We start from the raw sequence: 56,335 nt of genomic DNA on the forward strand, positions 1-56,335 counted from the left end.
CTCTCACTCGGCGAATCACATGGCCGGCACGGCAGGCAAGCGAAGCGCCGCGGACCGAGGCAGGTGATGATCTCAGCATGCAAAGGTAAATGCAAAGCATTATCGAATGTTTGGGGTCAAAAAAGGCGGCGCCGGGTGGCGCCGCCAAGCAAGCCAGTGCGAACGGAATCGTCGCCCTAGAAGTCGAGCTGGTAGCTCAGGGTGAGGGTGCGCCCCCGGCCCTTGAAGTAGTAGTCGTCGCTGTTCCGGGCGGCCTGGGAATAGTAGGTGAAGTAGTCCTCGTCGGTGAGGTTTTCCACGCCCAGGCTGGTGCGGCCCACCGGCAGGCGGTAGGCCAGCGAGGCATCGACCAGGCCGTAGCCGTCGAACTCGAGCTCCGGGTCGTCGACGCTGCGATCGAAGTAGTGGCTGTACTGCAGGTGGGAGGAGAGCCTGTCGGTCCAGGCGGCGCTCCAGGCCAGCTTGAGGGTGTCCGGCGCGATGTTGATGCCGGTCAGTTCGGTATCCACGCTGCCATCGCCGTCGGTGTCGGACTCGCCCTCGGCATGGGTGTAGGTGAGGCGCAGCCGGTGGGCATCGTTCACCTGGGCCTCGCCGGTGACCTCGAGGCCCTGGATCTCGGTCTTCTCCCGGCTGCCGACCCAGGTGCCGGAGGCCTGGTCGTAGGTCAGGCGTTCGCCGAAGTCGGAGTTGGACTCGTAGTAGCTCAGCTCGAGGCCGTAGCGATCCCAGTCGAAGCGGGCGCCGATCTCGCGGTTGTCGGTGACGATGGGCTGCAGCTGCAGGAGGCCGTCGACGTCCTGGCCCGGTGTCTCGATGCCGCGCAGCACCCGGCCCACGTCGGGCATGCCGAAGCCTTCCGAGTAGTTGGCGTAGAGCTGGGCCCAGTCGGTGGCCTGGTAGACGATGCCGGCATTGAACAGCGTCTCGTCGAAGTCCGGGTTGCCGCCCTCGACGTCCACCAGGTCGCGCGTCACGTCCTTGGGATCACCGTCGTCGGTGCTGCGATCGACCGTGCTGAAATCGTCGACGTCGAGCTCGGCCTGCTCCTGGCGCACGCCGGCATGCAGGCGCAGCGAGTCGGTCAGGTCGATATCGCCCTGCAGGAAGGCGGCCAGGTTGCGGAAACGGGTCTCCGGCACATAGGTCCGCTCGGTATGGACGAGCATCTGGCGGGTGTCATCCTGCAGCAGGTCGAGGCCGGTGGTCAGGGTCAGCCGGTCGTTCAGCAGGCCATCACGACTCAGGGTGAACTTGGCGCCGACCTTGTCGGATTCGTTGCGGGTTTGATCGTAGAGGGTATTGCCGTCGCCATCCTGATAGGGGAAGTAGGGCGTGGTGGCGAACTGGGCGCGGAAGCGCTGGCGGTAAAGCTGCGCGTCCAGTTGGTTGCCGAACCAGTCGGCGTGGGAGTACGCCAGCCGGGCGGTGGTGACCTCGTTGTAGCCCGGGTCGCCGTCGGGGTTGCCCCGGCGCGCCGTGGTGGCCACGCCGGCCTCGCGGTCGCCGCTCACGGGCACGTAGTCGTCGCCACCCTCGAGATCGAAATGGTTGATCGATGCCTCGAGGCTCTGTTGGTCATCGAGCCAGTAGCCCACCTTGGCCAGCAGGTCGTAGCTCTCGGAGTCCTGGAGTTCGCCGGGATAGGCGATGCCGACGAGTTCGTCGTTGCCGTCGTAGAAGACGCCCCGTTCCTGGCGGCTGGCGGCCACCACGTAGTCCCAGTCGCCGGTCTGGCCGCTGAGGCGGTAGTCCAGCTTGTGGCCGAAGCCCTCGGACTCGAAGTCGTCGTCGCTGGTCAGGCGGATGCCGGCATGCTGGCGAACGCCGGCGCCGTCGGGGCGCTTGGTCACGTAGTTGATGATGCCGCCGGTGGCGCCCAGGCCGTGCTCGGCACTGGCGCCGTGGATGACCTCGATGCGCTCGACCATGGACAGGTCGATGGTGTAGCTGTCGCGGGCACTGTCTCGCAGCGGGTTGGTCTGGGGCACGCCGTCCACCAGGAACAGCGGGGAGCGGCCGCGGAAGGTCTCGCCGGCGTTGGAGAGCTTCTGCCGGCTGGGCGAGTAGGAGGGAATCAGGTTGCTGAGCACCTGGCCGGGGTCCTGGGTGATCGCCAGCTGCTGCTCGATCTGCTCCCGGGTGATGATGGTGACCTTCTGCGGCGTCTCGCCCTCGCTGCTGCGATTACGTGTCGCGGTGATCACCAGCGGGTTCATCTCGGCGCCGTTGCCGTCGGCAAGCTCGGTGCCCGAGCTGGTCGAGGTCTGTGCCAAGGCCATGGCGGGCAGGGTGGAACACAGCATGAGCGGCAGCAGCCGCCTGGGACGCGGCGGGTGGGTGATGGGCATGTCTGGAAAGATCCCTTGTTCGATCCTGAATGGAAGGCATGGCGATGCTTGTTATGGCCGGTGCCCATGATCTCTTGCCGAGCGTTGTTGTTATTAAGGAGAAAAATGATAATGCTTTGCATTTAGCGTCGCAATATCGGCGGCGGCGGGGGATGCCCTCGGCGCGGTTTACGCGCCGAGGGGAATCTTGTTCGTGTCGTGGGAAGGGGAGACCGGGAGAGCGCGTATCGGGGGAGATCAGCCGCCGAAGGGCGAGGCGGAGGGGGCGGGGGCGGGGGCCGCGTCGAGCAGCGGTACCGTGGCGGGGGCGCGAACCCCGGTCATGAACAGGGTCAGCCCCAGGAACAGGATCAGCAGGCCGCCCGCCAGGCCGCCCAGGCGCAGGTAGCGGGCGGCGCCCGCCGCGTACCGGGAACGCTGCAGGCGACGCTCGGCCCAGCCCCGGGCCATCACACTGGCCAGGGCCAGTGCCGAGACCGTGAGCGCCGTGCCCACGGCCATGGCCAGCACGGCCAGCACCCCGGCCCAGTAGTGGCCCAGCAGGGAGGCGGCCCCGACCACCAGCACGCTGCCGCTGCAGGGGCGCATGCCGATCGAGGTCACCACGGCCAGGGCGCCCCGCCAGTCCTCGGCCTGGCGGGGCGTCAGGTGATGGGCGCAGTCGCACGCGTGGCCATGGTGATCATGGTCACGGGCGGCCTCCCGGGGGCGAGGCGCGTGCGCCAGTGCCCGCCAGGTGAGCCAGCCTCCCAGCATGGCCACCAGCAGGAAGCTGGCCTGCTCCAGCCAGGCCACCGAGCCCATGGCCTGACGGGTCAGCCAGCCCAGGCCATGGACCAGCACCGTGACCAGGGCGATGGCGACCAGGGCCTGCAGCAGCGAGGCCAGGCAGGACAGCCACAGGGCGCGGCGCAGGGCGCCGCCCTGGCTCACCAGGTAGGTGCTCAGCACCGCCTTGCCATGGCCGGGGCCGGCGGCATGGAAGACCCCGTAGCCGAAGCTGAGCCCGAGCAGGCTCAGCCAGGCGGTCGCGGTCGGGACGGCGTCGAGGGTGGCGATCGCCGTCGTCAGGGCGCGGTGGAGGTCGCGCTGCCAGGCGACCAGCTGGAGCCCGATGTCCTGGCCGCCGGCGAACCAGGCCAGGGCGATCACCACCATCGACAGGGCCGCCAGGCCGACCGGCCGGGACCACCTCCGAGCTGGCGGGCGTCCGGGCGCGTGCCGGGCGGCGGCAGTCAGGGGGAATCGCATCGGATCTCTCCGGTCTCGGCGAAGAAGCGGCCCAGCCCCTCCGGTGCCTGCTCGTCGCGGTCGAGGCGCGCCGCCTCGGCGACCCGGGCCGGATCGGGGTCGGCGGCGATGACCCGCGTGGCGCAGTCGGCCCCGGTCACCCGCAGCGCGTCCGCTCGGGGGCTGTCGCCCTCCGTCTCGTGGAGGACCTCGAGATAGTAGCTCGGGTCATAGATCCGGTAGCGCAGCGGGGCCTGGTGCATCGCCAGGGGCTCGGCCAGCGGCAGGCGAAACATCAGCTCGATGCGGTCGCCCCGAGCCAGGGTGGTGAAGTCCTCGACCTCGCCGAGGGCCACCGGCTCGCCGTCGTGGGTGACGTGGGTGAAGTAGCGCTGGGGGGAAAGGTTGCGGCGGATCTCCACGCCGAGCCGGTCGAGGCGCGCCTCCAGCGGGGCCTCGCCGGGGGCGGCCCGCAGCTCCTCCAGCAACAGCAGGCTATAGAAGGGGTCGAGACGCCAGCGCTGGTGCAGGGCCTCGACCCGGCCGCGCTCGTCCATCGCCACGCGCACCGAGACGTCCACCCAGCCGTGGGGGTGGGCCGGGCTGGGCTGTGACCAGAGCGACAGGGCGCAGGCGAGGCACAGGGCGAGCAGGCGGGGCATGGCCCCGCCGCGTGGGGCATGTGAGGTCGGCATGGCCAGCATCCTATGGCAGTCGCCGGGGGACGGGAATCTCGGGCGGGCGGCGTTCACAGGCGCCGCATGCCCCACATGAAGTAGGCGCCGCCGAGCAGCGAGGCCACCAGGCCGGCGGGGATCTCGTCCGGGAACAGCAGCTGGCGACCTAGCCAGTCGGCCAGCACCATCAACAGGGCGCCCGTCAGGGCGGCACCGAGCAGGTGGGCGCCGGCCCGGGCGAAGCCCAGCAGTCGCGCCAGGTGGGGCGCCAGCAGGCCGACGAAGGACAGCGGTCCCACCACCAGGGTGGCGCCGGCGGTGAGCACCGCCACCAGCAGCAGCAGGCCCAGCCGCGCACGCGCCAGCGGGATGCCCAGGGCGCTGGCGGTGGCGCCGCCCAGCGGCAGGATGTCCAGCCAGCGGGACAGCGGCGCGGCGACCAGGGCCAGCAGCAGGGCGGCGCCGCTCACCGCCAGGGCGCCGGCCAGGTCGACGTAGTAGGTGGAGCCGGAGAGCCAGGCGATCACCTGCTGGCCGCGGGGGTCGCCGCCGGCCAGCACCACCGCCTTGATGGCCTCGAACAGCGCGGTGATCGCCACCCCGGTGAGCAGCAGGCGCTCCGGCTGGAAGCCGCTCTTCCGGTTGAGCCCCACCAGCACCGCCAGGCTGGCCAGCGCCCCGAGGGTGCCGGCGCCCACCAGGGTCAGGTTGTCGGGGGCGGGCAGCAGGAAGATGGCGCCCATCAGGGCGATGGCGCTGCCGCCGCTGATGCCCAGCAGCTCGGGGCTGGCCATGGGGTTGGCGGTGAGCCGCTGGATCAGGGTGCCGGCGACGGCCAGCATCACCCCGCAGCCGCCGGCGGCGAGCAGCCGCGGCAGGCGCCACTGCAGCAGCGCCCAGTCGCCCGGTGCGGTCCACTGCCAGCCGCTGCCCGCCTGGCCGGCCAGCAGCGCCACCACCGCCACGCCGGCGAGGCCCGCTGCCAGACCGGTGGCCAGGCGAGCGGGCGTCGGGTGGCGGTTGGCGATGGCGCGGGCCTCCCGGGGCGGGGCCGTGCCGCCCAGGCGCAGCCGGGGGATCAGCCACAGCAGCAGCGGCGCGCCCAGGGCGGCGGTGGTGGCCCCGGTGGGGATCAGGGTCGGCAGGGTGCCGGCCATGCGCTGCAGCAGCAGGTCGGTGGTGCCCAGCAGCAGGGCGCCGAGCAGCGTCGACCACAGCAGCCGCGGCCCCAGGCGGCGGGCGCCGGCCAGGCGCACGATGTTGGGCGCGGCCAGGCCGATGAAGCCGATGATGCCCACCACGCTGACCACGCAGCCGGTGAGGAAGACCGCCAGGCCCAGCCCGGCCAGCCGCAGGTGCTTGAGCGAGACGCCGAGGCTCCGGGCGCCGGCCTCGTCGAGCTCCAGCACCGCCAGGGGGCGCATCAGCCAGGCCGCGGCCAGGGCGCCCAGCGCCAGCCGCGGCGCCAGGAAGGCGGCGTCGTCCCAGCCGTTCTGGGCCAGCGAGCCGGCGCCCCAGATCAGCAGCCCCTTGAGCTCCTCCTGGTGGAAGAGCAGCAGCACCATGGACAGGGCGCCCAGGTAGAGGTTGATCACCAGGCCGCCGAGCACCACCACCACCGGCGCCAGCCCGCGTCGCCAGGCCAGGGCGAAGACCAGCCCCATGGCCAGCCCGCCCCCGGCCAGCGCGACCCATTCCCGGCCCAGGCCGAGCAGGCCGGGCGCCAGCAGGGTGGCGGCCATCAGCGCCAGGTTGGCGCCGCTGGCCACGCCCAGGGTGCTGGGGGCGGCCAGCGGGTTGCGCAGCACCTGCTGCATCAGCACGCCGGCGAGCGCCAGGCCGCCGCCGGCGAGCAGGGCCATGGCCAGCCGCGGCCACCAGGCGAAGTGCAGCACCAGGCCGGCGGTGGCCTCGCCCGGCGCCGCCAGGGCGGCGAGGCCGGCGGCCAGGCCGGTGCGATCCTCCAGCGCGACCACGGCCAGCGCCAGCAGAGTCAGGCCCAGGACGAGGCAGGCGCGCCCCGGGGTCAGGCGCGGGCGCGGCAGGCGCCCCGCGACGAGGGTGTCAGACGGCATCGTCATTCTCCAGGGCAGTCACCAGCAGCTCGGCGAAGCGCGAGGCCGAGGGCAGGGCGCCGAAGCTCCAGATCGGCGGCAGCACGATCGGCGCGCCCCGGCTCGTCTCGACCAGGTGGCGCCACAGGCCGCTGTCGTCCAGGGCCTCGCGGACCCCGGCGGGGTAGGGCTCGACCACCACCAGCCGCGCGTCCAGGCCGGCCAGCGCCTCGATGCCCACCAGCGAGAAGCCCCAGGCGTTGGTGTTGCCGGTCCAGGCGTTGTCGAGGTCCAGCCGGTCGAGCACCGCCTGGAAGAGGCCGCTCGCGCCGAACACCCGCACATGGCGGCTATCCATAAATTGCACGATCACCAGGGGAGGCTCATCGCCGTCCAGCCGTTCCCGCAAGGAGTCGATGCGGGCCTCGGTTTCCTCGATCAGCCGGGTCGCCGCCTCGGGCCGCCGCGCCAGTTCGCCCAGGGTCCGGGTGAACTCGTGGATCTCCGTCCAGGTATCGCGACCGGGGCTGAACAGCGCCAGCGCCTCCACCGGAGCGATGCGCTCGAGGCGCGGCGTGAGGTTGGCGAAGCGCGGCGAGATCAGGATGCGGTCCGGGGCCAGGTCGGCGAGCCGTTCCAGGTTGGGCTGGCTGCGCAGGCCCAGGTCCAGGGTGGACTCGGGCAGGCTGGGCTCGTCCACCCAGGCATGGTAGGCGTCGACCTGGGCCGCGGCTCGGGGCGGGGCGCCCAGGGCGACCAGGGTTTCGGCCTGGCTCCAGTCGAGGGTGGCCAGGCGGGGCTCGGCGGCCGGCGCCGCGGTCACGGCCAGCCCGGCCAGCAGGCCGGCGAGCCAGGGCAGGGCGCGTCGAGGGCGGATCACGGGCGACTCCGGGGCTAGTGGGCGATGGCGACGCGGTGCTCGCCGCCGGGGTGGGCCATGACGTGCATGGGGATGCCGTAGATGGCCTCGAGGGTGTTGCCGTTCATCATCTCCTCCGGCGTGCCCTGGGCCAGCAGGCGGCCGCCGTGCAGCGCCACCAGGCGGTCGCAGTAGCGGGAGGCCATGTTGATGTCGTGGAGCACGATGATCACGCCCAGGTCCAGCTCCCGGCAGAGCCGGCGGACGAGCGCCAGCACCTCGACCTGGTGGGCGATGTCCAGGGCCGCCAGGGGCTCGTCGAGCAGCAGGAAGCGGCTGCCCTGCGCCAGCAGCATGGCCAGCCAGACCCGCTGGCGCTCGCCGCCGGAGAGGGTGTCGACCCGGCGGTCGGCGAAAGCCTCGGTGTGGGTCAGGGCCAGGGCCCGCTCGATGGCCGCCTCGTCCTCGCGGCCGTGGCGGCCCAGCAGCCCGCGCCAGGGGTAGCGGCCGAAGCCCACCAGCTCGCGGCCGGTGAGGTTCTCGGCGGCGGGCAGGTGCTGGGGCAGGTAGGCCAGCTGGCGGGCGAAGGCGCGATGCCCCCAGGCGCTCAGCGGTCGACCGTCCAGGCGCAGCTCCCCGCCGCTGGCCGGCTGCTGGCGAGCCAGCAGCTTGAGCAGCGTCGACTTGCCCGAGCCGTTGTGGCCGATCAGGCCATGGATGCGGCCTTCCTCGAAGCTCAGGTCGAGGGGATGCAACAGGCATTGGCCGTTGACCTCGAAGGAGGCGGCGCGCGTTTCGATCATGGAGGGCTCCGCTGCCGGGGGCCGCCGGGAAGGGGCGGCGTCTCGGCGCCCAAGCCTAAGTCAAACGATAATTCTTATCAATGTGATCGCTTGGTCCGCCGGATCGCATGCCGTAGGCTTGGGCCCCCGTTTCACAAGGAAAGTCCCGATGTCTTCCACCGCTTCCAGCTTCCAGGCCCTGGGGCGCCTGCTGCGCTATGCCCGCGGCTACCGGCGCCGCATCATCGCCGCCAGCCTCTGCTCCGTCCTTAACAAGCTCTTCGATATCGCCCCGGAGATCCTCATCGGCGTGGCCATCGACGTGGTGGTCAACCGGGAAGACAGCTTCGTCGCCGGGCTGGGCTTCACCACGGCCCAGGAGCAGATCCTGGTGCTCGGGGGCCTGACCTTCTTCATCTGGGCCGGCGAGTCGCTGTTCGAGTACCTCTTCCAGATCCTGTGGCGCAACCTGGCCCAGCGGCTGCAGGCCGACCTGCGCCAGGACGCCTACGAGCATGCCCAGCGCCTGGACATGGGCTTCTTCGAGTCGAGAAGCTCCGGGCAGCTGGTGGCGACCATGAACGACGACGTCAACCAGCTCGAGCGCTTCCTCGACGGCGGGGCCAACGCCATGATCCAGGTCGGCGTCACCGTGGTAGCGGTGGGCGCGGTGTTCTTCGTGCTCTCGCCGCTGATCGCCCTGCTGGCCTTCACCCCCATCCCGCTGATCGTGTGGGGCGCCTTCTACTTCCAGCGCAAGGCCGGCCCCCTGTATGCCGACGTCCGCGAGCGGGTCGGCGAGCTCTCGAGCCGGCTGGCCAACAACCTGGCGGGGATCGCCACCATCAAGAGCTTCACCGCCGAGGCTCGCGAGGCCGAGCGCCTCAGGGCCGCCAGCGAGGCCTACGTGACCGCCAACCGCCGCGCCATCCGCATCAGCTCGGCCTTCATCCCGGTGATCCGCATGGCCATCCTCACCGGCTTCCTGGCCACCTTCACGGTGGGCGGCATGATGGCCCTGAAGGGCGAGCTCAACGTGGGCGCCTACGGCGTGCTGGTGTTCCTCACCCAGCGCCTGCTGTGGCCGCTCACCGGCCTGGCCCAGGTCATCGACCTGTTCGAGCGGGCCATGGCCAGCACCCGGCGCATCCTCGACCTGCTGGCCACGCCGATCCGCGTGCGCGATGACGCCGACCGCGCCCTGAGCGCCCCGGTACGCGGCGAGGTCGCCTTCGAGGGCGTCACCTTCCGCTACGGTGCGTCCGGGGCCGGGGTCGAGGGCATCGACCTGGCGGTGCCGGCCGGCCACACCCTCGCGCTGGTCGGCGCCACCGGCTCCGGCAAGTCGACGCTGATCAAGCTGCTGCTGCGCTTCCATGACCCCGACGCCGGACGGGTGCGGATCGACGGCCAGCCGGTCGACGCGGTGAGCCTGCAGTCGCTGCGCCGGGCCATCGGCCTGGTCAGCCAGGACGTCTACCTGTTCGAGGGCACGGTCCGTGACAACATCGCCTACGGCAAGCCGGAGGCCGGGGAGGGCGAGATCGTCGAGGCGGCTCGGACCGCCGAGGCCTGGGACTTCATCCAGGCGCTGCCCGAGGGGCTGGACACCGCGGTGGGCGAGCGCGGCGTGCGCCTCTCCGGCGGCCAGCGCCAGCGGCTGTCGCTGGCTCGGGCGCTGCTCAAGGATCCGCCGATCCTGGTGCTCGACGAGGCCACCAGCGCCGTGGACAACGAGACCGAGGCGGCGATCCAGCGCTCGCTGCGGCACATCGGCCACGGCCGCACCGTGATCATGATCGCCCACCGGCTGTCGACCATCGTCCACGCCGACGAGATCGCGGTCATCGAGGCCGGCCGGGTGGTCGAGCGCGGCCGGCATGCCGAGCTGCTCGCCCGGGACGGCCGCTACGCCGCCCAGTGGCGGGTGCAGACCGGCGAGGTCGAGTCGGCGGACGCGCCGCTGGCCTGATCGCCTTGCCCCATTCCGTCTCCTTCCATGACCGGCGGCCACCTGGCCGCCGGTCGCGTTTCGTGCGCCCCGGGCCTCGATGAGGGCGTCCCGACCTTTGCGAGGATATCTAAATATTCTTATTTGTGAGCATTAATGCGAGTCATTATTATGCGCGTTCCCGTGCATCACAAGAACCCAGAGGCTTGCTCAACCCATGTCCCATCCTGCATCCCGCCCGATCGGACTCGACCCGATGACCCGCGCCGTGCGCCGGGCCCTCGGCCTGGCCACCGCCGGCTCCCTCGCGCTGATGTCGCCCGTCCTGCTGGCCGAGGAGACCGAGTCCGCCAAGGCCCTCGAGACGGTGACCGTCGAGGCCGAGGCGCTGTCGATCGTCACCGAGGGCTCCGACGACTACCGCGTCTCGCGCACCAGCACCGCGACCAAGCTCGACCTGACGCCCCGCGAGACGCCGCAATCCGTCTCCACGGTGACCCGGGCCCAGATCGAGGATTTCAAGCTCCACACCCTCAACGATGTCCTGGAGACCACCCCGGGGGTGACGGTGGAGCGCGTGGAGACGGATCGCACCTACTATTCGTCCCGCGGCTTCGAGATCTCCAACCTGCAGGTCGACGGCCTGCGCCTGCCGATGCCCTACAACAACGTGCATGGCGACATCGATACCGCCGTCTATGACCGGGTCGAGGTGGTGCGCGGCGCCACCGGCCTGATGTCCGGCTCGGGCAACCCGGCGGCCACGGTCAACTTCGTGCGCAAGCGGCCCACCGCGACGCCCCAGGTCTCCGTCACCGGCACCCTGGGCAGCCACGACCATCGTCGCCTGGTGCTCGACGTCTCCGGGCCCCTGGATGACCAGGGCCGGGTCCGTGGGCGGCTGGTGGCATCGGGCCTGGACACCGACTCCTACCTGGATCGCCTGCACCGCGAGCGCGGCGTGCTCTACGGCGTGCTGGAGGCCGATCTCACCGACAGCACCCAGCTGGCGCTGGGCCATACCTGGCAGCGCAACGATACCGACGGCAGTATGTGGGGCGCGCTGCCGCTCTACGACTCGGCCGGCAATCCCACCGACTATGATCGCTCTACGTCATCGGCCCCGGACTGGTCCCACTGGGATACGAAAACGCAGCGCAGCTTCGTCGAGCTGACCCAGCGGCTCTCCGAGGATTGGTCGCTCAAGGGCACGGTGACCCATCTGGATATGCTGTCCGATGGTGAAATGCTCTATATCGGTAACGTGCCGGATGCAAGCACAGGTAGTATTCCAGCCACCTATGTCAATGCCGATGGTGACACTGTAAGCTCGATGACGGTGAGTCAGTATGATCGTCATCTTGAACAATGGGTGGCCGATATTCATGCCAAGGGGGATGTGGATCTCTTTGAGCGTAAGCATCAGTTGGTGTTGGGTACCGACTGGAGTCAGAGTCGTAACCAACAGGTATCCTTGTATGGGGGTGCCCCGGATGGAATACCGGATTTAGATGAGTGGGACGGTGGTTACCCCCAGTCCGAGACTTGGTATAGCGATCCGGATTGGACCGGTGATGCCACCATCAAGCAGCGCAGTTTCTACGGCACCGGCAAGCTGGACCTGGCCGAACGCTGGACGGCCGTGGTCGGCGCCCGGATGAGCTGGCTGGACACCGTGGGCGATCAGTACGGCAGCTCCCAGGACACCACCCTCGACAACGAGCTGACCCCCTATGCCGGCCTGATCTACGACCTCTCCGACCAGGCCTCGCTCTACGCCAGCTATACCGAGATCTTCAATCCGCAGACCGAGCTGGACCGCAGCGGCCAGTATCTCGATCCCATCGAGGGCGCCAGCTACGAGCTGGGGCTCAAGGCGGATGTCTTCGACGGCGGCGCCGATGCGGCCCTCGCCGTGTTCCGTACCGAGCAGAACAACGTCGCCCAGCAGGATGGCAAGCTCAACGGGCGCGATGTCTACAAGGCGGCCGACGGCATCACCAGCGAAGGCGTCGAGCTGACCCTGGCCGGCGAGCTGACCCCGGGTTGGCAGGCCAGCGTCGGCTACACTTACCTGGAGATCGAGGACGCCGACGGCGAGGCCACCAACACCTACATCCCGCGCCACCAGGTGCGGGCGACCACCAGCTACCGGCCGGCGTCCCTGGAGGCGCTCAAGGTCGGCGCCCGGCTGCGCTGGCAGGACGATATCGAGCGTGAACGCGACAACGCCGACGGCAAGACCCGCCAGGACGCCTATGCGCTGGTCGACCTGATGGCCAGCTACGACTTCAGCGACCGCCTGACCGGCTCGCTGAACGTCAACAACGTCACCGACGAGAAGTACCTGACCAGCCTGAAGTGGGATCAGGGCTTCTATGGCGCGCCGCGTCATGTGATGGCCAGCCTGACCTGGAGCTACTGAGCCTCGGGCACCGTCGACCAGGCTAACCAGGGCCCACCCCGGCAACGGGGTGGGCCCTTTGTGTGGGGGGGAAGGTCACGGATGAAAATCGCAATCTATTTCATTAATATTGTTTTATATTTTGCGCCGAGGTCCCCGCATGCGACTCCTTCCCTCGACGTCCGCCCGTCGTCTCGGTCTCCGGCTGATCGCCGCGGGGCCCGGCGGCTACGGCCTGGCGACGCTCTTCTCGCTGGCCGCGCTGGCGCTGCCCTTGCCGACGCTGGCGGCGGCGCGCATCGGCATGCTGGGCAGCTTCGCCGTCTTCGCGGCGGCGGTGATCGGGGTCTTCGCGGCACGGGACGTGGGCCGCGCCTGGGCGGGGCTCGCGCTGGCCGCGCTGCCCCTGGCGCTGGGGGCCTGGCATGGCACGCACGGCTGAGCCCCGCCGTGGCCCGGGGCTGCGCCGCGCCATGGGGGGCGTGCATGCCTGGAGCGGCCTGATCGCCGCCTGGCTGGTGTTCGCCATCTTCCTGACCGGCACGGTGAGCTTCTTCAAGGACACCCTGTCGCTGTGGATGCAGCCGGAGCTGCCCCGGGCCACGTCTCCCCTGGAAGCCCCCGAGCTGGTCGCTCGCTGGGTGGCGCTGCTCGAGGCGCGAGCCCCGGAGGCCGCGAGCTGGACGATCTCGCTGCCGAGCGAGCGCGAGCCGGTATCGACGGCCTTGTGGCGTGGCGCCGAGGGCATCGAGCGCCTGGCGGTCGATCCCGAGGACATGTCGCCGGTCACCGCCCGCGCGACCCGGGGCGGCGACTTCTTCTACCGCTTTCACTTCCAGCTGCACTACCTGCCGGTGATCGCGGCGCGCTGGCTGGTGGGCGCCGCCGCCATGCTGATGCTGATCGCCCTGATCAGCGGCGTGATCCTGCACAAGAAGATCCTGCGCGACTTCTTCACCTTCCGCGGGGGCAAGGGACCGCGCTCCTGGCTGGACGCCCACAATGCCTTCTCGGTGCTGGGGCTGCCCTTCCACCTGATGATCACCTATACCGGCCTGGTGACGCTGATGACGCTCTACATGCCCTGGGGGCTCGAGGCCGCCTTCCCGGAGCCGGAGACCCGCCGCCAGGCGGTGAGCGAGCTGCATGACTTCCCGCGGGTCGGGCGTGCCGCCGGCGTGGCCGCGCCGCTGGTCGAGGTGGCCGGCCTGGTGGCCGATGCCGAGCGGGACTGGGGCCGGGGAGGGGTGGCGCGGGTGCGCATCGAGCATGCCGGCGATGCCGCGGCGCGGGTCATCCTGTGGCGCGCGCCCGGCGGGCGACTCAACGACCAGGGGCCCCGCCGGGTCTTCGACGGCGTGACCGGACGCCGCCAGGACACCGGCGAGGCGCCGGGGGCGGATGCCCTGACCCATGGCGTCATGGTCGGCCTTCATGCGGGCCGCTTCGCCGACTGGTCGCTGCGCTGGCTGTATGCCGGCCTGGGGCTGGCCGGCTGCGGGATGATCGCCACCGGGTTGGTGCTCTGGACCGCCAAGCGCCGGCTCAAGCCGCGCCCGCCGGGCGGGCTCGCCTGGGTGGAGCGGCTGAACGTCGCCATCCTGGCCGGCCTGCCCGTGGCCATGGCCGCCTACCTGTGGGCCAACCGGCTGCTCCCGGTCGGCCTGCCCGGGCGCGCCGACTGGGAAGTCCATGCCGTCTTCCTCGTCTGGCTGGCGATGCTGGTCCATGCGAGCCTGCGCCCGGTGGCGCGCGCCTGGCGCGAGCAGCTGTGGCTGGGCAGCCTGCTGCTGGCGCTGGTGCCGCCGCTCAATGCCCTGACCACCGAGCACGGGCCGCTGGCGAGCCTGCTGGACGGCGACGGGCAACGGCTGGGCGTGGACCTGAGCTGCTGGGCGCTGGCCGCGCTGCTGGCGGCGATCGCCCGACGCCTGCCGGCGTCTCGCCTGGCCACGCACCGCCGCGCGCGGAAGAAGGCCATCGCCTCATGATGGGGTGGGTGACCCCGAGCCTTTGCCTGGCCGGCTTCCTCGGGCTGGCGCTGGGCGGCCGGCGGGTCCGCCGCCGCATCGGCGTCACCCTCGCGTCGCGCGCCGAGCTCGGCTGTCGCGTCGTCGGCGTTGCCCTGCTGGTGCTGGCCGCCGGCGTGGCGATCGGTCATCGGGGGGGCGGGGTAGGCCTGGTGGCCTGGTGCGGCCACCTGAGCCTGGGGGCGGGGCTGGTCTATCTGGGGGTGATTCGGCGCGAGCGCTCGCTGAGCCCGGAGGCGGCCCCACCATGAGGCGATCGCCGCTTCCGGGCCGGCGGCCACCCGGGGCCGCCGGCGGGAGTGAGCCTTCACCACTGCCAGTCCAGGGACAACACCGCGCTGCGCGGCTCGCCCCACCAGGCCTGGCTGTAGAAGCCGATCTGCTCGTAGTAGCGCTCGTCGAAGACGTTGTTGACGTCGAGCTGGGCGCTCAGGCGGTCGCTGAAGCGATAGCGGGCCATCAGGTCGGCGACCAGGTAGGCGTCCTGGCCGACCCGGGTCGAGCCGTTCGGGCTCGAGGCCTGGCGATGGGTCTCGCTCTGCCAGCGGGCGCCGCCGCCCAGGGTCAGGCCTTGCCAGGCGCCGGGCAGGCGGTAGCTGGTGAACAGCTTGAGCTGCTGGCGAGGGTGGTCGGTGTTGGTGGCCTCGCCGTCGGCGTCCTCCGCGTCGGCCAGGGTATAGCTGGCGGACAGCCGCCAGCCGTCGGCCAGCTCGCCGACGACCTCGGCCTCGAAGCCCTCTACCCGGGCTCCGTCCACCGCGCGATAGGCCTGGGTGCCGGGGCGTCCGCTGACCTCCTCGCCGGGGATGGCCTCGCCCAGGTCCTGCTGGTCGGTGCGGTAGACGGCCAGGGCCGCATCCAGGCGGCCGTCCAGCAGGCTGGCCTTGAGGCCGGCCTCGTAGCTGTCCCCGCGCACCGGGTCGAGCAGGCTGCCGTCCGGGGCGCGCTTGTTCTGGGCGTCGAAGATCGAGGTATAGCTGGCGTACACCGAGACGCGCTCGTCGAGGTCGTAGATCAGCCCGGCGTAGGGCGTGAGCTCGTCCTCGTAGGCATAGCGGCGTCGGTCGCCGTAGTAGGTCTGGTCGATCTCCCAGTCGCTGAGGCGCACGCCGGCGATCAGGCTCAGCGGGTCGGCCAGCGACAGGCGGGCGACCGCGTAGCCGCCGCGCTGGACGATGCGACCGTCATCGATGGTGTCGTGGCGGCCCCAGTCGGGCTCGGGAACCCGGTGGTAATCGTCGCCGAAGAAGCCGCCGATGTCGGGATAGCCGCCCCGCGGCGAGGCCAGGCCGATGGTCATCTGGTCCTCGACGCGCATCCAGCCGAGGCCCAGCTCGTGGCGGCGGTCGAACAGCGACACCTCGCCCTCGGCGGTCAGGTGCAGGTCGCGCCGGGTGCGATCGCCCCGGTAGTTGGCGAAGTAGGGCGACATGCCCTGTCCCGTGTAGCGATCGGGGTAGCCGCCGCGGTAGAGGTAGCGCAGGCCGTAGTTGCCGTCGTCGTGGCTGTAGGCGGCGCGCAGCGTCCAGCCGTTGTCGAGGGTGTGGCCGAGATCGACGAAGCCCCGGGTGGTCTCGTTGAAGAAGTGCGACCAGCGGGTGTTGTTGGCCGCCGAGCGGTCGTAGTCGGTACGGCTGCCGTCGGCATGGAAGAGCGGGAAGCCCGATCCGGCGCCGTCGGTCTGGTTGTGCTGATACTCGAGGCCGGCGCGCAGGGTGGTGGCCTCGCTGGGCTCGGCCTGGACGACCCCGTAGAAGGTCTCACTGTCGTCGGACAGGTGGGCGACGTGGCTGTCGCGGGTGTCCTTGGCGGCGATCAGGCGCATCCCGACCCGGCCGTCGTCGCTCAGCGGCGTGGAGATGTCCGCGCTGACCCGCCGGCGGTCGTGGCTGCCGGCGGCGATCCCGGCGCGGATCTGGGGCTCGTCCAGCGGACGCTTGCGAATGAAGTTGACGCTGGCCGAGGGCTCGCCGGCGCCGGTCATCAGGCCGGTGGCGCCGCGCACCACCTCGACCCGGTCGTAGAGGATGCTGTCCCAGTCGGTGTCGCCGAAGTTCCAGAAGTTGTTGATCGGCGTCAGCAGGCCATCGAACTGGAACGACGAGATCGAGAAGCCCCGCGACGAATAGCTGCGGCGGTTGCTGTCGCTGCGCGTCATCGACACCCCGGGGGCGCTCTCCAGGATCTCGCCGCTGGTTTCCAGGCCCTGGTCCTGGATGCGCCGGTGGGTGATCACGCTCACCGACTGGGGCGTTTCCCGGGGCGTCAGCGACAGGCCCGTGGCGCTACGATTGGCGGGCGAGGTGTAGTCGCCGCTCGTCTCGCTGGCTTGGTCGGGGGCGGCACCGACCACCAGGATCCGCTCGAGCTCGTCGGGCGACGATGTCTCGGCCAGCGCGGGCCCGGGCAACAGGCAGCTCAGGGTGGCGAGGGTGGCGCCCAGCCGACGGTTCGCGACGTGCACGCCGCAAGCGGGTACAGGGGGCATGGTGAGTTCCTCTATCGTCCTTGATGGAATGAGAATTATTCCATTTCCGGGGCGCCGCGGCGTTGCGTGGCGTTGCCCTTTGCTATGCGCAATGCTCAAGACGGGCGGGAGGAACCGCGAGGGGGCGACCGGCTCGCCGGAACGGATAGAGAGCGGGAAGTGCGAGGAGAGGGAAGAGGAAGGTCTCGCCACCGGGCGGAGCCGGTGGCGAGGAAGGCGATCAGAAGTCGTAGCTGACGGTGGCCTTGATGCTGCGCTCGGCGCCGAAGTAGCAGTAGCTAATGCTGTTGCATGAAGCCACGTAGTCTTCGTCCAGCATGTTGTTGACGTTGAGCTTGCCGGTCACGCCCTCCAGGCCCACCTCGCTGAAGTCGTAGCCGATCATGCCGTCGAGCAGGGTATAGCTCGGGACTTCCTCGGTGTTGTCGCGGTCGGCGTAGCTCTCGGCATAGTAGCGCACGCCGAGGCCGGCATCGAGGCCGCGCAGCGGGCCGCCCGAGGCATCATAGAAGCCCCAGAGGGTGGCGGTCTGCTCCGGCACCGAGTTTACCTGCTGGCCTTCATAGCTGTTGTTGGTGTCCTCGAAGGTGGCATCGGTGTAGGCGTAGCCGGCATGCACGCTGAAGTCGTTGGCCAGTTGGATACGCGCTTCGAGCTCGATGCCCTGGGACTGGATCTCGCCGATGGTCTCGTATTCGGCGTCGGGGTTTTCCTTGGTGGCCACGTTTTCCTGGGTGATATGGAAGGCCGTCAGGCTGTACTGATCGGAGGTACCGTTCGGCTGGTACTTGATCCCGGTCTCGATCTGCTCGCCTTCTGTCGGCTCGAGGATGGTGCCGTCGTCTTTCGAGAGGCTGTTGGGCGAGAACGAGGTGGTGTAGTTGATGAAGGGAGATACGCCGTTGTCGAAGCTGTAGAGCAGGCCGGCACGGCCGCTGAACTGGGTGTCCTCGCGGGAGTTTTCCGTGTCGTTCAGCCGCTCGACGTTGTCGATCTCCACCCAGTCATGGCGCCCCCCGACCATGGCATGCCAATTGCCCCAGTTGATCTGGTCCTGGAAGTAGGTACCGATCTGCTCGAGCTCCCGGTCCTTCTTGAAATAGGTGGTCACGCCGGTCGGTGTCGCGCCGTACTGTGGGTCAAAGACATCGATCGGCGTCAGCGCACCGTAGGCATCCTCGGTGTCGGTCTGGCGATACTGGTAGTCGGCCCCGAACAATAGTTGGTGATTCACGTCACCGGTATCGAGGCTGAACTCGAGTTGGTTGTCGACCGTCCAGGCCTCGAGGCTCTCCTCTGACTCCAGGTAGCCCCGATACAGCTCGGTATCGCTTGCCCAGGCGGGAGAGCCGTCTTTTAGTGCGCTTATATAACCCTGGTGGTTAGTGACGTCCGACTCCAGATAGCGAACCTTCTGGCGCGCCGTAAGGTCATCGGTGAAGCGGTGTTCCAGCTCATAGCCGAGCAGGTTCTGGTCGCGCTCGAACTTGTCGTGATCGGGCTCACCCTCGAAGGTGTCGTTATCGATGTGGCGGCCGAAGCGGCTGGAGACCGTCCCTTCGTAGGGAAGGCCGGCGTGGTAGCCGCCTTCCGGCTCACGCGAGATATAGGCGTTGAGGTTCAGGGTGGTCTGGTCCGTGATATCCCAGGTGAGGCTCGGCGCGATGGCGTAGCTTTCCTCCTCGACCGGCTCGAACTGGGTTTCCCCACCCCTGGCGATGCCGGTGAGGCGGAAAGCCGCACGCTGGCTATCGTCGAGGCTCCCGGTCACATCGAAGCCGGCCTGGTACTGGTTACGGTTGCCATAGCCGGCCATGACCTCCCCGGTCACCTCTTCCGTGAACTCCGGGCGCTTGCTGGTGAGGGACACGAGCCCGCCGGGGGAGGCACGACCGTAGAGTACGGAAGCCGGGCCCTTGACCACTTCCATGGACTCGAGCATATAGGGGTCGATCTTCAGCGAGCTGAAGGTGCCGGCATCGCCCATCAGCTTGAGGCCGTCGAGGAAGGTGTTACTCACGCTGCCGTCGGTGAAGCCGCGAAGCACGATATAGTCATAGCGGTTCGAAGAGCCGATCTGGTTGGTGAAAGCCCCGGGCGTATAGTCGAGCGCCCGCTGAACCGTCTCGGCCCCTTTCTGCTCCCATTCCTCCCTGTCGACCCGCGAGGTGGCCTGGGGCGTCTCCGTGAACGGCGTCTCGGTCTTGGTCGCCGCCGTGCCGGTGACAGTCAGCGTGGAGAGTTCTTCGGCCTGGTCGGCGTGAGCATTCAGCGCCGTGGCGGTGGCAACGAGCGATACCGCCAGCGCCAGCGGTCGAGGGGTCGGCATGCGGAAGATCCTTTCTGATACTGGGTGACTTTAGGCAATGAGAATTATTCCCTTTAGGTCGCCCGGCGGGGTATGCGCAATGCTCGCGGGGCTATGCCGGGCGCTCAGCCTGCCGGCGGGAGGGAACTCGGCGCATAGCCGAAGCGACGGCGGAAGGCGGTAGCGAAGTTGCTGGCGTGTCGATAGCCCGAGAAGTTGGCGGCCTGCTGCACGCTGTGGCCCTGGCGCAGGTAGTCGTGGGCGAGGGTCAGCCGACACTCCCGCAGGTAGTCGAAGACGCTCTGGCCGAAGGCCGCCCGGAACTTGCGCCTCAGGCTGGCGGGGCTCATGGCGGCCAGCTCGGCCAGGTCGGCCAGGCGGTGATCGCCGGCCGGATCCTCGCGCAGCGTGCGGCGCACGCGCTCCAGGCGCTGGCGTTCCTGGGGGGGCAGGCGGGGGGCGGCGGCCGGCTCGTCGAAACGGCCGCCGTGGGCCAGCAGCTGCAGGCTCAGCCCCTCGAGCTGCAGTCGTCGGGCCTCGCCCGGCAGGGGTGTGGACAGGGCCTGCTCGAGGCCTTGGCGCAGCGGCGACGGCAGGCGCCAGGCATGGAGGCTGTCGGCGCCTTCCCCCGGGGCGCTCGCCCCGAGCCGGGCCAGGCAGCTCTCGTCGAGGCTCAGGGTCAGGGCGCGCAGGCGCTGGCCGGCGGGCTGGCAGGCCGCCAGTCCCCGGCCGGCCTGCAGCCGCACGCTCAGCGCCATGCCCGGTGTGAGGCGCAGCGGGCTCTCGTTGCCCAGGGCCACCTCGGCGCGCCCCTCCAGCAGGACGATGATCGACAGCGGCGTGGGGGCCCGCGAGCGGGAATCGTAGCGGTGGAGGATCTCGACGTCCGAGGCGACCAGCTGCATGCCCGGCCGCGGTGCGAACTCGCGCACCACGCCGCGCACCACCGGCGTCTCGTCCTGGGACGAGACGCCCGGCACCCGGTAGTCGAGGCCGTAGCGCCGGCCATAGGCCTGCAGGTCGCGGGGCGTGTGCTGGCGCCGCTCGGCGGTGGGCAGGCTCATCCGACTGCCTTCGCCGCTTTCGCCGCCTTGCCGGCGGGCCGGCATCCCAGCGGGCAGTTGGCGCAGTAGCCCAGCTCGTCGATCAGGTAGCGGATGCAGCACAGCCGGCGCACCCGGGCGGGCTGGTCCGGCGCGGCGGGCGTGACGTAGCGCACCGGCCGATAGAGGGGGTTGCGGCGGCCGTCGGGCAGGCTGCGGCTCTCCATCAGCGCCCGGGCGGGTTCGCCCTGGTCGGCCGAGGCCATGGGATGGGTGTGGATGACGCTGGCGAAGTACTCGAAGTAGTTGCCGGCGTTGCTCCAGAACACCTTGGGCGAGGCGCCGGTGGCCGCGGCCAGGGCCTCGACCAGCGGCGTCAGGTGGCCGTCGAGCAGGGTGGCGAAGCGTGCCGTGGGCTCGAGCTCGGCCAGGGGCTTGCCGGCATGGCGCAGCACCAGCCCGCTGGTCTGCCCCTCGGGGGATTGCCGGAGGTGCAGCTCGTCCAGCCCCAGCGGCAGGTCGCGCTCCAGCAGCAGGTTGGCGATCAGGCCATGGGCCGCCAGGGCGCTGAAGTGCCACTTGGACCACAGCGAGGCCACCGCGCGGCGGTCGCCGTGGCCGTACTGGGCGCCGAAACGGGCGAACAGCGCGTCCAGGTAGGCCGGATCGAGAAGCTCCCGGGCGGGCCGGGCGTCGGGGCCGGGCGTCGCCGAGACCTCGGGAGGCGCCAGGCCTTCCAGGGGGCCGATGTAGAGCGACGACAGCGCTTGGGTCATGGTGCCTCCACCGGGAAGATCGTTGCCGGATGATAGATAAAATGGGAATCGTTATCAAAGTAATCGTGTGCGTCAGGCGGCCGCCTGGAGACGATCCCGGCAGTGCGCGATGGCCTGGGCCACGTAGCGTCCGGCCATGCGCTCGGAGACGCCGAGCCGGCGGCCGATCTCGGCCTGGGTGAGCCCCTCCAGGCGGTGCCAGGTGAGGGCCTGGCGCTGGCGCGGCGGCAGGCCGGCCAGGGCAGCGTCCAGGGCCCGGCGGCACAGGGCGCGGTCGGCGTCGCGCTCCGGGCAGGCCCGGGGGCAGGCCAGGCACAGCTCGGGGTCGTCCAGCGGTTGGCCGGCGGGCCGGGTCCGTCGGCGCCTTTGATGGTCGATGAGCAGGTTGCGGGCGATGCGAAACAGGTAGGCGCGAGGCTGCTCCAGCGCCTCACAGGGGGGCTGCTGGCCGACGCGCAGGAAGACGTCCTGGCAGAGGTCCTCGGCCAGGTGGGGGCAAGGCAGCTGGCGCTTGAGATAGCCGGCGAGGTCGCCGGCATGGCGTCGGAAGAGGGTGTCGAGGTCGGGATGGTCCGTCATGGGGTGGCTCCGTCCGGGATGCGGAGCGCCCCATTATTGTGATAATAAGTCTCATTATCAAATATGATTGCCTGGGCCGTGGAGTACGAGAGTCAACATTGCCGCTCGGGGCTGATCCGTCGACAGGTCTCCGAGGGGGCGCTGTGAACCCTTCCCTGGGCGCTACCGACGCCATCCATGGCGTAGGACCCCCTCTTCGACCTGTCCACGGCGCCCCTCGTCATGCTCCGCTGTATTTCCCTTGGCCCGGGCGAAGCCGGACTAGGCCAGGGCCTCCCGGGACTCGTCGTCGGTCGCCGTCTGCGGGCGGAAGGCGGCGATGGGGTTGATCAGGGTGCCGGCGAACTGGAGGTTCTTCGCCGGGTCGGCCAGGTCGATCATCTGCTGGTGATTGTTGAGCTGCAGCCGGTTCAGGCAGGAACGGGTGAACTCCGGGGCGAAGAGGTCGTGCCGGGCGAACTTCTCGGCGAACTCGGGGTGATCCTGCTGGTAGTCGATGACGCAGCGGGCCACCCGCTCCCAGAACTCGCCCTCGGCGATGTCGCCCTGTTCGACGAGGAGCGGGGCCATGAAGCGCAGGAAGCAGTCGAAGACGTCGGTGAAGATCGACAGCACCTTGAGCGGCTCGGGCACCTCCACGGCGATGCGCGAGATGGCCTCGGGCAGCGCCGCCTCGGTGTTCATGATGCCGATCTCCTCGGCGATGTCCTTCATGATGGCGCGCACCGGCACGCCGTCCTCGAGCTGCAGGATCAGGTTCTCGCCGTGGGGCATGAACACCAGGTCGTAGGCGTAGAAGCAGTGCAGCAGCGGGCGGAAGTAGACCCGCAGGTAGCGGTCCAGCCAGTCGCGGGTGGCGAGCCCCGAGGCCTGGATGAGCCGGGGCAGCAGGGCGCGCTCCTCGGCGTCCACGTGGAGCAGGGCGGCCATGGTCATCAGCCGCTGGCCGTCCTGCTGGTAGCGCACCGGGCTCTCCCGCCACAGGCAGGCCAGCATCTTCTTGTAGGCGCTGTAGCGGTCGAAGGCCGGCTCGATGGCGTCGCGCCGGAAGCCGATGGCCGCCTCCTCGCGCAGCACCGTGAAGCCCTGGGCGCGCAGCTCCGGGTCGCCGTCGACCAGTTGCTTGATCCAGTCGTTGATGGCCGGGGTGGCGCGCATGTAGTTGGGCGAGAGGCCGCGCATGAAGCCCATGTTGAGGATCGACAGGGCCGTCTTCACGTAGCGCCGGCTCGGCTGGCTGACGTTGAACCAGGTGCGGATCGACTGCTGGGCGCGGTACTGATCAAGGCCGTAGCCCAGGCAGACGATGCGGCCCCGGGCCACCTCGGCGGCGAAGGTGATGGCCAGCTTGTGGAACCACTGCCAGGGATGCGCGGGCATCAGCAGGTAGTCCGCGGGGTCGAGGCCGCGGGCCTCGAGCCGGCGGTGGAAGTCTTGGAGCGTCGCCTCGCCCAGCTCGTCGCGCAGCAGGGCCTCGTAGTCCAGGCCCTCGATGGCGCTGAAGTGGGCGTCCTCGCGGTGCACGGCCAGCCACACCAGGGTGATGGGGGCGGCGGCCTCCGGGGCATAGGCGTGGTAGTCCACGGCGTCGAAGCCCATGCGGCCGTTGTTGGCCACGAACACCGGGTGGCCCTCGGTCATGGCGGCCTCCAGGGTCTGGAAGTCGGCGTCGACCAGGCCGTCGGCGTCGGGGCGGGTGCCGGCGAGCTTGTAGGCGCCGCCGAAAAGCGTGCTGGCGACCTCCTCCAGGTAGACCGGCAGCATCTCGTCGCCGATGCCCAGGGGCCGGCGGAACTCGAGGATGAAGCGCTGGGCGTCGAGCTCGGCCGGGGCGCCGTCGACGCGCTTCTCCAGGGAATCGAGGTCGATCACCCAGTGATCCAGCGCCAGGCGCCGGGCGCGGAAGCGGTACTCGGCCGCCTCGTCCGGGGCGGCCAGCCGGTAGTCGCCAGTGCCGGCCGCATCGACGGCGGTTGTTTCGGCATTCAGGGACTCGGGGGCCAGCAGCTTCTCATGGGTGAACTCGGCGATGGCCTTGCGGATCAGCCAGCGGTTGGCCCGGGCCCAGAGTTCGGGCGTGAGGTGGTCGGCGGCCCGGGCCGGGTCGGCGGCCAGGCTCGGATCCAGGCGCGGGTTCTCGGCGCTCACCGCGGCGGCGAAGGCCGCCCGGTCGCAGAAGGCCAGGTGGGCGGTCTTCTCGGGGAGCTCGACCTCGCGGTCGTAGACGAAGCCGACCCGGCGGTTGAGCGGATGGATCTTGCGGTTGTCGACGTCCGGCTCCACCACTACCCGTCGGGTGGCGGCATCCTCGAACATGAAGGCCATGATGGTGGTGATCACCTGGGCGCTGAAGCCGGGCAGCGGCGTCTCGGCCGGGGCCACCAGGAAGTGCATGCCGCGGTCGCCCTCGGCCACCTCGTAATGCTCGCCGATCGGATCGTGGCGCGGGTCGTAGCACTCCACCAGGAAGGCCGGCTCGCCGTCGAACAGCCCCAGGTAGCCCTGGGCATGCTCGCTCTCCTGGAGGTCGCGGTAGAAGGCCTGGACGCGTTCCGGCGAGTGGCCCTGCATGCCCCAGAAACGGGCCCGGGGCGCGCTGACCCAGGCGTGGATCCGCGCCAGGTCCTCGGGCAGCTGCAGCGGGCGCAGGCTGAAGGTGCCCAGCCCCTGGGCGTGGCGGCTGTAGGTGAGGTGGGTGGTCGGGGTCGGTTGGAAGAGGTTCATGGTCAGGTCCTTGCAGAAAGGGGGTCATCAGGCCGCGCCGGGCTCGCCTCCGCCCGGGCCAGCAGCAGGCGATGGGCCAGGGCGCAGAGGGCGAAGCCCAGGGCGGCGACGAGGAAGGGGCTGGCCAGGCCCTGGGCGTCGACCAGGCGGCCGGCGCCCCAGGAGGCGACGAGCACGCCGAGCCCCTGGAAGACGTGGATCTTGCTGAAGTCGCTGGCGTAGCGCGCCGGCGTGCTCAACTGGAAGATGCGCACCTCCAGGCGCACGGTGACGCGGAACAGCGCCCAGCCGAACAGCAGCCGGCCGGCCAGGATGGCGGCGATCTCGCCGCTGGCCTGCAGCAGCAGGCCGGTGAGGCCGATGGCCAACGGCAGGACGATGGCCTCGCCGCCCGGGCGGCGGCCCAGCAGGTCGAGGGCCAGCAGGGCCACGGCCACGCCGCCGGGAATGGCGAAGACCGCGCCGGCCAGCACCTCGCCGGGCAGGCCCGAGGCCAGTTCCCAGTACCGGGCGAAGAAGGGCCGCGCCAGGTAGGCGCTGAAGTAGAACAGCAGCATCACCAGGCCCAGGCGCAGGATGGCGGCGCTGGTGCCCGGGGCCGGCGGGGTGGCGGGGGCCGCGTGGGGCGCCCGGCCGCGCTTGAGCAGCAGCAGGCAGGCCGCCACCTGGAGGGCGTCGCTGACCGCCATCACCCGGAACACCTGGGCCGCCTGCCAGTGCTCCAGCACCAGGCCGCCGATCACGGCGCCGAGGATGCCGCCGGCATGCACCACCACCGACAGCAGCCCGATCAGGCTGGCGTGGCGATCCCGGGGCTCGAAGTGCATCAGGTAGGGGTAGACCAGCAGGTAGCTGGCCTTGGCCACCAGCATGGCCATCGACAGCCCCCAGAACCACGGCAGCGAGGTGACCACCGCGCAGGACAGGCTCAGGCACCCCGCCACTACCTGAGTGCCGATCAGCAGGCGCAGGGTGCCGACCCGGCGCGCCAGGCGCGCCCAGACGGGCAGGGCCAGCATCACCACCAGGCAGCTCATCGCCAGGTAGCCGCCGACGTGGGACGGGTCGACCACGCCGAAGCGCTCGGCGAAGAACTGCGGGTAGAAGGGCAGCAGCATGGCGTCGCTGACCACCGCCACGGCGGTCACGGCCACCAGCCAGGGGGTCGGGCTCATGCGGGCTCCGCGTCCAGGGGTTCGAAGACGGCCTCGCTGGGGGCGCCGAAGCGCTGGTAGGCGATGCGCTCCTCGATGGGGTAGACCTCCTTGCCGGTCAGGGCGCGGATGATGCAGGCGTTGCGGTAGGGGCCCATGCCGAGGTCCGGCGCCACCAGGCTGTGGGTGTGCAGCTCGGCGTTCTGCACGAAGATCTCGCCGCGCCCGCCGTCGATGTCGTAGAAGCGGCCCACGGCGTAGCGCCCGGCGTCGTCGAAGGCGATCCGCGAGGTGATTGGGGCGAGGAAGTCCGGCATGTGGTAGCGGTAGCCGGTGGCCATGATCAGCGCCGGGGTGCGGTGGCGGAAGTGCCGCTCTTGTTCCCTGTGCCACAGGGTCAGCTCGTACTCGCCGCGCGCGGCATCGAAGCGGCAGGTCTCGAGGCTGGTGTTGGTGAGCAGCTCGGAGCGCACCTCGCCGCCGAGCTCCTTGGCGTAGCGCAGCTCGTAGATGGCGTCGATCAGCTCCAGGTTGATGCCCTTGTAGAGGCTTTTCTGCTGCTGCATCAGGGTGTTGCGGGTGGCCTCGGGCAGGGCGTGGAAGTAGTCGATGTAGTCCGGCGAGGTCATCTCCAGGGTCAGCTTGCCGTACTCCAGCGGGAAGAAGCGCGGCGAGCGGGTGATCCAGTCGAGCCGGTAGCCGAAGCGGTCGATGTCGGCGAGCAGGTCGTGGTAGATCTCGGCCGCGCTCTGGCCGCTGCCGACCAGGGTGATGGCCTCCTGGCGCTGCAGCTCGGCCTTGTGCGCCAGGTACTCGCTGGAGTGCAGCGGGCGCGGGTCCAGGTCCCGGCAGCCCTCCGGCAGGAAGGGTGTGGTGCCGGTGCCGAGCACCAGGTGCCGAGCCAGGTGGAGCCGGGCCTCGCCGCTATGGGTATCGCGGCAGCTCACCCGGTAGACGCCCTCGGCCTCATCGAAGTCGACGCGGGTCACCTCGGTGCCGAAGCGGATGGTGTCGAGCTGCTCGACGGCCCACTGGCAGTAGCGGTTGTACTCGTTGCGCAGCAGGAAGAAGTTCTCGCGGATGTAGAAGTTGTAGAGCCGGCCCTGCTGCTTCAGGTAGTTGAGCACGCTGAAGCGGCTGGTGGGGTCGGCCATGGTGACCAGGTCCGACATGAAGGGCGTCTGCAGGGTGGCGTCCTCCAGCAGCATGCCGGGGTGCCAGTCGAAGCCGTCGCGGCGTTCGAGGAAGAGGCCGTCGAGCTCCTCGATGGGGTCGGTCAGGCAGGCCAGGCCCAGGTTGAAGGGGCCGAGGCCGATGGCGATAAAGTCGTGCACTGTCTGTTGCATGATGAGATCTCGTCGGTGTCAGGAAACGGCGGCGCGGGCCTGGGCCTGGGTGTCGCACCAGTCGCGGCCGTGGTGGACGATGCGCTCGAGGATGGCGGTGAGATCCTCGAGCCGGGTGTCCGGGTTGAGCAGGGTGAACTTGAGGTAGCGCTTGCCGTCGACCTTGGTGGCGGCGATCACCGCCTCGCCGCTGCGTGACAGCGCCGTGCGCACGTAGGCGTTGAGGTCGTCGAGCTCGGCCTCGGTGAGGCGCGCCGGGCGGTAGCGGAACACCAGGGTGCTCATGGGCGGGTCGAGCAGCACCTCGAAGTCCGGGTGGCGGGCCAGCTCGCCGTGGGCCTCGCCGGCCAGGTCGATGACCCGCTCGAACATCTCGCCCAGGGCGTCGGCGCCCATGATGCGCAGGGTCAGCCACAGCTTGAGGGCGTCGAAGCGCTTGGTGGTCTGCAGGCTCTTGTTGACCTGGTCCGGGGTGCCGGCCTCGGCCTGGCACAGCGGGTTGAGGTAGTCGGCGTGGTGGGTGACGTGGCGCAGGTCGCAGCGCCGGCGCACCAGGAAGGCGCTGCAGCTCACCGGCTGGAAGAAGGTCTTGTGGTAGTCGACGGTGACCGAGTCGGCGTGCTCGATGCCGGCCAGGCGGTGGCGATAGCGCCGCGAGCACAGCAGGCCCCCGCCGTAGGCGGCGTCCACGTGCAGCCAGATGCCGTGCTCCCGGCACAGCGCGGCGATCTCCTCGAGGGGGTCGATGCTGCCGAAGTCGGTGGTGCCGGCGGTGGCCACCACGGCGATGGGGATCAGGTCCATCGCCAGGCACTCCTCCAGCCGCGCCTTGAGCGCCGCGGGATCCATGCGGTAGCTATCGTCGCAGGCCACCGGCATCACCGCCTGGTAGCCCAGGCCCAGGATCGCCGCCGACTTCTGCAGGCTGAAGTGGCTGACCTCGGAGCCGAGGATGCGCAGCCGGCGATAGTCCGCGGGCAGGCCCGCGTGCTTGTTGCCGCCGTGGCCATCGAGGGCGGCGCCGTGGTGGTCCCGGGCGATCATCAGCGCCATCAGGTTCGACTGGGTGCCGCCGCTGGTGAAGACGCCGTCGGCGTCCTCGCCCAGGCCGATGCGATCCGCCGTCCAGTCGATCAGCGACTGCTCGATGAAGGTGCCGCCGGCGCTCTGGTCGAAGGTGTCCAGCGAGGAGTTGATTGGCGCGAGGATCGCCTCGGCGAGGATGCCGGGCAGCACGATGGGGCAGTTGAGGTGCGCCACGTAACGGGGATGGTGGAAGTAGACGGCGTCGTCCAGGTAGACCCGCTCCAGTTCCTCCAGGGCGGGGCGCAGTTCGCCGAGGGGCGCGTTCAGGTCGATGTCCTTGAAGAGCCCCTCGAGCTCCTCGGGGCGCGCCCCGGTGAAGGGGCGGTCCACGTCGGCCACCTTGCGCCGCACCAGGTCGACGCAGCGCGTCGCCTGCTGCCAGTAGGCCTCGGCGTGGCGGGCATTGAACAGCTGGTCGGTCGCCAGGGGGGCGGGCTCGGTGCCGAGCCTCGGCCCCCGTTCCTCTAGCCGTGATGTCATGGGGCACCTCGTTCGTTCTGCGGTGCCGGACCCGGATGGTCCGGCGACGGAGGCCTCGTGCACACGAGGCGACATCCCTGCGAATAAAAATCTTTATCATTTATGTCGTGCAGGAGGGATGACGCAGCCCCCGGCGGGTTCTGAACCGAAAGAACGAACTTTTTTCTGCAGACCGGCGAGACGCCGTCGCGCCGAGGGAGTGGCGCCTTTTGAGGGAGTAGGAGTGCAGCTTGCTGCGCGGGAAGGGAGGATGTGCCAGGAGCCTTGCGAGAGGGAGAGTGATGTTCCGCCCGTAGGTGCGCAGCTTGCGGCGCGATGGGGGCAGGCAGCTATCGAGAGGGGCCTCGAGGAGGGCGATGCCGCTGGCCTCGGCCAACGGCATTCGCTATCATACGCAGCCGCTGATACGGGCCTATAGCTCAGTTGGTTAGAGCAGGGGACTCATAATCCCTTGGTCGCTGGTTCGAGTCCAGCTGGGCCCACCAGAATTCTCTGACCCGCCGTTGCGGCAGGCTGTCTTCTGAACCGCATCGAGAAATGGGGCCGACCGCCACGGCGGTCGGCCCCATTTCGTTTCGCCGAGGCCGATCTATGCCAGTGCCAGGGGGCGTTCGCTTTCCTCTCGGGCGTCGTTGAGCGCGTACTCCTGCGCTGCGTCATCGAGCGTGAAGCTGCCGACCAGCTCCGCCAGGCGGTCGGCCTGTTCACGCAGCTGCTCGGCGGCGGAGGTGGATTCTTCCGCCAGGGCGGCGTTGTGCTGGGTCATGCGGTCGAGCTCGGCGACGGCGACGTTGACCTGGCCGATGCCGTCGCTCTGCTCGGTGGTGGCTTGGCTGATTTCCCCGAGCATGCTCGCCACGCGGTTCACCACCTCGACGAGCTCGTGCATGGCGCCGCCGGCGTCGCGTACCAGCCGGGTGCCGCCCTGGACCTTCTCGCCGGAGGCCTCGATCAGGCCGCGAATGTCCCGCGAGGCCTCGGCGCTGCGCGTGGCCAGCTGGCGCACCTCGCCGGCGACGACGGCGAAGCCCTTGCCGCTCTCGCCGGCGCGGGCCGCTTCCACCGAGGCGTTGAGCGCCAGCAGGTTGGTCTGGAAGGCGATGTCGTCCATGACCTTGATGATGTCGCCGATCCGTTCGGAGGCCTGCTGGATCTCGCCCATGGTGGTGACCACCTCGCCGACGGTGTCGCCGGTGCCCCGGGCCAGCTCGGCGGCGGACTGCGAGAGCTGGTTGGCCTCCAGCGACGACGCCGAGGTGTTTTCCACGGTGCCGGTGATCTGCTCCATCGAGGCCGAGGTCTGCTGCAGGCTGGAGGCCGCCTGGTCGGTGCGTCGCGACATGTCCTGGCCGCCGCTGGCGATCTCCCGAGCGGCGTGGCGCACGGCCTCGCTGCTGCGCCTGACCTGGGCGAGCACGTCGTGCATCTTGTCCGCGAAGGCGTTGAACTGGATGGCGAGCTCGCTGGCCTCGTCCCTGCCTTGCACGGGCAGCCGCTGGGTCAGGTCGCCGTCGCCCTTGGCGATCTCGCGCATGGCCTCCGCGGTGCGTCGAATGGGGCGGAAGAGGGCGCGCAGCAGCCACGCCAGGACCGCCAGGCTCGCCAGCAGGATCAATGCCACGATCAGCATCACCCACAGCACCGCCCGGTTGAGATCGGCGAACAATTCGCCGCGCGGGATGCGGGCGAAGGCGAGCCAGTCGGTGCCGGGCACCTCGATGGCGGCGACCAGCTGCTCGGCGCCGTCGGGGGTGGTGAGGGTGGTGTCGCGATAGCCGTCCCCGGCCAGCAGCGCGTCGGCCTGGCTCTCCCAGCCGGGCAGTTCCGCGATCGGCCGCCCGGCCATCGAGGCGCCCTCGGGGTGGACGCTGATGCGGCCGTCCCGGTTGGCCAGGAAGACCGCGCCCGTCTCGCCGAGCCGGTAGTCGGCGATCGTCTCGACCATGGTGTCGAGGGTATAGCCGACCCCGGCGACCCCGACGCGCTCGCCGTCGAGCTCCACGGCGTGGTTGATGAAGACCTTCAGCTCGCCGCCCTCGGAATCCATGTCCAGGGTGTAGTCGGGACCGTCGGCGTCGTCGACCACGTCGTAGAACCAGCGGTCCGCCTGGCGGTCCAGGGTCCGCTCGATGCCGTTCGCCGTGTAGTAGTGGCCGCTGAGGGCCGACACGTAGAAGACGGTGTTGGCGCCGGTGCGTTGCTGTAGGCGCTCGAGGTAGGCCACGGCGCGCTCGCTGTCCGCCGGCGTCTCTCCCCGGGCCAGCCAGTCGAGCAGGTAGCCGTTGTGGGCCAGGTCCTGGGCGGTGGTGATCGGCCCGGTCAGAGTGGCCTGGATGTCGTTGCGAATGCTCTCGAGGGTGGCCGGTAGCTCGCCGTCGGTGACCCGATCGGTGATCAGGTCGCTGAATAGCCGGTACTGCACGGCCGAGGCCACGCCGACGATCAGGATCATGCAGAGGCTGATGCCGATCATCAGCTTCCGGGCGATAGTGAGATGCTTCATGGTTTTCCCCTGGCTCGCGCCCTCTCGGGGCGCCTGCTCTTTTGTTGACTGCTTGGTCAGCTTTTTATCGGCGGGCCGGGGAAAATCTGTAGGGGGCGAGCGGGAAAACCGGGGAAGCCCGAGGTTCCGCCATCCTGTGGAGCAGGGCTCCGCGCGATGGAGCGTTGACCGGCCTTCGGCAGCGTCCCCTCGACTCGACTACAGTATATTAGCCTATGAACTTCCCTTAGGGTCGATCGGGGGGAACCCGGCCTCATGAGCGAGGAATGCCGAGGTAAGTGCTTACTGTGTCTTTCGTTGGCCGCCTGCCTGGTGACCCCGCCGAGCCTCGCCGCCGATCGCGGCACGAACTTCACCTGGCTGGATCCGGGGCTGAAAGAGATCCGGGATCGGCTGCCCGATCCCGAGTCGGTACGCTTCCACGACCTCTACTTCCATAGCGGCACGGGGCTGTTGCCCTACATCTGCGGCGAAGTCGTCTACCGAGATGCCCCGGGCGAGGCGTTCCGCCGACAGAGGTTCGTCTCCTATGGGGAACCCCATATGGTCTTCCTGGAGGACGAGGTTGGCAGCTTCGCGTCCATCTGGGGGGCCGTCTGCCATTGAGATAGGGCTCGCCGACCCGTGGTGGGGCCGCGCTGATTCGCGTCGGAGCCGCTCCCTTCGCCGACGGTGCCTGCGGCTACTTGCAAGCTGCGCTCCCACGACATCACCGCCTTCACGCCGAGCGGCGGTGATCCCTTGCGGCCCTCAGCCCAGCCCGGCCAGCACCACCACCACGCCATAGGCGGCGACCCCGGCGGCCACCGGCCAGCCCAGCGAGCGGGTGCGGCGCCACACCAGCAGGGTGGCGAGCACGCCGATGGCCGTGGCGGCCCAGGCGAGGGCGTCGGGGTCGCGCGGCACCAGCGAGACGCCGAGCACCGCGGCGATCATCATCGGGCCGAGCAGGACGAGCCAGCGGGGCATGGCCTCGACGCCGTCCTTGCCGTGGAGTCGCGCCAGGCGGCGTTGCATCCACAGCAGCGGGACCACCCGCAGCAGCAGGGTGCCTAGGGCCGAGGCCAGCACGGCCAGCCAGAGAGCGCTACTCATCGTCGCCTCCTTGTCGGGGTGTCGGGACCCTCACCGCATAGAAGCACAGCGCCCCACAGGCGGCGGCCACCGGGATGCCGAGGTTGGCATGGCCGGCCAGGGTGCAGAGCATCGCCACCCCGATGCTGACAGCCAGCGCCAGGCTCCAGCGCCGCGAGGTGAAGCGCGGGGCCAGCAGCGCCAGGAACAGCGCCGGCAGGGCGAAGGGCAGGACCTGGCCGAGCAGCGGCCAGCGGCTCACCAGCCAGTCGCCGGCCACGGCGCCGAGCAGGGTGCCGGCCACCCAGCTCACCCAGGCCAGCCCGGCCGCGCCGGTGAACCAGCCGGGGCGCTGGGCCTCGGGAAGCTGCGGCAGGCGATGGAGGGCCACGGCGAAGACCTGGTCGGTCAGGCCGTGCATCAACCAGGGCCAGCGGCGGCTCTGGCCCAGCATCGGCGCCAGGTTGGGGGCATAGACCACGTGGCGGACGTTGATCAGCAGCGTCATGGCGACCACCAGCCACAGCGGCGCCCCGCCGGCGACCATGCCCACGAACAGGAACTGCGAGGCCCCGGCGTAGATCAACAGCGAGATCAGCGTCGCTTCCCAGGGACCGAAGCCCGACTGGACGGCGATCAGCCCGAACGAGACCGCCACCGGCACATAGCCGCCGAGCAGCGGGATGGCCTCGCGCATGCCGGTCAGCCAGGGGCGGGCAAGCGTCGAGGTGGCCTGCAGGCTCATGGCGCGGCGCCCCCCTCGGCGTAGACGATGGTCATCAGCAGCGTCGCCCAGTGCTCGCCGGTGCGATAGCGGTGGGGGCGGTCGGCCGGGAAGGCCAGGCTGTCGCCGGCCTGCAGCCGGGTGATCTCGCCCTCGGGGCCCGCCTCCAGCCGGCCGCTGATCACGGTGAGCGATTCCCGCGCGCCGGGGGTGTGAGCCTCGGCGAGCCGGGTGGTGTGGGGCGCGCAGCGCATCCAGTAGGCATCCACCTGGGGCGTCTCGCGGCCCTGGTCGATCAGCCTTACCTGGACGCCGTCCTCGCCCAGCGGCTCGCCGATCGGCGCCACCAGGGTGCCGAAGGGCACCTCCAGCTGCACCGCCAGCCGCCAGATGGTGTCCAGCGTCGGGTTGCCGTTGCCCTGCTCGAGGCGCGACAGGTTCGACTTGGCGAGGCCGGCGGCCGAGGCCAGCTGCGACAGCGACAGTCCCTTTTCCTGGCGCAGTCGCTGCAGGTGCTGGCCCAGGGTGGCGAGGGCGAGGTGGTCCATGGCGTCTCCCGAAACACAACCCGAATTTGTTCGATATAGAGAACGTTCTATAAAAGGAACGTCAGCCTGTCAAGGGCCGAGGAAGAAGGAAGAGGGAAGATGGAAGAGAGAAGAGGGAAGAGGGAAGAGGGAAGAGGGAAGAGGCACGCTGCGTGAGGCGAGCAGGGCATGGCGGCCCGGCCGTCGCGGCGGCCGGGCCGGGGGAGCTCAGTCGCGTCCGGTGTCCGGGGCGTCGGCGTGGCAGGCCGCGGCGGTGAACAGCACGTCGGTGGAGGAGTTGAGCGCGGTCTCGGTGGCATCCTGCACCACGCTGATCACGAAGCCGATCGCCACCACCTGCATGGCGACGTCGGCGGAGATGCCGAACAGGCTGGCGGCCATGGGGATCAGCAGCAGCGAGCCGCCGGCCACGCCGGAGACGCCGCAGGCGGCCAGCGCCGAGACGATACACAGCAGCAGGGCGGTGGCGAAGTCGACATCGATGCCCAGGGTATGGGCCGCGGCCAGGGTGGTCACGGTGATGGTGATGGCCGCGCCGCACATGTTGATGGTGGCGCCCAGCGGGATCGAGACCGAATAGGTATCGGCGTGCAGGTCGAGGCGTCGGCACAGCTCCAGGTTGACCGGGATGTTGGCCGCCGAGCTGCGGGTGAAGAAGGCGGTGATGGCGCTGCCCCGCAGGCAGGTGAAGACCAGCGGGTAGGGGTTGCGGCGCGTCTTGAGGAAGACAAGCAGCGGGTTGGTCACCAGGCCGACGAACAGCATGCAGCCGACGATCACCAGCAGCAGGTGGCCGTAGTCGAGCAGCGCGCCCAGCCCTTTCTCGGCCAGGGTGCTGGCCACCAGGCCGAGGATCCCCAGCGGCGCCAGGCGGATCACCAGCTTGACGACCCCGGAGACGGCGTCGGCCAGGTCGTTGAGCATGGTGCGCGTTGTGTCCGCGGATTGGCGCAGGACCAGCCCCAGGCCGATGGCCCAGGCCAGGATGGCGATGAAGTTGGCCTCCATCAGCGCGGTGACCGGGTTCTCGACGGCGCTGAGCAGCAGGTGGCGCAGGATCTGGACGACATCCCCCGGGGGCGCCCCCTCGGCGGCCGGCGTCTCCAGGGCCAGCTGGGTGGGGAAGGCGTAGCTGGCGGCCACGGCCACCAGGGCCGCGATCAGGGTGCCGGCGAGATACAGGACCAGCACCGCGCGGATGTGGGTGGGCTGGCCGCGGCGGTGGTTGGCGATCGCCGCCGCCACCAGCACGAAGACCAGGATCGGGGCCACGGCCTTCAGGGCGGAGACGAACAGTTGGCCGAGCAGGCCGGCGGAGCGGGCCAGCTCCGGGGCGAGTCCGGCGAGCAGGATGCCGGCGACGATGCCCAGGGCGATCTGGGTCACCAGGCCCAGGCGCCGCAGCGGGCGGCCCAGGGTGTTGAGGGTTGTGATCATGGGGCGGTACTCGGGAGTCACGGGATGCGGTGGTCGGTCGAGGGCCGGATGGCGAAACCCGCCACGTCGCCGGCCTCCGCGCGGCGGGTGTCGGCGGAGGCGACGCGTGTCGGGATCGGGCATGCCCGGCGAGCGCCGGCATTCTACCATCGTCGCATAAGGCCAGGGGTTAAGACTTTCGTGGCTCTTGAAGGCAGGGGGAAATGATGTGTCAGGACGGTTTCTCAGGAGAAACTTATGGCATCGTCATCCCGCGCGGTAATGCCGGTAGGCGTCGGCATGATAGTCCAGGGCGGCCTCGGGGCCGCAGGCCAGGCAGCGGCAGCGATTCTGGTCGAAGTCGGGGTGAAAGCGCGTCCAGCCGTGGCGGTCGCGGCTGACCTCGTTGTTGCCGCAGGAGCAGAGCAGGATCCAGGTCTCGCCGGGCCCGGGCGAGAAGAGGATGCGCTGTTCGGTGGTGGTGTCCAGGGGTAATGGCATGGCGTTGCTATTCGTTATGGGTGTCGCGCGACGCTGACATCGGACGTCGCGGGTCCGATGGACCGTGCGGGCCCCGGTGGGGGACGCCAGTATAAAACATTCGTTTTATGGCCGTCGCGGTACCTGGGCCGCCGGAGCGCCGGGCCCGCTAAGCGGGCCATGATCCTAGCGATCCGTGGACGGCGGGGCCATGGCGGGCCCATGCATTCTGGCGATTCTATTGATAGCCATACGCTATCGAGGCGGGCGGCGGCCCGGTTCAGCCGGGGCGGGGCCCCAGCAGGATGAGCGCGGCGCCGGCCAGGCAGAGGCCGGCGCCGGCGAGATCCCAGCGGTCGGGGAGGCGCTGTTCCACCGCCCAGAGCCAGCCCAGGGAGGCGACGATGTAGACGCCGCCGTAGGCGGCATAGGCGCGGCCGGCGTAGTCGGCGGCGGACAGGCTGAGCAGCCAGGCGAACAGCGCCAGGCTGGCCAGGCCGGGCACCAGCCACAGCGCCGAGGCGCCCAGCCGCCACCAGGCCCAGACGCTGAAGCAGCCGGCGATCTCGGCCAGGGCGGCGGCGATGTAGAGCATCAGGGTCGGCATGGCCGTCTCCCGAGGGTCACGCCGTGACGCGGGCCTCCACGGCCTCCAGGAAACCGTGCATGTCGACCACCGTCTCGCCGGCCGGGTCGGTGGTCTTGCCCTTGAGGTCGCCGGTGACGATGCCGTCGCCGATGGTGTCGATCAGCGCCGCCTTGAGGCGCACGGCGTAGTCGGCCAGCGCCGCGTTGTCCTCGCGCTCGGCCAGGGTCTCCAGGGCGTTGCCCACCGCGTAGATCAGCGCCGAGGAGTTGAAGTGCGCCTCGCGGCCGTCGCTCTCCAGGTACTTGAGGTAGAGGTCGTGGGCGGTGCCGTGGGGCGCCTCGAACAGCATGGTGCCGTTCTTGCTCTCGATGATCGAGCTGGCGGTGGCCAGGCTGCCGCCGAGGGCCGCGGAGATGTCGGAGAAGATGTCGCCGTCCAGGTTCTGCGCCGGGTAGAGGGCGTTGCGGGGCGGGTCGGTGATCATCTTGATCAGCTGGCTGGAGGGTCGCATGATCATGAACGACGGCGGCGGGGTGTCGGCCTTGGCCAGCTCGCGGCGGGCCTCGGTGATGACGTCGCTGAACACCTCGTCGTATTCCATGTACTCGCGCTTGAGGCCGAAGTAGACCTCCTTGTCCTTGCGCGAGGCGTCGCGGAAGACCTGCAGCACCCAGTCCTTGATGGCGGCGCGGTCGTTGGACATCAGCAGGATGGGATCGCCCTTCCGGACCCGGCGGGCGTGCTTCTCCTCGCCGTCGACGATCACCTTGAGGATGCCGTCCTCCTCGGCGGGGGCGTTGAAGCTGCCGTACTGGTCGCCGCCGCCGGCGCTCATGCGCGAGATGGAAACCTGGGCCTTGCGCGCGGGGATGCCGTAGCGCTTGAGCTGTTCCACCAGCTTGTAGAGCTTGCGGCCGGTATTGTTGTCGGGCACGCCCCACAGCGCCCGCTCGGGCGGGTTGGCGACGAGTCGCGCGGCCTGGGCGTCGATCAGCTCGTAGTGGTAGGCCAGGCCCAGCGCCTCGGCCTTGGCCTGATAGTGCTCGCGGTAGATGTCCTCGATGGCGGCGCGCATCACGCCGTCGTAGCCGGCGATCACGGTGTCCTTGAGGCCCAGATAGATGTCGCGCTTCTCGTCGATGGCGCGCTGGAAGAAGCGGTGGGCCCAGGCCTTGACGTCTTCCAGGTCGTTGGTGGCCAGCAGCCAGGGGTCGCCCTTGTTGACCTCGCGGCGGTGCAGCTCCACCGGGTCGCCGCTGGCGCCGACGAACATCAGCTTGACCACGCCGGTGGCGTCGGACAGGGCGTTGGCGCTGTCCTTGGAGCCGCCGTGCTCCATGGTCTCGACCTCGATGTCGCGGCCGATCCAGTCGGGCCGTTCGACCTGCAGGTTGCGGAACTCGATGTCCTCGCGGGTGATGTTGCCGCCGATGCCCTTGCGGATCGCCCCGTTGGGCGACTTGGTGGCCAGCGGGTGCAGGGCGGCGGGATCCAGCTCCGGGTGCTTGGCCAGCAGGGCGTCGCGCTGCTCGCGGTTGACCGTCATGCCGGCGTTCTTGATGCCCACGCCGTGGCGGTTGAGCGCCTCGATGGCATCGAGCACCGCCTGGCCGTTGGTGATCAGGCGATTCTCCGCGGTCAGGTCGATCTCGACCAGGTCGATGGCCAGCCGCGAGGTCACGAACTTGTCGAGGATCTTCTCGAACGCGACCTGGGCCATCTCGTCGCCGTGCAGGATGACCAGAGGGGATGTCACCTGGATCTTGTTGCTCATCACTCTTCCCGTTTGCGCTAGTGGTATGCGACGCGTCGCCGTGTCGCGGGATCGCCGCGTCGGGCGTGGCGGCGTCGACGGCGTGCCCGGGCGGGCGCCCGGCAGCGAGTCCGTCAGGACATGTCGCTCATTTTACACGGAATGGCGTCGTCCGTGGCGGGCGCATGGGCCCGCACACGCCGGGCCAGGTCGCTGACATGGGCCTCCCGGACGCCGAGCTCGGCCAGCGCGGCCTCGAGGTTGAGCAGGTAGTCCCGGTTGGGGCCGCTGGGGCCGTGGGCCTCGGCGATCTGGCGGGCCATGGCGGCGGGGGCGGCCCCGCCCAGGAAGGCGGCGTTGTCTTCGGTGGCGATGTAGGTCAGTCCCCGGGCGGTCGCGCCGTCCTCGAAGAACAGGGTCGTGACCTCGCGCAGGTAACCGTTCTTCTCGCGCACGTCCAGGGGGGCCAGGGTCTCGGGGGCGATGCGATAGGCCATGCCGTGGCAGACGGCGTCCGCCTCGGCGACCAGGGTGGCCACCCGCCCCGGCGCCTCGGGGGTGCCGCGGTGATCGTGGGAGCCTTGCCAGAAGCGTCGTGTCCAGCCGCGGATGTGCGCCGGGCGGCGCGCCAGGTAGGGGAAGCCCGCCTTCCAGATCAGCGAGCCGTAGCCGAACAGCCAGATGGCCTGTTCGTCGTCGGGGCAGTGGCGCCGTGCGTTGAGGGCGGTGGTGTCCAGGACCATGGGCAGGCGGCTCCGGGGGTGATGGGCGATCGGCCGCCCATGATGGGGGCGGGCGACTGGGCTGTCGACCGCGGGTCTCAAGTGGGTACATTTGGACTCGTGTTTGTGTACAAAAAACGATGGCGTAAGATGGGCGGCTCGAACGTCAATGCGGCCGTGCAGCGGCCCCGAGGAGAAACCATGAGCTTTACCGTCTACCTGTCCGGCGAGATCCATACCGACTGGCGCGAGGAGATCCAGCGCGGCGCCGAGGCCGCCGGCCTGGACGTCGTCTTCACCGCCCCGGTCACCGACCATGACGCCAGCGATGCCGCCGGCGACCACCTCGGCCCGGCCTGCGAGGGCTTCTGGCGCGACCACAAGTCGTCCAAGGTCAACGGCATCCGCACCAAGACCCTGATCGAGCAGAGCGACCTGGTGGTGGTGCGCTTCGGCGACAAGTACAAGCAGTGGAACGCCGCCTTCGATGCCGGCTACTGCGCGGCCCTGGGCAAGCCCTACGTGACCCTGCACGGCGAGGAGATCGTCCACCCGCTCAAGGAGGTCGACGCCGCCGCCATGGCCTGGGCGACCACCCCGGCCCAGGTGGTGGAGATCCTGCGCTACGTGCTGCGCGCCTGATCCTGCGCCGGGGCCGGTGTCCGCCGGCCCCGCCGGGCTCGAGCGATCGTCGCGAGCCCCCGCCCCGCGCGTCCATCGGCTGCGATCGGTCGCGGCGAAAGGCGCGCTATATTAGCGACATGGATGACTGCTAAGCTCACTCGAGTCCGACAACTCTCTGATTCGAGGAGCTTCCCCGCCATGACCGTGATGATGCTCGGCCTTGTGATCTTCCTCGGTGTGCATTCCGTGCGCATCGTCGCCGACGACTGGCGCAGCGCGCGCATCGCCCAATGGGGCGAGTGGCGCTGGAAGGCCCTCTACGGCCTGGCCTCGCTGATCGGCCTGGCGCTGGCGATCTGGGGCTTCGGCCAGATGCGCCTCTCGCCCGTCCAGCTCTGGGTGCCGCCGGTGGCCCTGCGCCACCTGGTGGCGCTGCTGATGATCCCGGCCTTCGTCCTGGTGGTGGCGGCCTATGTCCCCCGCAACCATCTCAAGGCCCGCCTGGGGCACCCGATGATCCTGGGCGTGAAGCTGTGGGCCTTCTCGCACCTGCTGGCCAACGGCCGGCTCGGCGACGTCGTCTTCTTCGGCGCCTTCCTGGCCTGGGCGATCCTCGACTTCCGCGCCGCCCGGCGTCGCCCCGCGCCCGCCCCGGCCGCCCCGACCCCGGGCGCCACCCTCGCCACCCTGGTCATCGGCGTGCTCGCCTACGCGGCCTTCGCCTTCTGGCTGCATGCGCCGTTGATCGGTGTGCCGGTGATGTGAGGGCGCGGCGACATGGAGGCGCTATGGATGTGGCCGGCCACCGGGTTCGGCCTGGGGCTCTCGCCGCTGGCCTCCGGCACCGTCGGATCGCTGCTCGGCGTGCCGCTGGCCTGGTGGCTGCTGGGACGCTCGCGCCGTTGGCAGCTCGGGCTGGTCGCGATCCTGCTGGTGGCGGCCATGCCGCTGTGCCAGCTGGCCTCGGACACCCTGGGCGGCAAGGACGACGGGCGCATCGTCGCCGACGAGATCGTCGCCTTGCCGCTGACGGTGCTCGGCCAGGCGGCGGCGCGCCAGCCCCTGGCGATGGCCGGGGCCTTCGTCGCCTACCGGGTGCTGGACGCCACCAAGCCGCCGCCGGTGGCCCAGGTGGAGGCCGTCGCCGGCGGGGTGGGCATCGTGCTCGACGATGCGGTGGCCGCGCTCTATGCCTGGGCGCTGGTGGCCGGCGGCCTGGCGCTGTGGCGCCGCCGGCGCGGCGCCTGAGTCGGGTTCAGCGCCCGTCGGCCGGCGGCGGCGGGAAGGTCACCTCGAAGCCCCGGGCGTCGAGCTGGCGGATCGCGCTGGGGCGGCCCTGGTCGTCGAGCTCCACCAGCCCGATGCCGCTGCCGTTCCATAGCCGCTCGCCGGCCCGGGCCCGGTCCGGATCCCGCGGGCGGATGTGCATTCGCCGGCGCTTGGTGAACCAGTTGAGCGGCGAGCGCGGCGCGTAGAGCCAGCGGTTGGCGCGGTCGAACCAGTCCAGCAGGGTGTCGGGGAAGGCGTTCTTGAGGCCGCTGGAGGTGATCTGCCACAGCCGCGGGCCGGCGCGGCGGTGACGGATGCGGATGTCGTAGGCGAAGGAGTAGTGGACGTCGCCGGAGAGGATCACGTAGTGGCCGGGGGTGCGCGAGTGGCGGAAGATGTTGAGCATCACGCTGGCCGCGCCGCGGTGGGCCATCCAGTTCTCGGCGTCGACCAGCAGCGGCTTGCCGGCCAGGGTGAACAGCTTCTGGATCGCCTCGATCAGCTTGACCCCGAACATCGGCGCCGGCGAGACGATGATCGCCGAGGGCGCGTCCAGCAGCGCCTGCTGGAAGTCCGACAGCGCCTCCCAGTCCATCAGCCCCGAGGGGCGGCGCGGGCTGCGCTCGCTGCGCCAGCGCCGGGTGCGGGTGTCGAGCACCACCAGCCGGGGCGGCCCTGGGACCTGGAATTCCCAACCCTCGAAGCGCAGCAGCCGGTCGATGCAGGCGTCGTGGGTCTCGGCGGGCAGCCAGCCGTCGGCCTCGGCGGCCGCCTCGAGCAAGGCGCCCAGGTCGTCCAGGGGCGCGGCCAGCCGGTCCGGGTCGTTGCCCCAGCCCTGGCAGAGCAGGTAGCCGAGCAGGGCGTTGCCGATGATGCGCCGCGAGAAGGGATGGCCGTAGGCGGTGGCCTCCCAGTCGGCGGTGAGGTTCCAGTCGTCGGTGATGTCGTGGTCGTCGAAGATCATCAGCGACGGCAGGTGGGCCAGCAGCCGGGCGGCGGCGGGCAGTTCGGCGGCGAAGCGCTCGATGACCGCCGCCTCCGCCGCATAGTTCGCCGCGTCGGCGTCGGGCAGGGCGGGGGCCGGCGTCTCCACCAGCCGCCAGGGCACCGGCGACCACACCAGCAGGTACATGGCCATGACCTCGGCGAAGGTCATCAGGTGGTTGTGGGCGTGCGCCGAGGTGAACACCGGCTTGCGCACGCCGCCGAAGAAGCGCTCGCGCAGGTCGGCGCTGCTGGTCACGTCGGGCAGCAGCGCCTCGCGGTGGTAGTAGGTGGCCTCGGCGGCGTAGAGCGCCCGGCTGTCGGCGACGTTGGCGCCCTCCAGGGGCTCGTCGAACAGCCCCAGCCGGCGGATCAGGGCGTGGATGGTCGCCAGCAGCGGGCCGGCCACGTCGTCGGCGTAGATCTGGTCCCCGGTCATCAGCAGCCAGGCCGGCCAGGCCGCGGCGTCATCGCGGCGCTCGGCCAGCCAGGCATCGGCGCGTGCCAGGCCGTCGGGGCCGTCGTGATGCGGGCGGCGGCAGGAGCCGTGAAGCAGGCGGCGGTGGCCCTCGGCGAGCACGAAGGCCGGCCGTTTGGCGCCCTCGTGCAGCAGGTGGGGCGCCCAGTCGGCGATGCCGGCCTGGCCGTCTGCGGTGGCCAGGCGCAGGTCGTAGTCGATGCGCACGCCGGTGGGCAGCGGGGTCTCCAGGGGCACGTCGATCAGGTGCAGCACGGCGTGGCGGCCCAGCGGCAGGCGTCGCATCCGCCGCTCGTTCAGGCTCAGGCGGCGCGGGGCCTGCCCCTCGGGGTGCAGCAGCAGCTTGCCGTCCAGGGCCCGCGAGCCGACCAGCCACAGGCACAGGCGGTCCGGGGCCAGGCGGCGTAGCAGGGGCCCGGCGATCACGTCGGGGAGGGGGGCGTGGGCGGTGTCGGGGGACGTCATTGTCGAGAGCTGCTCCCTGGGGTCGGCCGGCGAAACGGCGAGCCTCGCGCTCGCCTGCCGCCATGGTAGCCGAGATGGCGGGGGCTCCGGGAGTCGTCGGGCGTTGGCGCGGGGCGCCGCGCCCCGCAGCGGCTACCAGTGGCGCGGATAGCGGCGGTGGTGGGCCAGGTTGTTGACCAGGATGGCGACCACCAGCATCACCGCGCAGCCCAGCCCCACCGGCATCAGCGGGAAGGCCCAGCCGAGGGCGTGGATCTCCGGGCCGCCGATGACCGCGATCAGGGCCGCCGCCGCGCCGGGGGGATGCACGGTATGGGTGAGCTGCATGACCAGCACCGCCAGCGACACCGCCAGCGCCACGCCGAGGGCCGTGGCGCCGACGAACTGGAACCAGGCCACGCCCACCAGCGCCGACAGCACGCTGCCGACCAGCACGTTGCGGGGCTGGGCGAAGGGGCTCTCGGGGGCGGCATAGATCAGCACCGAGGTGGCGCCGAAGGAGCCGACGATCAGCAGTTGCTGGGACAGCCAGTGGGTGTTCAGCCAGGTCACGGCGCTCATGCCGAAGAAGGCCCCCAGCCAGGACCAGGCGGCGTCGCGCCAGTCCGGCGCGGTGGGGCGATAGGGGCGCCCGCGCATAGGGTCTGGAGATTCTGCCAAGCCCCGGCAGGTTCGCAAAATATTTCCACGTTCGTGGCGTGCTAGGCTGGAAGCCGGTCACGGGAGGGAGACGCCCCATGGCACATCATCACGCTCATGGCGCTTCGGCGGGGGACAGCCAGCGTCGCCTGGGATGGGCCATCGCCCTTACCGGGACCTTCATGATCGCCGAGGTGGTCGGGGGCATCCTCTCGGGCTCGCTGGCCCTGCTGGCCGACGCCGGCCATATGCTCACCGACACCGCGGCGCTGGCCCTGGCCTGGTTCGCCGCCCGGCTCAGCCGGCGCCCGGCGGATCGGCGCCGGACCTACGGCTATCACCGGGTGCAGATCCTCGCCGCCTTCGTCAACGGCCTGACGCTGTTCGCCATCACGGGGTGGATCGCCGTGGAGGCCGTACGGCGGCTGTTCTCGCCGGTGACGGTGGCGGGCATGCCCATGCTGGTCATCGCCGCCCTGGGCCTGGTGATCAACCTGGGGGTGTTCGCCATCCTGCACCTGGGCGATCGCCACAACCTCAACGTGCGCGGGGCGGCTCTGCATGTGCTCGGCGACCTGCTGGGCTCGGTGGCGGCGATCGCCGCCGCCCTGGTGATCCTGGCCACCGGCTGGACGCCCATCGATCCGCTGCTGTCGCTGCTGGTGGCGGGGCTGATCCTGCGCGGAGCCTGGAAGCTGACCCGGGAATCGGGGCATATCCTCCTGGAAGGGGCGCCCCCGGAGCTTGACGTGGCGCGCCTGGAGCGGGAGCTGCCCGAGCGGCTGGCGGCGGTGCGCGACGTGCACCACGTGCATGCCTGGTCGCTGACGCCGGGGCGCCACCTGTTGTCGCTGCATGCCGCCATCGAGGACGGGGCCGACCGGGAGGCGACGCTGGTGGCGATCAAGGCGGAACTGCGCGAGCGCTTCGCCGTCGAGCATGCCACCATCCAGCTCGAGCGCGGCGGGCGTTGCGCCGATCTCGGCCCGCCGCCCGGCGGCGCGGAACGCGACGCCTGAGGCGGCCTACCAGAGCCCCAGATGGTCGATCAGGATGGCGGTGCCGATGCCGATCAGCACCACCCCGCCGAGCACCTCGGCGCGCTGGCCGATCAGCACCCCCAGGCGGTGGCCGAGCATCACGCCCAGGGTCGCCATCAGGGTGGTGGCGAGGCCGATGGCCAGGGCGGTGGCCAGGATGTTGACGTCCATGAAGGCCAGGCCGATGCCCACGGTGAGCGCATCGATGCTGGTGATCAGCGCGGTGGCGGCCACCAGCCACCAGGCGTGGCGCCCCCGCCGGGCGGCCGGGGCCTCGCTATCCGCCTGCGGGGTGGCCAGGCCGCCGAGGATCATGCGCCCGCCCAGCAGCAGCAGCAGGACGAAGACCACCCAGTGGTCCCAGGCGGAGATGTAGTGGGAGGCGCCGACGCCCAGTCCCCAGCCGATCAGCGGGGTGATGGCCTCCACCACGCCGAAGATCAACCCGGTGCGCAGGGCCTCGCGGAAGCGCGGGTGCTCGACGGCGGCGCCCTTGCCGATGGCGGCGGCGAAGGCGTCGGTGGACATGGAAAAGGCCAGCAGGGTCGTGGATAGCGGTGTCATGGGCGATATTCCGGGCCGGGCGGTCCACCACGACGACACGACGCGCCCGGCCTGGGGACGTCGTGCCGTCGATGGTCTCGCCCACCCCGGCGCGACGGCTTGCGTCGAGCGCTCGGGGCGCACCTGCCACGGCATCTGGCCGACTATGTTGACAGGCGCTCTCGCGCGGGCGGCGCGAGCCGGCTACTCCCCAACGAGGGCTGGATGGTCGGGGCGATAGGCGGGCCCCATGACCATGATGGCCGCAGCCTATCACCTCGCGGCGGCGGATGCATCCGCTCAGATCAGCTTGCTGTCGCGGCGCCGCTGCAGGCTCGCCGGGGGCGCCCAGCTGTCCGGGTCGGCGAGCTCCCAGTAGTCGCGGAACACCGGGTGGTGGGCCGCGCCGCCGGCGAGCAGTTCCTCCGGGGCGAGGAAGTCGAACAGGGCGTCCAGGCTCCGGACCTCGTGGCGGCTTACCCGGCGAATGATGTGCTCGGGGCCCAGCTCGGCGGGGTGGCGCAGGCCCGCGGCGGCGAGCATCTCGGCCAGCGCCGCCCGGGTGCTGGCCTGGTAGCGGCGTACCCGCTCGGCCTTGAGCGGCACGTCGAGGCGGCCGCCGCGGCCGGGATCCTGGGTGGCCACGCCGCTGGGGCAGCGGTCGGTGTGGCAGCTGCGGGCCTGGATGCAGCCCAGCGAGAACATGAAGCCGCGGGCCGCGTTGCACCAGTCGGCGCCCAGGGCCAGGGTGCGGGCGATATCGAAGGCGCTGATCACCTTGCCGGCGGCGGCCACGCGGACGCGCTCGCGCAGCCCGGCGCCCACCAGGGTGTTGTGCACCAGCAGCAGGGCGTCGGTCAGCGGCATGCCCAGGCGATTGACGAACTCCAGCGGCGCGGCGCCGGTGCCGCCCTGGCCGCCGTCCACCACCACGAAGTCGGGGTGCTCGCCCTCCTCGCGCATCGCCTTGACCAGGGCGAACCATTCCCAGGGATGGCCGATGGCCAGCTTGATGCCCACCGGCTTGCCGCCGGACAGCGCGCGCAGCCGGCAGACGAAGGCGATCAGCTCGCGGGGCGTGGCGAAGGCGCTGTGGGCGGCCGGGGAGATCACGTCGCGGCCCTCGGCGACGTCCCGGGCCGCGGCGATCTCGGCGGTGACCTTGGGGCCCGGGAGGATGCCGCCGTGGCCCGGCTTGGCGCCCTGGGAGAGCTTGATCTCGATCATCTTCACCGCCTCGTCGGCGGCCTGTTCGGCGAAGCGCCCGGGATCGAAGCGACCCTCGGCATCGCGGCAGCCGAAGTAGCCCGAGCCGATCTCCCAGACCAGGTCGCCGCCGCGGCGGTGGTAGCGTGAGATGCCGCCCTCGCCGGTGTCATGGTAGAAGCCGCCCGCCCGTGCCCCGTCGTTGAGGGCGCTGATCGCCTGGGGCGAGAGGGCGCCGAAGCTCATCGCCGAGATGTTGAAGACGCTGGTCGAATAGGGCTGCGGGCGATCGGCGCCGACGGTGATCCGGAAGTCGTCGCCGTCCAGGGGCGCCGGGGCCAGGGACGGGTTCATCCACTCGTAGCCGGGCGCCTGCATGTCGCGCAGCGAGCCGAAGGGCTGCTTGTCGATGGTGCCCTTGGCCCGCCGATAGACCAGGCTGCGCTGTTCCCGCGAGAAGGGGACCTCCTCGGTGTCGCGCTGGATGAAGTACTGGCGGATCTCCGGGCCGAAGGACTCCAGCAGGTAGCGCAGGTGGGCGGTCACCGGATAGTTGCGGCTGACCGTGTGGCGGCGCTGGCGCAGGTCGTGGGTGCCCAGGGCGGCCAGGCCGCCGAAGGCCAGCAGGCCGGCGGCCCAGCCCCAGGCGGGGGCGGCCAGCAGGCCGATCAGGCAGGCCAGGGCGGCCGCCAGGGTCAGGGCGTAGACCAGGAAGCGGCGGGGCAGTCGCGGCATGGGGCACTCCGTTGCGGCGGCAAAGGCCTCATTGCATGCCGCCCCCGGGGCGCTGTCAATCCGGCCGGCTCGACCAAGGCAGCAGTGACAGCCCCGGCGCCCCGGGCGACGCTGGAGGCCGGAAACCACAGGGAGGCTGTTCCGTGAGCGATGTCGCGACCTTCGATTACATCATCGTGGGCGCCGGCTCGGCCGGCTGCCTGCTGGCCAATCGCCTGAGCGCCGATCCGGGCACCCGGGTGCTGCTGGTCGAGGCCGGCGGGCGCGATCGCCATCCCTGGATCCACATCCCGGTGGGCTACCTCTACTGCATCGACAACCCGCGCACCGACTGGTGCTTCCGCACCGAGGCGACGGCCGGGCTCAACGGCCGCTCGCTGCTCTACCCCCGCGGGCGGACCCTGGGGGGCTGCTCGAGCATCAACGGCATGATCTACATGCGTGGCCAGGCTCGCGACTACGATCACTGGGCCGAGCTGACCGGCGACGACGCCTGGTCCTGGGCGCGCTGCCTGCCGGACTTCATGCGCCACGAGGATCACTACCGGCTGGACGCGGGCGGCGACGCCGACGGCGCCCATCGCGACTTCCACGGCCACGGCGGCGAGTGGCGGGTGGAGCGCCAGCGCCTGGGCTGGCGGGTGCTCGACGACTTCGCCGAGGCCGCCGTCCAGGCGGGCATCCCGCGCACCGACGATTTCAACCGGGGCTGCAACGAGGGGGTGGACTACTTCGAGGTCAACCAGCGCGGCGGCTGGCGCTGGAACACCGCCAAGGCCTTCCTGCGCGAGGCGGAGGAGCGCGACAACCTGACCCTCTGGCATTCCAGCCAGGTGCGGCGGCTGACCTTCGCCGCCGGGCCGGGCGGGCGGCCGCGCTGCACCGGGGTGCATGTCCAGGGCGGCGGCGGAGTGGTCGAGGCGGCCGCCGCCCGGGAGGTGATCCTCTGCGCCGGCGCCATCGGCTCCCCGCAGCTGCTGCAGTGCTCCGGGATCGGCCCCGAGGGCCTGCTCGCCGAGCACGGCATCCCCCGGATCAAGGCGCTGCCGGGGGTGGGGGAGAACCTCCAGGACCACCTGCAACTGCGCGCCGTCTACCGGGTCGCCGGCGCCGAGACGCTCAACACCCTGGCGGCCACCTGGGCCGGCAAGGCGCGCATCGGCCTGGAGTACCTGCTGCGGCGCTCGGGGCCGATGAGCATGGCGCCTTCCCAGCTGGGGGCCTTCACCCGCAGCGATCCCGGCCGGCCCCATCCCAACCTCGAGTATCATGTCCAGCCGCTGAGCCTGGAGGCCTTCGGCCGGCCGTTGCACGACTTCCCGGCGATCACCGCGAGCGTGTGCAACCTCAACCCGACCAGCCGCGGCACGGTGCGCATCGCCTCCCGGGATCCGGCGGCGGCGCCCCGCATCGCGCCGGACTACCTGAGCACGGAGGCGGATCGCCGGGTGGCCGCCGACTCGCTGCGGGTCACGAGGCGCATCGTCGAGCAGCCGGCCTTCGCCCGGTACGCCCCCGAGGAGATCAAGCCGGGCATCGCCTGCCAGAGCGACGAGGCGCTGGCGGAGGCGGCCGGGGACATCGGGACCACCATCTTCCATCCGGTGGGGACCACCGCCATGGGGCGCGACGACGACCCCATGGCGGTGGTCGACGCCCGCCTGCGGGTGCGCGGCGTGGACGGCCTGCGGGTGGTGGACGCCGGGGTGATGCCGTCCATCACCAGCGGCAACACCAATGCGCCGACCCTGATGATCGCCGAGAAGGCCGCCGGCTGGCTGTGCGGCCGACGGTAACCGGATCGTCATCCCCGGCAAATAGTGTTTGACCTGCGCCCCCGATGGGCGCATGCTGCCTGCAGTAGGTTGGCAAGTCGCACATCGCAAGTGGTCATCGAAGGCTCGTTAGCGTCGGTCGCCCGGTGAAAGTTTCTTGTTATACCCACTGCAACTCGGGTATTTCCCGGCTCTACATCACGCTATTCGAGGAATTCGAAAAATGGCTACCGGTACCGTCAAGTGGTTCAACGACACCAAGGGCTACGGCTTCATCTCTCCGGACGACAACGGTGACGACCTGTTCGCCCACTTCTCCGAGATTCAGGCCGACGGCTTCAAGTCCCTGCAGGACGGCCAGAAGGTCTCCTTCGACGTCACCCAGGGCAAGAAAGGCCTGCAGGCGTCCAACATCAAGGTCATCGACTAAGCGTCGAGCGTCGACCTGATGCGCCGCCCTCGGGCGGCATGGCGGGGCCCGCGAAAGCGGGCCCCGCTTGCGTTCGGGTGGCCTCCGCAAATTTCTTTTTCGTATAAATGAATTTCTAAAAATAACTTTTTAGAATATGTGGCGGGCGGCACAATGGGCGGGTTCTCCGTTTTCCCTGGAATGCCCATGTCGCCGGACGCCTGGATCTCGCTCGTCGTCGTCGCCGCCGTCTTCCCGCTGATGGCCCTGACCCGCATCGGCCCCGACATGGTGCTGATGGGCGCGCTGGTCCTGCTGATCGGCCTGGGCGTGGTCGCGCCCGAGCAGGCCCTGGGCGGCTTCTCCAGCAGCGGGCTGTTCACCGTGGCCTTCATGTACGTGCTGGTGGCCAGCATCCGCGAAACCGGCGGCATCGACCTGATCATCCGCTATGTGCTGGGGCGCCCGCGGGGCGAGCGCCGGGCCCTGGCCCGGCTGGTGCTGCCGGTGGCGCCGCTCAGCGGCTTCCTCAACAACACTCCGGTGGTCGCCACCTTCATCCCCGCGGTGCTCAGCTGGAGCCGACGGCTCAACCTGCCGGCGCACCGCCTGCTGATGCCGCTGAGCTTCGCGTCCATCCTCGGCGGCACCATCACCCTGCTCGGTACCAGCACCAACCTGGTGGTCCACGGCCTGCTCATCGAGCGCTACCCGTCGCTGGCCATGGGGCTGTTCGACATCGCCTGGGTCGGGGTGCCCGTGGCCGCGGTCGGCGTGGCCTACCTGCTGCTGGTCGGGCATCGCCTGCTGCCGCCGCGCCAGGGCGCCGCCGAGGTCTTCGAGAACCCCCGCGAATTCACCATCGAGATGGAGGTGGATCCCGCCGGTCCCCTGGTGGATCGGACGGTGGAGGAGGCCGGCCTGCGCCACCTCCAGGAGCTGTTCCTGGTGGAGATCGAGCGCGATGGCAACGTGGTCAGCGTGGTGGGGCCCGGCGAGCGGCTCAAGGGCGGCGACCGGCTGGTCTTCGCCGGCACCTCCGCCGGCGCCGTGGAACTGCAGCAGATCCGCGGCCTGGTGCCCTCGCATCCGGGCGAGTCGAGCCTGCAGAAGGACTTCAAGGAGCGCCGCCTGGTGGAGGCGGTGGTCTCCGACCAGTGCCAGTTCATCGGCCGGCGGATCCGCGACGGCCACTTCCGTACCCTCTACGGGGCCGCGGTGCTGGCGGTGTGCCGCGGCGGCGAGCGGGTGGCCGGCAACCTGGGCCAGATCCGCCTGCAGCCGGCCGACGTGCTGCTGCTCGAGGCCCGCCCGCCGTTCATCGAGCGCCACCGCCAGTCCCGGGACTTCCTGCTGATCAGCCAGGTCAACGGCTCGGCGCGGCCGGCCCACGAGCGGGCCTGGCTGGCCTGGAGCATCCTCGCCGCCGTGGTGCTGCTGGCCTCCACCGGCCTGACCAGCCTGCTCAACGCCGCCATGCTGGGCGCGGCGGCCTCGGTGCTCAGCGGCTGCTGCAGCATCGGCGCCGCCAAGCGCGGCCTCGACACCCAGGTGCTGCTGACCATCGCCGCCTCCTTCGGCCTGGGGGCGGCCCTGGAGGCCAGCGGGGCGGCCGGCGTCCTGGCCGGGATGGCCATGGGGCTGGTCGATGGCAACCCCTGGTGGCTGCTGATCGGCACCTACCTGGTGGTGGCCCTGCTCACCGAGCTGGTGACCAACAACGCCGCGGCGGTGATCACCTTCCCGGTGGTGATCGCCGGGGCCGAGAGCCTGGGCGTCAGCCCCATGCCCTTCGTGGTGGCGGTGATGTTCGCCGCCTCGGCCAGCTTCCTGACGCCCATCGGCTACCAGACCAACCTGATGGTCTACGGGCCCGGCGGCTACCGGCTGGGCGACTACCTGCGGGTGGGCGCCCCCCTGAACCTGCTGACCGCCGGGGTGGCGCTGGGGCTGATTCCGCTGGTCTGGCCGTTCTGATCCCCTCGCCGCGGGCGGCGCTTTGCGCTAGGGTGTCGCTTTTGTCCGCGGAGACGACCCCATGAGCGCACCCGACGAGCTGATCATCGAGCCCGGCGACGGCCGCCCGGCCGACGCCTGCGTCTTCATCCTTCACGGCCTGGGCGCCGACGGCCACGACTTCGAGCCGCTGGTGCCGGCGCTGGGGCTGCCCGACTCGCTCGCCGTCCGCTTCATCCTGCCCCATGCGCCGCGCCTGCCGGTGACCATCAACGGCGGCATGGTCATGCCGGCCTGGTACGACATCAAGGAGATGAGCCTCGACCGCCGGGTCGACGAGGCGCAGCTCAAGGCCTCCGCGGAACGCATCCAGGGCCTGGTGCGCGAGCAGATCGAGCTGGGCATTCCCGCCGAGCGGATCATCCTTGCCGGCTTCTCCCAGGGCGGCGCCGTGGCCTATGAGGCGGCGTTGACCTTTCCCCATCGGCTGGGCGGCCTGCTGGCCATGTCCACCTACCTGGCCACCGCCGACAGCCTGGAGCCGGCCGAGGCCAATCGCGACCTGCCCGTCGAGATCCATCATGGCCACCTCGACCCCGTGGTGCCCGAGGCCCTGGGCCAGGCCGCCCGCGGCCGGCTCGAGGCCCTGGGCTACCCGGTGCGCTATCGCCAGTACCCCATGGCCCATGCGGTCTGCCCCCAGCAGGTGGCGGACATCGGCCGCTGGCTGGCCGAGCGCCTGGCGAGCTGACGGAGCCCGGGCATGGAGGCGGCTCGCGAGCCCCGCGCCCCGGGGGCGACATGGCGGACCGTGCTGCGCTGCGCCCGCCCCAACTTCCTGGTGCTGGCGCCGCTGTGCGTGCTCCTGGCGATCCTCGTCGCCCGCCTCGAGGGCCATGCGCTCGGCGTCGGCGAGGCGCTGGCGGTGCTGGCCGGCGCGCTGCTGGCCCACGCCGCGGTGAACCTGCTCAACGAGCACCACGATCACGCCAGCGGCCTGGACGCCACCACCCGGCGCACGCCGGTCTCCGGGGGCAGCGGGGCCCTGCCGGCGCATCCGGCGGCGGCGCCTTGGGTGCGTCGCGCGGGGCTGGTCTGCCTGGCCGGGGTGATGACCATCGGCGCCTGGGCGCTGTGGCGCTCGGGCCCGGCGCTGCTGGCCTACGGCCTGCCGGGGATCGTCCTGGTGGTGGCCTACACGGGGGTGCTGACGCGGCGCCCGCTGCTCTGCCTGCTGGCGCCGGGGCTCGGCTTCGGCCCGGTGATGGTGGCGGGCAGCCACCAGGCGCTGATCGGCGAGCCGTCCTGGACGGCGCTGGTGGTCGCCCTAGTGCCCGGCCTGCAGGTCAGCGCCCTGCTGCTGCTCAATCAGCTGCCGGACATCGACGCCGACCGCCGGGTCGGACGCCACCACCTGGCGATCGTCCTGGGGCCGCGGCGTGCCGCCCGGCTGGCCGCGGGCCTGCTGGTGGCGGCCTACCTGGTGGTGCCGGCGGGCATCGCCGCCGGTGGCCTGCCGGCCTGGAGCGGGCTGGCCTGGCTGCCGCTGCCGGCCCTCGCCGGGCTGGTCATCGGCCTGTGGCGCCTGCCCGACGCCCCCGACGCGACGCGGCTGGTGGCGCTGCTGACGCGCAACGTCATGCTGCTGCTCGGCACCCTGGCGCTGCTGGCTCTGGGGCTCTGGCTGGCCGGGTAGTCCGGCCTAAGTCTATCTCGACGCGGCGCCGCGGTGGCGACATCATGGGGGCAGCCCCTTCATCCGTTGCCAGCCAGGACAGCCCCATGACCCAGTCTTCCTTCGCCCCCCTGCCCGATGACGCCGGCTACTTCGGCCGCTTCGGCGGCCAGCTCATCCCGCCCGAGCTCAAGCGGGTGATGGACGAGATCGCCGCCGCCTATGACGAGATCCGCCAGCGGGAGGACTTCCAGCGCGAGCTCGCCGACCTGTTCGCCGACTACGTGGGCCGCCCGAGCCCGATCTTCCATGCCCGCCGCCTCTCCGAGCGTTTGGGTGGCGCCCAGATCCACCTCAAGCGCGAGGACCTGAACCACACCGGCGCCCACAAGATCAACCACTGCCTGGGCGAGGCGCTGCTCGCCAGGTTCATGGGCAAGACCAAGGTGATCGCCGAGACCGGGGCCGGCCAGCACGGGGTGGCGCTGGCCACCGCCTGCGCCCTGGTGGGCATCCCCTGCGAGATCCACATGGGCCAGGTGGACATCGAGAAGGAGCATCCCAACGTCACCAAGATGAAGATCCTCGGCGCCGACCTGGTGCCGGTGACCCGGGGCACGGCGACCCTCAAGGACGCCGTGGACAGCGCCTTCGAGGAGTACCTCAAGGATCCCCGGCGCTATATCTACGCCATCGGCTCGGTGGTGGGCCCGCATCCCTTCCCGAGGATGGTTCGCGACTTCCAGTCGATCATCGGCCGCGAGGCCCGGGAACAGTTCCAGGCCCGGCATGGCCGCCTGCCCGACCAGGTGGCGGCCTGCGTGGGCGGCGGGTCGAATGCCATCGGCATGTTCACCGCCTTCCTCGAGGACGCCGAGGTCAAGCTGGTCGGCGTCGAGCCGGCCGGCGAGGGCCTGGACACGCCCCGCCACTCGGCGACCCTGACCCTGGGCAGGCCAGGCGAGATCCACGGCATGGCCTGCTACGTGCTCGAGGACGAGGCCGGCCAGCCGCTGCCGGTGCATTCCATCGCCTCGGGGCTCGACTATCCCGGCGTGGGCCCGCAGCACAGCTACCTCAAGGAGCAGGGACGGGTGGACTACGTCAGCGCCACCGACGACGAATGCCTGGACGCCTTCCTGACCCTGTCCCGGGTGGAAGGCATCATCCCGGCGCTGGAGAGCGCCCACGCCGTGGCCTGGGCCATGCGCACCGCCCCGACCCTGTCGCCGGACCGGCACCTGCTGGTCAACCTCTCCGGGCGCGGCGACAAGGACGCCGACTACGTCGCCGCGCACCTGGGCCTCTAGGCGACGCCGCGCCGCTGCCGATCCCCGGACGATGGGCTAGGGTGTAGGGGGAGACTGTCGCCCTCTCATCGCAAGGAGCCCCAAGGATGCGGGGATTGTCCTGGTTGACGGGCCGCCGCCGTGGCGGCGAGCCCGAGGCCTCGCTCGCGGCCGAACTGCTCGCGCACTTTCCCGGCGCGGCCCTGTGGCTGGATGCCGACGGCGTGATCCGCGAGGCGGCCCCGGGGCTGGCGGCCTGCCTCGGCCATGCCCCCGAGGCCGTGGTCGGGCGTCGCCTCACCGTGCTCGACGAGGCCCCCCTGGACGGCGAGCTGGCCCGCGGCCTGGCCCGGGTCGCCGCGCACGGCACCCCTTGGCGAGGCCTGGTGCGCTGCCGGCATGCCGAGGGACACGGGCGCTACCTGGACGTGCTGATTCGCCCGGCCCGCCCGGAGCGAGGCCGGCCGCGGCTGCTGGCGGTGATGCAGGACGTCGACCCCCTGGTGGCGCCGGCCCGTCAGGACGCCCGCCGGCTGCGGGTGCTGGAGGACAGCCTGGGCCGGCTGCCCGGGGCGGTCTTTCGGCTGCGACAGGACGCCCGGGGCCGGCTGCGCTTCGATCACCTGGCCGGCGAGGTTGCCGCGCTCTGCGACCTGGACGCGGAGGCCCTCGTCGCCGCGCCGCGGCGCCTCCTGACGGGGGCCTTCGAGGCCGATCGCGAGGCGCTGTCCGCGTCGCTGGCCCGCTCGGCGGTGGCCCTCGCGCCCTGGCACGAGGCGTTTCGCTGGGGAGCCGGCGAGCGCTGGCTGGAGGTCCGGGCGCGGGCGTGGCGGGACACGGAGGGCGAGACCGTCTGGGACGGCTGGCTGGAGGACATCACCGAGCGCAAGCGGGACGAGGCGCGGCTCCGCCGGCTGATCACCACCGATACCCTGACCGGGTTGCTCAACCGCCGCGGCTTCATGGCCAGCGGACGGGCGGTGCTGGCCCATGCGGCCCGCTTCCGGCGGCCGGTGGCGGTGACCATGCTCGACCTGGATCACTTCAAGGCGTTGAACGATGCCCATGGCCATGCGGCCGGGGATATCGCCCTGCAGGAGTTCGCCCGCCTGTGTCGCGACTGCCTGCGGCCCTATGACCTGGTCGCCCGGGTCGGCGGCGAGGAGTTCGCGGCCATGCTGGCCGACGGCGATGCCGAGGAGGCCCGGCAGGTCTTCGAGCGCCTGCGCCGCACCGTGGCCGATGCCGAGATCGTGCTCGGCGGCGAGACCCTGCATGTCACGGTGAGCCTGGGGCTGGCCTTCGTGCCGCCGGGGGGCGATCTCGACGAGGGCCTGACCCGCGCCGACCGGGCGCTCTACCGGGCCAAGCAGTCGGGGCGCAATCGCCTGGTCGGGCCGGCGGCGGCGGGGGAATGACTGGCCTCTCGCGGGGGCTCTGGGTCAGGATAGGGGCGACGCATACCCGAAGAGGAGGAACCGATGTCTCTGTCCGAGGATTTTCGCCTGCCGGTGGCCTGTCCCGCCTGCGGCAGTCACCTGATGCGGGTGTCCCGGGTCCGCAACCCCGACGATCGCGTGCACTGTGCCTCCTGCCAGCGGTTCGTGTGCCTCTACCACGAGGCCCAGACGGTGCTCCAGAAGGGGCCCGGCAGCGACAGCGAGGCGCTTATCGAGGCCGCGGTCAACCGCGGCCCCTGAGCGGTCGCCGCGACCAGGCGGGCCGGCGCCCTTCGGCGCCGGCCCGCGTCGTTCAGGGTGGAACGTCGGTAACGGCTCAGAGCAGCTCCTCGCCGGCCAGCGCCAGGCGCGAGCGCTCCACGCTCTTGAGGGTGACATGGCCGGCATGGGGCCAGTCACGGAAGCGTTGCACCACCGCCGCCATGCCGCAGGTGTTGGCGGTGAGGTAGGGGGTATCGATCTGCCCCACGTTGCCGAGGCAGACGATCTTGGTGTTGCGCCCGGCCCGGGTGATCAGGGACTTGAGCTGCTTGGGCGTGAAGTTCTGGGCCTCGTCGATGATCAGGAAGGTGTCGTTGAGGGTCCGGCCGCGCATGAAGCCCGGGGCGCGGATCTGCACCCGGGAGCCCAGCAGTTGGCGCGTGGCCTCCTGGTCCCAGCTGGTGCTGCCGTCGTGCTCGTCGCGCAGCAGGTTGTCCATGTTGTCGTGGAAGGCCCCCATCCAGGGCGACATCTTCTCCTCCTCGGTGCCGGGCAGGTAGCCGATGTCCTCGCTCATCGAGATCGGCGCCCGGGTGAACACCACCCGTTCGAAGCGCTTGGCGTCCAGGGTCTGCTGGAAGGCAGCGGCCAGGGTCATGAAGGTCTTGCCGGTGCCGGCGCTGCCGGCGATGGTGACCAGGTCGACGCCGTCGTCCATCAGCAGGTTCAGGGTGAAGTTCTGCCGGCTGTCGTGGGCGTGCACGCCCCAGACGCTGGCGCCGTGGCGATAGTTGGTGAGCAGTTCCAGGACGGCATGCTGTGGGCCGAGTTCGCGGATCACTGCCTCGAAGCTGGCGCCGTCGTCGCTGTCGGAGACCAGCATGCCCAGGTGCCAGTCGGCGGGGATCTCGCCGGCCAGGCGATAGACGACCTTGCCGCCGTCCACGCGGTCGACCTTCACCTCGACCCGGAGGCTTTCCCACAGGCCGCTGCCGTCGTGGCCGGCGTCCGGATAGATGCGGGCGCCGCCGAGCATGGCGTCGCTGTCGTCGAAGGCGCGGTCGGTGAGGTAGTCCTCCACCGGCACGCCTACCGCCGCGGCCTTGACCCGCAGGTTGATGTCCTTGGTGACCAGGATCACCGAGGCGTCGGGGCGCTCGTCGCGCAGCCGGCAGGTCTCGGTGAGCAGGCGATTGTCGGGGTTGTCCTCCAGGTGGTCCGGGGTCTCGAGGTCGTCGTAGCAGAGCAGCCGCAGCCGGCCTTCGGGGCCCGACAGGCGGGGGATGGGAATGCCGTCGCGGATCTGGTCGAGATCGACGTTGGCGGTGAGGTCCGAGAGGGTCCGGCTGACCTGCCGGGCGGTGCGGGCGATCTCGCGGATGCCGTTCTTGTGCTTGTCGAGCTCCTCGAGCACGGTCATGGGGATCACCACTTCGTGCTCATCGAACTGGTAGAG

General features: G+C 70.6%; 47 protein-coding genes and 1 tRNA gene (1 of these 48 running past the window's edge). 19 read left to right on the plus strand and 29 right to left on the minus strand.

The features are described 5' to 3' along the window. Positions 1-176 precede the first annotated feature (176 nt). The 6 genes from QC818_RS11365 to QC818_RS11390 all read right to left on the minus strand — a co-directional run bounded on the left by QC818_RS11365 (position 177) and on the right by QC818_RS11390 (position 7,974). A complete protein-coding gene (locus QC818_RS11365) occupies positions 177-2,351 on the minus strand; it encodes a TonB-dependent receptor (protein WP_309652979.1) in 2,175 nt (724 codons plus the stop codon). A gap of 237 nt (positions 2,352-2,588) precedes the next feature. Next, entirely contained in the window at positions 2,589-3,602 is a 1,014-nt protein-coding gene (locus tag QC818_RS11370; RefSeq protein ID WP_374710086.1) for a nickel/cobalt transporter, read from the minus strand. Then, positions 3,587-4,276: a DUF1007 family protein gene (locus QC818_RS11375; RefSeq protein WP_309652980.1), complete on the minus strand. Its 690-nt coding sequence runs from the start codon at positions 4,274-4,276 to the stop codon at positions 3,587-3,589. The genes QC818_RS11370 and QC818_RS11375 overlap by 16 nt, the downstream gene beginning before the upstream one ends. 53 nt (positions 4,277-4,329) lie before the next feature. Next, on the minus strand, positions 4,330-6,333 hold the full coding sequence (gene fhuB, locus QC818_RS11380) for a Fe(3+)-hydroxamate ABC transporter permease FhuB (RefSeq protein WP_309652981.1): 2,004 nt from the start codon (positions 6,331-6,333) through the stop codon (positions 4,330-4,332). Further along, positions 6,323-7,192 carry an ABC transporter substrate-binding protein gene (locus QC818_RS11385; RefSeq protein WP_309652982.1) on the minus strand — a complete coding sequence of 290 codons (870 nt, stop codon included), beginning with the start codon at positions 7,190-7,192 and terminating at the stop codon, positions 6,323-6,325. The genes fhuB and QC818_RS11385 overlap by 11 nt, the downstream gene beginning before the upstream one ends. A 14-nt stretch (positions 7,193-7,206) precedes the next feature. Next, complete coding sequence (locus tag QC818_RS11390; RefSeq protein ID WP_309652983.1) at positions 7,207-7,974, minus strand: ATP-binding cassette domain-containing protein; 768 nt, start codon at positions 7,972-7,974, stop codon at positions 7,207-7,209. 148 nt (positions 7,975-8,122) lie between these two features. Here QC818_RS11390 and QC818_RS11395 point away from each other — a divergent pair, with 148 nt between their 5' ends. The 5 genes from QC818_RS11395 (at position 8,123) to QC818_RS11415 (ending at position 14,589) form a co-directional block, all read left to right on the plus strand. Beyond that, the gene (locus QC818_RS11395) at positions 8,123-9,925 is read left to right on the plus strand and encodes an ABC transporter ATP-binding protein (protein ID WP_309652984.1); all 1,803 of its coding nucleotides are present in this window, start codon (positions 8,123-8,125) and stop codon (positions 9,923-9,925) included. A gap of 235 nt (positions 9,926-10,160) precedes the next feature. Then, a complete protein-coding gene (locus QC818_RS11400) occupies positions 10,161-12,329 on the plus strand; it encodes a TonB-dependent siderophore receptor (RefSeq protein WP_309652985.1) in 2,169 nt (722 codons plus the stop codon). Positions 12,330-12,468: 139 nt separating this feature from the next. Then, on the plus strand, positions 12,469-12,750 hold the full coding sequence (locus tag QC818_RS11405) for a DUF3649 domain-containing protein (protein WP_309652986.1): 282 nt from the start codon (positions 12,469-12,471) through the stop codon (positions 12,748-12,750). Continuing rightward, positions 12,734-14,299: a PepSY-associated TM helix domain-containing protein gene (locus QC818_RS11410; RefSeq protein WP_309652987.1), complete on the plus strand. Its 1,566-nt coding sequence runs from the start codon at positions 12,734-12,736 to the stop codon at positions 14,297-14,299. Before QC818_RS11405 ends, QC818_RS11410 begins: the two co-directional genes overlap by 17 nt. An 8-nt stretch (positions 14,300-14,307) precedes the next feature. Beyond that, positions 14,308-14,589, plus strand: a complete 282-nt coding sequence (locus tag QC818_RS11415) for a DUF3325 family protein (protein WP_309652988.1) — start codon at positions 14,308-14,310, stop codon at positions 14,587-14,589. 56 nt (positions 14,590-14,645) lie between these two features. Here the strand turns inward: QC818_RS11415 and fauA are convergent, their stop codons facing one another. The 9 genes from fauA to QC818_RS11460 form a co-directional block, all read right to left on the minus strand. After that, a complete protein-coding gene (gene fauA / locus QC818_RS11420; RefSeq protein ID WP_309652989.1) occupies positions 14,646-16,826 on the minus strand; it encodes a TonB-dependent alcaligin siderophore receptor FauA in 2,181 nt (726 codons plus the stop codon). A gap of 220 nt (positions 16,827-17,046) precedes the next feature. After that, positions 17,047-19,155: a TonB-dependent siderophore receptor gene (locus tag QC818_RS11425; RefSeq protein WP_309652990.1), complete on the minus strand. Its 2,109-nt coding sequence runs from the start codon at positions 19,153-19,155 to the stop codon at positions 17,047-17,049. 104 nt (positions 19,156-19,259) lie between these two features. After that, the gene (locus tag QC818_RS11430) at positions 19,260-20,198 is read right to left on the minus strand and encodes a helix-turn-helix transcriptional regulator (RefSeq protein WP_309652991.1); all 939 of its coding nucleotides are present in this window, start codon (positions 20,196-20,198) and stop codon (positions 19,260-19,262) included. Continuing rightward, positions 20,195-20,953: a siderophore-iron reductase FhuF gene (fhuF, locus tag QC818_RS11435; protein WP_309652992.1), complete on the minus strand. Its 759-nt coding sequence runs from the start codon at positions 20,951-20,953 to the stop codon at positions 20,195-20,197. Before fhuF ends, QC818_RS11430 begins: the two co-directional genes overlap by 4 nt. Before the next feature lie 72 nt (positions 20,954-21,025). After that, positions 21,026-21,532: an RNA polymerase sigma factor gene (locus QC818_RS11440; RefSeq protein ID WP_309652993.1), complete on the minus strand. Its 507-nt coding sequence runs from the start codon at positions 21,530-21,532 to the stop codon at positions 21,026-21,028. A 261-nt stretch (positions 21,533-21,793) separates the two neighbouring features. Further along, a complete protein-coding gene (locus tag QC818_RS11445; RefSeq protein WP_309652994.1) occupies positions 21,794-24,256 on the minus strand; it encodes a GNAT family N-acetyltransferase in 2,463 nt (820 codons plus the stop codon). A gap of 2 nt (positions 24,257-24,258) precedes the next feature. Then, a complete protein-coding gene (locus tag QC818_RS11450) occupies positions 24,259-25,431 on the minus strand; it encodes an MFS transporter (protein ID WP_309652995.1) in 1,173 nt (390 codons plus the stop codon). Further along, positions 25,428-26,756, minus strand: coding sequence for a lysine N(6)-hydroxylase/L-ornithine N(5)-oxygenase family protein (locus QC818_RS11455; protein WP_309652996.1), 1,329 nt, complete (start codon positions 26,754-26,756; stop codon positions 25,428-25,430). Before QC818_RS11455 ends, QC818_RS11450 begins: the two co-directional genes overlap by 4 nt. A gap of 18 nt (positions 26,757-26,774) precedes the next feature. After that, positions 26,775-28,322: a pyridoxal phosphate-dependent decarboxylase family protein gene (locus QC818_RS11460; protein WP_309652997.1), complete on the minus strand. Its 1,548-nt coding sequence runs from the start codon at positions 28,320-28,322 to the stop codon at positions 26,775-26,777. Between the two features lie 408 nt (positions 28,323-28,730). Here QC818_RS11460 and QC818_RS11465 point away from each other — a divergent pair. Next, positions 28,731-28,807 (plus strand) — tRNA-Ile (locus QC818_RS11465). A gap of 104 nt (positions 28,808-28,911) precedes the next feature. Here the strand turns inward: QC818_RS11465 and QC818_RS11470 are convergent. Beyond that, a complete protein-coding gene (locus tag QC818_RS11470; protein ID WP_309652998.1) occupies positions 28,912-30,825 on the minus strand; it encodes a methyl-accepting chemotaxis protein in 1,914 nt (637 codons plus the stop codon). Positions 30,826-31,122: 297 nt separating this feature from the next. Between QC818_RS11470 and QC818_RS11475 the strand changes: the two genes are divergently transcribed. Next, on the plus strand, positions 31,123-31,431 hold the full coding sequence (locus QC818_RS11475) for a hypothetical protein (RefSeq protein ID WP_309652999.1): 309 nt from the start codon (positions 31,123-31,125) through the stop codon (positions 31,429-31,431). Positions 31,432-31,575: 144 nt separating this feature from the next. Here the strand turns inward: QC818_RS11475 and QC818_RS11480 are convergent, their stop codons facing one another. The 8 genes from QC818_RS11480 to QC818_RS11515 form a co-directional block, all read right to left on the minus strand. Then, positions 31,576-31,920 (minus strand): AzlD domain-containing protein, encoded by a 345-nt coding sequence (locus QC818_RS11480; protein WP_309653000.1) that lies wholly within the window; start codon positions 31,918-31,920, stop codon positions 31,576-31,578. Continuing rightward, a complete protein-coding gene (locus tag QC818_RS11485; protein ID WP_309653001.1) occupies positions 31,913-32,644 on the minus strand; it encodes an AzlC family ABC transporter permease in 732 nt (243 codons plus the stop codon). Before QC818_RS11485 ends, QC818_RS11480 begins: the two co-directional genes overlap by 8 nt. Further along, the gene (locus QC818_RS11490) at positions 32,641-33,171 is read right to left on the minus strand and encodes a helix-turn-helix domain-containing protein (protein ID WP_309653002.1); all 531 of its coding nucleotides are present in this window, start codon (positions 33,169-33,171) and stop codon (positions 32,641-32,643) included. Before QC818_RS11490 ends, QC818_RS11485 begins: the two co-directional genes overlap by 4 nt. A gap of 207 nt (positions 33,172-33,378) precedes the next feature. Next, a complete protein-coding gene (gene sstT, locus QC818_RS11495) occupies positions 33,379-34,608 on the minus strand; it encodes a serine/threonine transporter SstT (RefSeq protein WP_309653003.1) in 1,230 nt (409 codons plus the stop codon). Positions 34,609-34,854: 246 nt separating this feature from the next. Next, the gene (locus QC818_RS11500) at positions 34,855-35,088 is read right to left on the minus strand and encodes a hypothetical protein (RefSeq protein WP_309653004.1); all 234 of its coding nucleotides are present in this window, start codon (positions 35,086-35,088) and stop codon (positions 34,855-34,857) included. Positions 35,089-35,347: 259 nt separating this feature from the next. After that, positions 35,348-35,674 carry a YnfA family protein gene (locus QC818_RS11505; protein ID WP_309653005.1) on the minus strand — a complete coding sequence of 109 codons (327 nt, stop codon included), beginning with the start codon at positions 35,672-35,674 and terminating at the stop codon, positions 35,348-35,350. A gap of 16 nt (positions 35,675-35,690) precedes the next feature. After that, positions 35,691-37,430, minus strand: a complete 1,740-nt coding sequence (locus QC818_RS11510) for an isocitrate/isopropylmalate family dehydrogenase (protein WP_309653006.1) — start codon at positions 37,428-37,430, stop codon at positions 35,691-35,693. Between the two features lie 113 nt (positions 37,431-37,543). Further along, positions 37,544-38,152 (minus strand): gamma-glutamylcyclotransferase, encoded by a 609-nt coding sequence (locus QC818_RS11515; RefSeq protein ID WP_309653007.1) that lies wholly within the window; start codon positions 38,150-38,152, stop codon positions 37,544-37,546. Between the two features lie 180 nt (positions 38,153-38,332). On the opposite strand from QC818_RS11515, the gene QC818_RS11520 reads away from it, so the two are divergent. From QC818_RS11520 to QC818_RS11530, 3 genes are all read left to right on the plus strand, one after another. Continuing rightward, the gene (locus QC818_RS11520; protein ID WP_309653008.1) at positions 38,333-38,773 is read left to right on the plus strand and encodes a YtoQ family protein; all 441 of its coding nucleotides are present in this window, start codon (positions 38,333-38,335) and stop codon (positions 38,771-38,773) included. Between the two features lie 180 nt (positions 38,774-38,953). Beyond that, positions 38,954-39,520 (plus strand): NnrU family protein, encoded by a 567-nt coding sequence (locus QC818_RS11525; protein WP_309653009.1) that lies wholly within the window; start codon positions 38,954-38,956, stop codon positions 39,518-39,520. 27 nt (positions 39,521-39,547) lie between these two features. Next, positions 39,548-40,003 carry a phosphatidylglycerophosphatase A family protein gene (locus QC818_RS11530; protein ID WP_309653010.1) on the plus strand — a complete coding sequence of 152 codons (456 nt, stop codon included), beginning with the start codon at positions 39,548-39,550 and terminating at the stop codon, positions 40,001-40,003. Between the two features lie 7 nt (positions 40,004-40,010). Here QC818_RS11530 and QC818_RS11535 read toward each other — a convergent pair whose 3' ends face one another. Beyond that, entirely contained in the window at positions 40,011-41,951 is a 1,941-nt protein-coding gene (locus tag QC818_RS11535) for a metallophosphoesterase family protein (protein WP_309653011.1), read from the minus strand. Between the two features lie 132 nt (positions 41,952-42,083). Continuing rightward, on the minus strand, positions 42,084-42,590 hold the full coding sequence (locus QC818_RS11540; RefSeq protein ID WP_309653012.1) for an HPP family protein: 507 nt from the start codon (positions 42,588-42,590) through the stop codon (positions 42,084-42,086). Between the two features lie 98 nt (positions 42,591-42,688). Here QC818_RS11540 and QC818_RS11545 point away from each other — a divergent pair, with 98 nt between their 5' ends. Continuing rightward, positions 42,689-43,609: a cation diffusion facilitator family transporter gene (locus tag QC818_RS11545; protein ID WP_309653013.1), complete on the plus strand. Its 921-nt coding sequence runs from the start codon at positions 42,689-42,691 to the stop codon at positions 43,607-43,609. Positions 43,610-43,615: 6 nt separating this feature from the next. On the opposite strand, the gene mntP is transcribed toward QC818_RS11545, so the two are convergent. Both mntP and QC818_RS11555 read right to left on the minus strand, forming a co-directional pair. Next, complete coding sequence (mntP, locus tag QC818_RS11550; protein WP_309653014.1) at positions 43,616-44,194, minus strand: manganese efflux pump MntP; 579 nt, start codon at positions 44,192-44,194, stop codon at positions 43,616-43,618. Between the two features lie 279 nt (positions 44,195-44,473). Then, complete coding sequence (locus QC818_RS11555; RefSeq protein ID WP_309653015.1) at positions 44,474-46,114, minus strand: FMN-binding glutamate synthase family protein; 1,641 nt, start codon at positions 46,112-46,114, stop codon at positions 44,474-44,476. A 143-nt stretch (positions 46,115-46,257) separates the two neighbouring features. Between QC818_RS11555 and QC818_RS11560 the strand changes: the two genes are divergently transcribed. The 8 genes from QC818_RS11560 to QC818_RS11595 all read left to right on the plus strand — a co-directional run bounded on the left by QC818_RS11560 (position 46,258) and on the right by QC818_RS11595 (position 54,918). Further along, positions 46,258-47,910, plus strand: coding sequence for a GMC family oxidoreductase (locus QC818_RS11560; protein ID WP_309653016.1), 1,653 nt, complete (start codon positions 46,258-46,260; stop codon positions 47,908-47,910). 202 nt (positions 47,911-48,112) lie between these two features. Further along, positions 48,113-48,319: a cold-shock protein gene (locus QC818_RS11565; RefSeq protein ID WP_183388258.1), complete on the plus strand. Its 207-nt coding sequence runs from the start codon at positions 48,113-48,115 to the stop codon at positions 48,317-48,319. A gap of 186 nt (positions 48,320-48,505) precedes the next feature. Beyond that, on the plus strand, positions 48,506-50,275 hold the full coding sequence (locus QC818_RS11570; RefSeq protein ID WP_309653017.1) for an SLC13 family permease: 1,770 nt from the start codon (positions 48,506-48,508) through the stop codon (positions 50,273-50,275). 61 nt (positions 50,276-50,336) lie between these two features. Then, positions 50,337-51,005, plus strand: coding sequence for an alpha/beta hydrolase (locus tag QC818_RS11575; RefSeq protein WP_309653018.1), 669 nt, complete (start codon positions 50,337-50,339; stop codon positions 51,003-51,005). A 12-nt stretch (positions 51,006-51,017) separates the two neighbouring features. After that, the gene (locus tag QC818_RS11580) at positions 51,018-51,950 is read left to right on the plus strand and encodes a prenyltransferase (RefSeq protein ID WP_309653019.1); all 933 of its coding nucleotides are present in this window, start codon (positions 51,018-51,020) and stop codon (positions 51,948-51,950) included. Positions 51,951-52,036: 86 nt separating this feature from the next. Beyond that, entirely contained in the window at positions 52,037-53,239 is a 1,203-nt protein-coding gene (trpB, locus tag QC818_RS11585; RefSeq protein WP_309653020.1) for a tryptophan synthase subunit beta, read from the plus strand. 95 nt (positions 53,240-53,334) lie between these two features. Continuing rightward, positions 53,335-54,636, plus strand: coding sequence for a sensor domain-containing diguanylate cyclase (locus tag QC818_RS11590; protein WP_309653021.1), 1,302 nt, complete (start codon positions 53,335-53,337; stop codon positions 54,634-54,636). A gap of 63 nt (positions 54,637-54,699) precedes the next feature. Beyond that, positions 54,700-54,918: a hypothetical protein gene (locus QC818_RS11595; RefSeq protein WP_309653022.1), complete on the plus strand. Its 219-nt coding sequence runs from the start codon at positions 54,700-54,702 to the stop codon at positions 54,916-54,918. 76 nt (positions 54,919-54,994) lie between these two features. Here QC818_RS11595 and QC818_RS11600 read toward each other — a convergent pair whose 3' ends face one another. Then, on the minus strand, positions 54,995-56,335 hold the 3' portion of the coding sequence (locus QC818_RS11600; RefSeq protein ID WP_309653023.1) for a PhoH family protein. It continues 75 nt past the right edge of the window; the window shows 1,341 of its 1,416 coding nt (coding positions 76-1,416); the start codon falls outside the window, past its right edge; it ends in the stop codon at positions 54,995-54,997.

The organism is Halomonas koreensis (genome assembly GCF_031451675.1).
Classification (GTDB): Bacteria; Pseudomonadota; Gammaproteobacteria; order Pseudomonadales; family Halomonadaceae; genus Halomonas; species Halomonas koreensis.

Bases quoted from the DNA above. Each gene is read 5' to 3' on its own strand.
- QC818_RS11365 (WP_309652979.1), bottom strand. From the start codon at position 2,351: ATGCCCATCACCCACCCGCCGCGTCCCAGGCGGCTGCTGCCGCTCATG.
- QC818_RS11370 (WP_374710086.1), bottom strand. From the start codon at position 3,602: ATGCGATTCCCCCTGACTGCCGCCGCCCGGCACGCGCCCGGACGCCCG.
- QC818_RS11375 (WP_309652980.1), bottom strand. From the start codon at position 4,276: ATGCCGACCTCACATGCCCCACGCGGCGGGGCCATGCCCCGCCTGCTC.
- fhuB (WP_309652981.1), bottom strand. From the start codon at position 6,333: ATGCCGTCTGACACCCTCGTCGCGGGGCGCCTGCCGCGCCCGCGCCTG.
- QC818_RS11390 (WP_309652983.1), bottom strand. From the start codon at position 7,974: ATGATCGAAACGCGCGCCGCCTCCTTCGAGGTCAACGGCCAATGCCTG.
- QC818_RS11395 (WP_309652984.1), top strand. From the start codon at position 8,123: ATGTCTTCCACCGCTTCCAGCTTCCAGGCCCTGGGGCGCCTGCTGCGC.
- QC818_RS11400 (WP_309652985.1), top strand. From the start codon at position 10,161: ATGACCCGCGCCGTGCGCCGGGCCCTCGGCCTGGCCACCGCCGGCTCC.
- QC818_RS11405 (WP_309652986.1), top strand. From the start codon at position 12,469: ATGCGACTCCTTCCCTCGACGTCCGCCCGTCGTCTCGGTCTCCGGCTG.
- QC818_RS11410 (WP_309652987.1), top strand. From the start codon at position 12,734: ATGGCACGCACGGCTGAGCCCCGCCGTGGCCCGGGGCTGCGCCGCGCC.
- fauA (WP_309652989.1), bottom strand. From the start codon at position 16,826: ATGCCCCCTGTACCCGCTTGCGGCGTGCACGTCGCGAACCGTCGGCTG.
- QC818_RS11425 (WP_309652990.1), bottom strand. From the start codon at position 19,155: ATGCCGACCCCTCGACCGCTGGCGCTGGCGGTATCGCTCGTTGCCACC.
- QC818_RS11430 (WP_309652991.1), bottom strand. From the start codon at position 20,198: ATGAGCCTGCCCACCGCCGAGCGGCGCCAGCACACGCCCCGCGACCTG.
- fhuF (WP_309652992.1), bottom strand. From the start codon at position 20,953: ATGACCCAAGCGCTGTCGTCGCTCTACATCGGCCCCCTGGAAGGCCTG.
- QC818_RS11440 (WP_309652993.1), bottom strand. From the start codon at position 21,532: ATGACGGACCATCCCGACCTCGACACCCTCTTCCGACGCCATGCCGGC.
- QC818_RS11445 (WP_309652994.1), bottom strand. From the start codon at position 24,256: ATGAACCTCTTCCAACCGACCCCGACCACCCACCTCACCTACAGCCGC.
- QC818_RS11450 (WP_309652995.1), bottom strand. From the start codon at position 25,431: ATGAGCCCGACCCCCTGGCTGGTGGCCGTGACCGCCGTGGCGGTGGTC.
- QC818_RS11455 (WP_309652996.1), bottom strand. From the start codon at position 26,756: ATGCAACAGACAGTGCACGACTTTATCGCCATCGGCCTCGGCCCCTTC.
- QC818_RS11460 (WP_309652997.1), bottom strand. From the start codon at position 28,322: ATGACATCACGGCTAGAGGAACGGGGGCCGAGGCTCGGCACCGAGCCC.
- QC818_RS11470 (WP_309652998.1), bottom strand. From the start codon at position 30,825: ATGAAGCATCTCACTATCGCCCGGAAGCTGATGATCGGCATCAGCCTC.
- QC818_RS11480 (WP_309653000.1), bottom strand. From the start codon at position 31,920: ATGAGTAGCGCTCTCTGGCTGGCCGTGCTGGCCTCGGCCCTAGGCACC.
- QC818_RS11485 (WP_309653001.1), bottom strand. From the start codon at position 32,644: ATGAGCCTGCAGGCCACCTCGACGCTTGCCCGCCCCTGGCTGACCGGC.
- QC818_RS11490 (WP_309653002.1), bottom strand. From the start codon at position 33,171: ATGGACCACCTCGCCCTCGCCACCCTGGGCCAGCACCTGCAGCGACTG.
- sstT (WP_309653003.1), bottom strand. From the start codon at position 34,608: ATGATCACAACCCTCAACACCCTGGGCCGCCCGCTGCGGCGCCTGGGC.
- QC818_RS11500 (WP_309653004.1), bottom strand. From the start codon at position 35,088: ATGCCATTACCCCTGGACACCACCACCGAACAGCGCATCCTCTTCTCG.
- QC818_RS11505 (WP_309653005.1), bottom strand. From the start codon at position 35,674: ATGCCGACCCTGATGCTCTACATCGCCGCCGCCCTGGCCGAGATCGCC.
- QC818_RS11510 (WP_309653006.1), bottom strand. From the start codon at position 37,430: ATGAGCAACAAGATCCAGGTGACATCCCCTCTGGTCATCCTGCACGGC.
- QC818_RS11515 (WP_309653007.1), bottom strand. From the start codon at position 38,152: ATGGTCCTGGACACCACCGCCCTCAACGCACGGCGCCACTGCCCCGAC.
- QC818_RS11520 (WP_309653008.1), top strand. From the start codon at position 38,333: ATGAGCTTTACCGTCTACCTGTCCGGCGAGATCCATACCGACTGGCGC.
- QC818_RS11525 (WP_309653009.1), top strand. From the start codon at position 38,954: ATGACCGTGATGATGCTCGGCCTTGTGATCTTCCTCGGTGTGCATTCC.
- QC818_RS11530 (WP_309653010.1), top strand. From the start codon at position 39,548: ATGTGGCCGGCCACCGGGTTCGGCCTGGGGCTCTCGCCGCTGGCCTCC.
- QC818_RS11535 (WP_309653011.1), bottom strand. From the start codon at position 41,951: ATGACGTCCCCCGACACCGCCCACGCCCCCCTCCCCGACGTGATCGCC.
- QC818_RS11540 (WP_309653012.1), bottom strand. From the start codon at position 42,590: ATGCGCGGGCGCCCCTATCGCCCCACCGCGCCGGACTGGCGCGACGCC.
- QC818_RS11545 (WP_309653013.1), top strand. From the start codon at position 42,689: ATGGCACATCATCACGCTCATGGCGCTTCGGCGGGGGACAGCCAGCGT.
- mntP (WP_309653014.1), bottom strand. From the start codon at position 44,194: ATGACACCGCTATCCACGACCCTGCTGGCCTTTTCCATGTCCACCGAC.
- QC818_RS11555 (WP_309653015.1), bottom strand. From the start codon at position 46,114: ATGCCGCGACTGCCCCGCCGCTTCCTGGTCTACGCCCTGACCCTGGCG.
- QC818_RS11565 (WP_183388258.1), top strand. From the start codon at position 48,113: ATGGCTACCGGTACCGTCAAGTGGTTCAACGACACCAAGGGCTACGGC.
- QC818_RS11570 (WP_309653017.1), top strand. From the start codon at position 48,506: ATGTCGCCGGACGCCTGGATCTCGCTCGTCGTCGTCGCCGCCGTCTTC.
- QC818_RS11575 (WP_309653018.1), top strand. From the start codon at position 50,337: ATGAGCGCACCCGACGAGCTGATCATCGAGCCCGGCGACGGCCGCCCG.
- QC818_RS11580 (WP_309653019.1), top strand. From the start codon at position 51,018: ATGGAGGCGGCTCGCGAGCCCCGCGCCCCGGGGGCGACATGGCGGACC.
- trpB (WP_309653020.1), top strand. From the start codon at position 52,037: ATGACCCAGTCTTCCTTCGCCCCCCTGCCCGATGACGCCGGCTACTTC.
- QC818_RS11595 (WP_309653022.1), top strand. From the start codon at position 54,700: ATGTCTCTGTCCGAGGATTTTCGCCTGCCGGTGGCCTGTCCCGCCTGC.